The sequence below is a fragment of the Legionella waltersii genome (genome assembly GCF_001468085.1).
GTDB lineage: Bacteria > Pseudomonadota > Gammaproteobacteria > Legionellales > Legionellaceae > Legionella > Legionella waltersii.
In genome coordinates this window covers 1-41650 of record NZ_LNZB01000001.1, presented here as the reverse complement: position 1 = coordinate 41650, position 41650 = coordinate 1, and the positions used below count along the sequence as shown (strand labels likewise).

Below are 41650 nucleotides of genomic sequence, written 5' to 3'. Positions count from 1 at the left end.
AGTGATGACTAGGTGGTCCCATTAAGTGCTAATGGGGTGGTCCCTTTAGGTGATGACAAAGTGGTCCGATTAGGGTGCTGAATGACAGCTATGACATCACAAAATTCTTTTAGTAATATATCTGTGAGCGTTTCTTTACTTTGCATAGTATAAAAAATAGTTGTCTATGTATTTATACTAGTACATTTATTACGTCATATTTTAAAAAACTCTTTTCAGTCTACGCATTGTAACCTCTATCTTAACTAACTGGTGAAAGGATAGTTCTCTATCAGTTTACTAAAATCGGCCAACTTTGAGGCCCCGTGTGAACTGATTGATTTCTGGAGTACTCAGTGGGTTATCGCAAGAAGACTTTTGCCGTGAGCAAGAGATACCTATTGCAAAATTCAAATATCAATGGCGTAAAAGGATGGTATCAGGCAGCCAGAAAGCCAATTCACAAAATAATTCAGAAAAGCCCATACATTTTGAACAAGTACGGATTAGCAACGAAGATTCTATTCACCAGGAGACCCTAACGAGCCAATCGATTATTATCCAATTTCCCAATCAGAGTAGCTGTGAAGTAAAGATGGATATCAAGAGCCGAGATTTTTCTTCCTTACTGAATCAATTGAGGTTGCTATGCTGATTCCAGAAGAAGTTCAGGTTCATTTATATTGCGGAATTACCGGTATGTGTAAGTCTATCAACACATTAGCCATACTGGTGCAGGAGGTATTTGGAATGACGCTGTCATCAGGGTATTTATTTTTATTGCGTAGTCGTTGTGGCTCTAAACTTAAGGCTCTGTACTATGGCGAGTTTGGTTTTACTTTATGGTACCGAAGATTAGAGAAAGGGAAATTCATTTTTCCACGTAATACCCAAGGCCAAATTGAATTAACAAATGAGCATTTAAATTGGTTGATGGCGTCGAATAAATACACGTTTCATCCTGGGGAAGAACCTGCAATTTATCGCGATTTTCATTGAAAAAAGCTCAGAGAATCAGGGGGTTTATGCTATAATTTTGGTCATGAAAAAGATTCATGACCACTCCATTTTTTCTCCTGAACCTCCTCAGCGCAGAGGTCTTAATGTAGGGCCTACTTAAAGATAATCGCCGGTTTTACATGATCTGATAATTTTAATATATCATACTGAATCATGCCATAATCAGGAGTAAACTCTTTATAAGGTATTTCCATGGCCGATAATGTTTTCTTATCTAAATCATTTCGACCTATTCGAGTTAAATCAAATAATGCAGCTATTTTTAATAATGCAATTTGCTCCTCAAGGTCTAAATCTTTAAATTGGTTCTGCTCAAACAGGCTACATACCACATTATTTTCAACATATTTTATATACTGATATATTCCCATTATTTTAGTTATGTTATGGCGTCCCACCATAGAGCTAATCGTTTCGTTCTCAAATTGACTAATGTCTTGGCAATTAATAATTTTGCCTACAACGTCTAAAATTAGTAAGTACTTTAATTCTGGATCACATTTAACAAAAGCTTCATTCTGCATCAACTCTTCCAACTTATTCACATTGAGCTGTGTCAAAATAGAGTGTAAATTGAGTCTATTTATTTTGTTCTTAACAACCTCAATGCCGTTTTGATAATCTTTTGAAAAATCATCCTTCTTTAAAAGGTCCAGAGGTTGATAAGTTGCAACTAAATTGTCCCAGATCCCTTTGCTAACCTTGCTATATTTAATAGGTAACTGCAAATGTTCATGACCTTCGGTTTTTTGAATAACAAAACTCGTTATATTACCTTTGCATTGTGATACTACTCGATAACCTTGTTTTTTCAAATCCTCAATGATGCTGTGTAAAAATCCTTCAGCTCCAGGCAAATCAAATGTATCCACTAACAATTTTCCATTTAGTTTAAGTTTTTCGTAAGCCTGAATAATGGCTCCTGCTGGATCAGTAAGATAGCGAAAGGTATTCCGAGAAAAGATACAGTCAAAATTTATATTAGAAATATCATTTATATCATATAAACTCTCAATGTTACCTTGTATATAATGAGATTTAAGATATGATATTTGCTCATTAGTTAAATCGCTTATGTATTTATACTGAGATGCATTAATACCATAACAATTAACATTTTTATCGATATTGTTGAGAATAAATACATCGTTTCCTGTACCGAGATCAAGCTCTGTAGATTTATCAGATTTTTCTTCTAAACTATAAAAAATATCTCGGGTATTAATAGATAAGCCAGAAACTTTAAATTCATAAGATTCCGCTCCCCTAAACTGAAGATTATATTCCTCTTCTTTGTTAGGTTGAGAAACTTCTTCAAATCCTTTTATAATAGCCCTATCAATTTCAGAAGATCGCAAATAAACATGTTTGATGCTCAGAGGTGACTGATCTAATTGGCGCATGTATTCAGTATATTTTTTGAGGAAATCTGCATCTTTTTGCATTTCTATAAAAATTTCATCTATCTTAGATGTTGGCTCACGGAATCTACTTTGAAAAAAAGCAGAGTTGGGTTTTGTATTTTCTTGGCTTATCTTTTGTCTCTCAAGCATAGATCTCTTTAATAAGAAAAAGAGAGCATAATCCTTGTTGTCTTCATCAAAATGATTCACTAGATTCAAAATTGAATTTTTAAGAAGACTAGCTTGTCCACTGAGTTCTTGAACTTCTAAAAAAGTTTTTAGATAACAAGGCATTATTATTTAGATCCTAATTCAATTATTTAATTGGTTCATTGATTATGCTATGTGGTTATTAAGATGGCAACCTATTGTTTGCAGAAGATCCTCAATGTATTGGGTTTTCGTCGCCAAAAGAAAACAACAGTGAAGTCGAAATATGGATTCAGAAAGAGAAAGGTAAACGCTCTTATACCTAATCTTCGGTACCATAAAGTAAAACCAAACTCTTCATAGTACAGAGCCTTAAGTTTAGACCTACAACGACTACGGAATAAAAATAAATGCCCTGATGACAGGGGCATTCCAAATACCTCCTGCACCAGTATGGCTAATGTGTTGATGGACTTACACACACTGGTAATTCCGCAATATAAATGAACCTGAACTTCTTCTGGAATCAGCATAGCAACCTCAATTGATTCAGTAAGAAAGAAAAATCCCGGCTCTTGATATCCATTTTGACTTCACAGCTACTCTGATTGGGAAATTGGATAATAATCGATTGGCTCGTTAGGGGCTCCTGGTGAATAGAATCTTCGTTGCTAATCCGTACTTGTTCAAAATGTATGGGCTTTCTGGCTGCCTGATACCATCCTTTTACGCCATTGATATTTGAATTTTGCAATAGGTATCTTTTGCTCACGGCAAAAGTCTTCTTGCTATAACCCACTGAGCTCGTATCCTCTTAATAGACGCAACCAATATTCTTCTTTTGATTTCATTTTTAACTCCTCTTTTTGAGAAGTTCAGTTTAGAAAATTTTAAATTCTGTGGTAGGTGTATTTCGCCGAACAGTTACAATATTCTTCTATGTCAGGTTAAAAACTTTTTTTACAAAAAAGAGGCTAAATACTTAGCCCCGTTATTAAGAATTATAAAGTATTACATTTTTATTCGTGGTTCTTGTTGTTGATCTACTGTTTTAAGAGCAGCTTTAACTGCTGCAAAAAGAACTGTATCACCTTCCAACATAATGTTTATAGTCTCTTCAGACTTACCTTTGTATAGGTGAGTACAGGCCCTGACAAATGCTTCTTCCGAATTGTGTTTCAATAACCAAGTCAATAAGTGTATACCCGAAGATATGTCTTCCTTTCTCAGTACTTTAGGAAGTGATGGATTATAATTATGCATCACATTCGGGACTAAAGCCCCTTCCATAAATTTCTCTCTAGAATTTGGGCTGGTTGCCGCTACCATATTATCGAAGGGAACACCTCTGGTTACAATATATTCTGTTTCCATATCGTAGCCGTCTGATTCAATTCCTGTACGGAGCTTTAAGTCGAGCAATGAAGTCCCTGTTCCGTAGAACACAATTATCCATCGAGAATCAGCATGTGATTTGTTATTATTAATGAATGCAAGTAAATCACTGAACGATTTACAGCAGCCCCAACCAAAAGGATTTAAGTTGAACCGCTGGTAGTTTATTACATCTTCAAATGTAAGCACCTCTATTCGCTTTTGATCAACTCGAGGTTTCAGCCCACCTTCTTTATGAAAAGCGGATGGATCCCTACCATCGACCCGCATGAATACTCCAGTCCTTTCATGCTTAAACATCTCTTTGCCTATGACAGGATTGTACATATTAAAGAGCTTATCGGTAAGTTTAAAAACCCTTTCTTTAAAACCCATGTGTACTTTTGCTGTCGAAAACGAAGATTTATTTGCCTGTTGTTTTAATGACTTCCCTGATGATGCTCCCTTAAATATTGTTAATTTGGAAAACATAATGACCTCTGTGATATTTAGATTGCTCATATCGTTGCTCTATTTATTGACAGTATATCAATTAATTATTAACATTATATTAATCAGTTCGTTTATTTTAGGGTCACTTATTTTGTCCTTCGGTAACACCTTTCATTGAGGCAATATGGGCATTTCAGGGGGAGGGGTAACTGTATCCTTTTAAACCTCAATAAAGTGTTTTGTTAATTAAACAAACAGTTATTGCAAGAAAATTATTCTGTTGTTATAGAAAATGGAGCTAGCGTACATTACCATGTCAGATTTTTCCCTCCAAGGGCAATATGATATGGACATACACCAGCTAACCGGTATTTTTTGTGAAATTGATGATTTTTGCAATATGTTTGATGCTTACAGTCAAAACTACATGTTGTCAGGCCCAATGAAAGGTAAGCGAGGTCCTTCATGTACCTTGGCAATAAGTGAGCTCATGACAATTTTGGTGATGTTTCAAAGCTCACGTGTTAGGGACTTCAAAACTTTCTATCCAGGCCTACTATGCCTTTATTACAAATGCGGAAATTGAATTGCATCGAATGCTTAAAAAAGAACAGTTGGAAAATGCAGGATATATGCCTGCTTGGAAACAATTTTATGAGCTTGCAGCATAAATACGTCTTAAATAAGCCTGTCACGAAACTTATTATAAAATTTTCGGCAAAACCATGGAATTTAATCTTTCATCATCTACCTCTTTCTTATTTATTTGATAAGAATTTACAAAATCTTTTGCATCAAGGAATACCATTTGATTTGCAGATTGCTCTTCGGTAGCTTTATTAATTTTTTCAGCTAATTCATCAATATTTAAATTTAAATATTCGCCATGATTGGGATCAAAAAATGAATATTTATTATCACTCATTTTCTTAATCAGCATTGAATGACCCTCCATAGACAGCTTGTTCTTTTTAAAAGCAAAAAACTTAATGTAAAAACCAACTTCTAGTTGATTCAATCGTTCTGACAGCATTGATTTGTCAACGCATATCTGAGTTTTACCATTAGGCAATTTTGTACAACTATAAGGAGACTTCGCAAAAGGAGAGTTTGAAAACAGATTGCATGGGTATATAGAAAAGAGTACTGCAATTAGTCGGGTAAAAAAATTGGTAACATCAAGAATGTGAGTGTCTTCGACTTTTCTAAGATTTTCCAAAGTAATTTTATCTCCATATTTACTTCTATTGTTTGTTACGAAGTTTGAGTTCTCTTTAAATTTCATCCCTAATTGTTCAAAGCCAGATTGGGTATTTAACCAATTAGCTTGAACATCCTCATGTAATGGTAGGAGGTTTTCCTTTCCTAACAGATCTTCTAGTAAAATATAATTACATATAATCTCACAGAGTCCATTGTATTTTATTTTAACTTTATGTAACTTTCCTGAAGTTACTTCTCCAAGAATTATATTTTGTGAAAATTGAATGAACCCATTTTCTTCGATGCGTGCTGCTGGTTCATTAGCATTTATGTAAGAAGTGACTAGCTTTTTAAAATCAAAAAGTGAAAACATAAAAATTAACCCGAAATTATGAATTATTTATATTATACATGTTCAGTATTAATCCATTATTAAGAGATTAGGCAATAGGAATTCGCTTTGTACACAATTCGTGGAGGGGTTAACTGTATCCTTTTATTTTGTCATTTTTCTCGGGGATCCCCCAACCCTCGATTAATTGCTGTCCTACAGTTGTTGACATGAAAATTGAAATGAGAATTGCTCTAGACTTGTTTATATTGGACGGCCTATTGATTTGTATTTGAAAAACGAAACTTATTTCAGTTTCTTAATTATGGTATATTTCGGCAAAATAGTTTTTAACGTTTAGGCATGCAATGAAAATTGAAATAATCCCAGCAACAATAAGTGATTATCCAATTGTACAAAATTTAGCAAGTTATTATGTTTATGATCGAACTGGATATATGGGGTGGTCATGCTCTGAAAAGGGAATTTTTGAATGTATCGATTTTAAGCATTACTTTGAAAGCCAAAATGAAAAAGCCTTTATCGTTAAGGTTGATGATGATTTGGCGGGATTTGTATTGTTGGATAAGGAATTTCTTCTTGAAGCAGTCGATTGGAATATGGGAGAGTTCTTTATTCTTAAAAAATTTCAAGGTAAAGGCGTTGCTACTTATGTTGCTCATAACATATTGAAAGAAAATCCAGGAAAGTGGTCTGTTGCTGTCATGCCCGAAAATATAAAAGCGGTCAACTTTTGGCGCAAAATTATTTCTACTGCTGTTATGGAGAATTATACCGAGGTTTTTAAAACAGAAGATGAATTAAAAACTCCTGACAATCCTGAACCGTATGCAATGACTATTTTTACGTTTCATATTGAAAGAGGCACAAATCAGAAAATCAATACAGTTACCTTTTAATAGAGTATGATTGTTTTAAATGGTGTTTTTGTATGGCGTAAAATGTTTGTGTTAAAATTAGAAAGTCTCAAGAAGAAATAATGTCTTCTTGAGACAAGAATTTCATGATTTAAAAAATTATTTAAAGTTAAATAAGCATAAAAATATATAAATTTCGAACTCAACTATAAAAAGATCCGGTTTATTTCTCTTAGGTCTTATATGTATGTGAAACCTTGTATTCAGCAATACTAAATAAGCTATACGTGGTCTAAATGCCAGTTTAATCCGAATTTAAATTGATTTACCCTAGGATTGGAAAATATTAAATCTCCTTCTCGTTGTCCAGTACGTTTGAGAACAGTTTCCTGAAATGATTTATAGCGGTTAAAATCCCATTCAGCACGAAGATAAACTGTTTCTGATAGTTGAGTTTCTAGTCCAGCACCCAATTGGGCTCCATAGACGTTTCGACTAAAATTAAAGGGGACTTGCTGGCCTGCACTAGTAGGAAAAACAGCAAATCCACTTCCTTTCATTACAAATTCACCATTCACGAAACCAACCCTAGCATAAAATAAAGATCTGTCGTTTACAAAAAATCCAGGCAGTAGACTTATACCAACGTCATAGGTATGCTTTGCATAAAAATTTACTTTTACTAAACCATCAATATTATTGGTGTTTGCATCAAAAACCTCAACTTTAGCGTTATTATCGTTTACATCAAAAAATGCCTCAAGTCCAGCATAGAATCGATTACAAAATCTTTTTCCTATACCAAAAAAGCCTCCTCCATCAGAAGAGATATTTGACATGGCATTGAACCCAGAACGTGTAACTAAACCAGATGCAAGAGAAATATCTGTCATTGTGGTTTTTAAATGAGTAACGTCCGCGCTAACATTAGCACCGAAATAAAATGTTTTATATGAATTACTTGTTTTTTCCCCTGAGACACCGCTGTATACTGGAGCAGTAGTCACCAGAAGTGCGAATATTATTCTTTTGTATCGCATAAGAGCTCCTTACCTAGGCATTAACATGTTACCAGAATATTACAATGAAATTGTCTTGGCATTAAATAACTTTATAATCGTTGTAAACCCTAATAAAAACACCAAGATTAAGTAAGTGAATACTTCGCTTGATGTTTCTAGGTGAAGCTATACTCCTTATCCTATTGGCAAGAAAATATCATAAACCATACTCTTACAATATCACCAAAAAATCACCTAAAAATAGAAATTAATGCGATTAACCTAATAAGGCCCAGGCCTCAGACCAGGCAAGACCAACACCAGGCTCATAATAAGCAGATGACTGGGAACACCAGCCTGAATAAGGCCAAGGTTTGCATTGATAGCGTTTGTGATCAAGGCGACCTACAACAATCGTACCGGCTGTATAGGTGCTAATACCATCAGGGTATACTAAATCCGTGCTGGTAGATGGTTCGGTGAAGTCAACCATCACATGGTAGCTACTCTTATCAGCATCACTGAGATAGATTTTATTGGCCTGATTGGCTATCAGTACTACTTGACCGCTTTCTGGATTAAGCTGGCCAATACGTACCAGCGAAGACGAGTTATTGACCACAGTGCCTAAAGCTAACGGCCACTGAGAACCCATGTGATTGCTATTATCGACTGTAATACTGTTGTTTTCTATTTCAGTTTCGTGTTTAAAAACTCGTAAAGTGACTTTGGTATTAACCGGAATATCACCGGTTTCATAAAAATTCTCAAGCTCATACCAGGTTGACGCCTGCACTGTCCCGTCGATAAAAACATCACTACATCCATAGAACGCTTCAGGACTGTCTTCTCGCTGCCAAATCATGTAGAAAATACGCTTTCCTGTCATATTGGCTGGCAAAGGACAATCCATTTGATAACGGCCATTAACCAAGGTCACGTTATTAATGGTACAAAATGGACTTGCTTCAAGATCAGACCATTTTAAATGAGTATTGAAATCATAACCGTTCTTTGTGGTATAAAATTTGAAATACTTGGTTTTATGAGGTGCTGTCGCCACAAACACAAACTGAAAATGACCATTAGTGTCAGGATGCACTACAGAAGTGGTCCAATCGCTACGCGCTAAATTAAATCCTTTAAAAAAATCTCTGCCGCCTGCGCATAACTGACCATCGGCAATTAGTTCACGGTGCTGGTCATTGGCTGCACCCTGGTTCACTTCATGCCAGTTATACAAAGGTTGTGTGCCCCCTACCTGCACCGCAGCTTTACAAGCTGCAGACTTCGGGCTTTCTGGTCCCTCTTTGTAACATTGATACGTTCTAGAAATAGGTGCTTCCAAAGACCCATGAGCAAATAGCGAAAAACTGATCACAGCTAGACCAACACTTCCTACTAGTTTTTTCATCATTCATCCTGTCATGACATTAAAAAAAGAAATGCGCTTCTTAAGGAGCGTTCACTTCAGCAGTTAAAGACTCTTCCGATATTGCCATAGACTCCTGGAGGCACATACGAATCGTAACTGACGTGGTTTAATAGATATGTAATTAAACATAAATTTTTCTTATTTATCAATCAACTAGAGAAAAATATTTTTGTTTATAGAAATTTGAGTATCACTTGGTTGAAGAATTCAGCAATCAGCATTGCAAATAATACAGGAAATTCAGAAATAGCCAGCTATCTTTCTTGTGAAAAGATTCGTTAAACAAGTTCAAATAAAGATCCGTTGCTCCTCCCAAAGATAATACTTCAAGATTTTGTCCATCATACTCATACAATAAGTGGACTCTAAAGCGCCCTTGTGTGTTTTCATTTGTTTTTCCGTTTATAATCTTTTTAAATGGAGTGTTTTTTTCAATACCCCACCTATCTAAAAATTAGAATGAAGTATACCTATTCTTTTGTGGTGCCTCAGCAAAAGCATCATCAACGTATGAAGAATATTGGGAGGTGCTTGTTGATTGATTAGGTTTAGGGCGAACTTGTTTACTTAAATCAAAGCCTTCTTCAGTTAGTAATCGAAGTAAGCTTTCATGACTATTCTCAGGAAGTGCATTTTTGAAAACGTGTTGTGCTTCTTTCATAAACTCCTTCGCTTCTTCATCCTCATTAGGCGCTAATTGCCATTCATTATCCTTAAATCCAATTCGAAGATGATAATACTTCTTATTTTCTTGATTAAAATAGGAAATAGTCAAAAGCCCATCAATAGAGCTTTCTCTTAAGAGCCACTTTCCTTTGCTAGGTTTTTGCCTTGCTCCAGCAGCATCTAGCATTAGATTTGCTTGTTTTGCATCAAGGTTTTTTGAAAAAATAACAGAAGAATTTTCTTTTTTTGACTCCATGATAGGCTCCTATGTGTATTAAACACCAATTTACTGAAACTCAAAAAATAGAATGACTCCTTTATCCTTATTATAGTCTAACCACCAACTAAAAAATTAAGGCGCTACCTACTTCTACTATCAAATAATTAGTTCATTCTTCAGGAAGCTGAATTTTGCTTATAACTCGTTATACTTCAGTTTAAAAACGCATAAAAATACATCAATCAACCAAAATTAATTAATGAGAACAGTAAGAGTTTTTACGTCAATATTGAAGAAAACGAACAGAAAGAAGAGCTTAGAAAAAAATGGATGTATCATTTATTTAGTCTGGTAAAAAAAAGAAATATGGAAAAGAAGATGGTTAACCGACTGACGCTGTTCTCATTCTGATGTTCTGGTGCTCTAATTCCTTTGAGAGATGATCATGGTAAAGTCCAATAAGAGGGTAGGAGTTGAATGAGCGCCCCTCGGAGGCGCTCGCTCACATTAGTTACATACACCATTCATAACGCAATTTTTGAGGTCAGTAGCAAACCTGAAATTATTACTCTGATCATAAGTCACTTCCCAGTTAAACACTCCACCAATATTTCCATAGGCACGTGGAGGAACATAGGTACTACAACTTGTACTGCTAGCTGTTGCTGTTTTTAAGCACTGGATGGCACGCTTGATGGTGCTTGTTGGGATCACAGGGGAACCATCACCGCTGCCATTGGCATTGGCCGCTAGATAACCGATGACTACTTGGGAGGGGTTTAAATAGCTGATATAAGGTTGGAAACCAGTATTACCACCATTAGGAGTTTGAGCCGGCCAGTTTTCCAGCAGATCTGTGGCCATAGCAACACTGAAATCAGGATTGCTTAACGGTGTTGGACCGTAGCACACCCTATCAATACCGAACATGCAGCCGGTATTGTAAAGCTGGATACCCACCCAAGCCAAGGAATTATGAGTCTGCATAATTAATGAGGCATAGTTACCCCAAACCCCGTCAAACCCACTGGTTGCCGCGACATTCGCTGTCTGCGGCGCCATGGTGATCAGCAGATTAGGATTCTGGTTATACATCGTATTGATAATGCTGGCTAAAACGGCAATATCACCTTGTGGGTTGGCAAAAGTTCCTCCTCCATTCAAACCATGCTCAATGTCGATGTCAAAGCCATCAAACCCGTATTCATTCATCAACCCGAGCAAAGAGACCATGAAGGTTTGTTTAAAGACATCGGGTGATGCCGCAGCAGTTAAAGCCTGATGAAAATCAACAGTCGTATTCGGCAAGCTCGTCAACGCACCACCTAATGATAAGATAACTTTGATACCTTTTTGATGCAAAGATTGAATGTAGGCTTTAGTAATTGTATCAAATGCGGGCGTAATCTGGCCTGGGGTGCTGGTGCTGAATACTCCGAAGGACACCATCATATGAGTATAACCCGCATCAACCAGTGATTGTGCTGTTGGAGGTGTTTTCCAGCCTGGCAAGTAACCAATAATACGACCATTACTGACTGGATTAGCCGTTAATGTCACGGTTTCAATCGCATTCGCTGTTGCTGTCAAAGGCTGAGGTGAGAAATTCAAGGTGTAACCCGCCACGGATTGTCCTGACACGGTGTAAATCACACCATCAATCAGAGACACGAGTGCTGAGCCACTACCATTCACCAAATCGATGGTTTGCTCAATTGGCGTAGAATTGTTATTCGGTGTGAAGGTAATGTTTAGCGTTGTTAATGAAGAGGGGGCTCCCTGTACATTCACCGATACAGAATCTTGCACAACCTGAACGCATTGGTAAGTCAGAGTAGTAATTGGTACATTCGTTTCACTGGCAATAACAGTTGCTGGCGTAAATACAGGCTGGCAAGTGGTGGTGTTGAAACTGATTGGAGGGGTTGAAAACTGATAAGATGCTCCATCTTTGAGTTGGTTCACCGTGACTGGATTACCCCAAGTTACGATTTGTGATTGAGAAGCACCTGTTTGTGTACGAGTCAGTAGCACCGAAGGATTATTCGTGTAACCTGTCAATTCAGCAGGAAGTGCTTGCGTATTGATGGTAATTTTTCCATTCTGAGGAATCAATGAATAATTGATGATTGCATTAACCGTCTGATTATCCACCACCGTGACGGTATTCGGGACTGCCATACCCTGATAGGTATTACCATCTGTACCGGTCACAGTTTCAGCAGCAAGCCCATAAGTGTCTGCAGCAAGTCCGTTTATTAATTTCGAACCGCTCCAAGGCAATTGCACATCGCTGACGGGTTGTCCATTTAGGGTGAGATGGACCAAGGCATAATTCTGGGTTACGTTAGAAGGCTTTGCGGCACTATTCGTCAGTTGTATACTTCCGGTATTAACAGGCGTTCCTAAATAGATATTGACTGTATTTTCAATATGACTGTCAGTAAAATCACCGTACTTAAGGGTAATTGAGCTGCCAGCTGGTAATTTACTGTTGGCGCTGGGGAACGTTGGGAAATGCATAGTTAATGTCGCCAGATAGTTTCCGCCAGGTTGTGCTTGAGAACTAATGTTCAATGCATTATCAGGATAAGACAATGGCCCAAAATCACCCCAAAAAGACGTATTGAGAGCAGTCGTGGTCTGAAAAGTGATGGTCGAATTTTGAAAATCAACGACTTGTCCGCAGCTATTGGTTAATTTTAAATTGATGGATTTCCAATGTTGATTGCCGGTCGACGTAAACTGGGAAGTAATGCACGCTACAGGTTGAATGTTTGTTGGCGAAAGAGTGGAGGCACAAACCGTTGTTGATGAAATGGTCGTCAGCGCTCCCAAACCCCATAATAAATATTTCATTCTCCTCTCCCAGTGATAATTAGAGTTTCAATCTAACATAGGTTTTCTTTATTTAACAAATGGTTAAACGAAAAACGGGGCTGTAAAAAGTATTTTGAGCAATTGAGGATGGCCTAATATTGGGTGTAGTAAGCCCACTAATCCATAAAGTTTTTTCTAAACTGAAGTACTTCCAAAGAAACCTTTTTAAGCATCTGATGTAATTCAATCCAGCAATAGTTGCTTAACATGCGTAAAATGATTTAAAACCAAGAATGTATATTCCTCGATATTTTTAATTTCGTAATTGTGGTGATTTTCTTTAAAGTGGATGACTCTACTCATTTCGTGAGTCCTGACTCAGGTGGAACTCTTCATATTGAGAGTTAGATGCCCAATAATACAAAAGCCTTTAAATTTGTGTTTTAAAATTTCATAGCAATCAGTAAATGTCATCCACCGCGTTTGACAATAACCTTGTTTTGCTCTTCCTGGTTTTCCTCAACTTTCTCAGCCGTCTTGACGCTCTCAGCTTTTTCGCTTGTTTGAGGCTTTATTTGGTTAGTGCTTGTTTCCATTTCTACTGACAAGCTCTGTGCTCTTCGTCTCTGAGGTGTAGGCTGAGGTGCTTTTTCAGAGAGCTCATCGATAATATGCGAGTAGGAACATTTATAAAGCTTGTTTTCAAAAGCTATGCTCGTAAGTTTCTCTTTTTCATGTCTATCATTTAAATAATAGATAAAAAACTGTTTAAAACTCTCATCGTCTTTAAATTGCATCCAACCTGAATTAGCATCAAAATAGTCGATTAGGAAGCCTTGAGGAGTCGGTTTTGTTCGTTTATGAATAGCAACAACATGCCCGCTATCTTTAGTCTTATAACTCACAAAGGTGGCTGCATTAGTATTCCTTCCTAGTTCAAGCATTATATGATCGGTGAATTTTTCGAACTGCTTTTCTAAGTTGAGTTCCACTTTCTCTATTTCATGAATCAGAGGGGGCTTTTGAGACTTTTGAGTTTCATAGATTTTAAGGTCAAGATGAGCAAATTCATTAAAACTTGGTATTGCCTGTAGAATTTTATCCGTTGTTTTGTTTGGCTTAATAAAGACGTCTTGATTACCTCGAAAGCCCATAAAACTGTCTTTCTTGATAACATCTTCTGCCCAACGACAGGCTAAGCCATGACACATTCCTTTGTCTAAACCCATTCCGGGAAGCATGGCTTGACTACAATGCAGAACAACCCGACCACCTAATTCACGGCATTTATCTTGATGTCGATAGGCCTGTAACCTTGTTCCATGTTTAACGATCGCTTCCCGTAATTCTTCTGTTTTCGCGGTAGTTACAGCGCATCCAATCGATAAATATTTTAACGCACGAGCCAAGGGCTCCTGTCCATCAATTATCGCTAACAAGCGTTCTTTTTCAATTTCTCCTTCCAATTGAAGCAGTGACAAGTCTTCTGGCAAGTTTGGAATAACCACTGGACTTGGAGTATGGGTGACTTTAAGTTTCATCAGCAAAAGCAAGTTGGACAGTTGTTGAGGATCTTCTCTATCGAGGAGGCAGTCTTGCAAGGCGTGTTCAATGTAAGTCAGGATATATGGATCATCTTTTTCTAAAAGTTCCCCGGTTTTTATAAGAACGCTGTTACTTTCAGGGTGTTGTAAAAATTGCAAAAACCCCTTCTTTAGATCTTGATAATTCTTTTCAAAGTCTCCGTTTATACAATTCTCGATGAATTTTAAATCGTTCTCAATTTTTTGAATCATTTCACGTCGACGATTGTCTTTGTTTGGCACCTTCTCTAAATTTATTTCTTTCAACGAAGCAGATAATTGTTCGAGTTGCGCTTTCATGGTTTTTACTGCTAACTCAAAAGTACGTGGTTGATGGGCTTTAGAGTAAGCGCGCAATAGTTTTTTAGAATATTTTTCAACAATCTCTTTCTGCTCAGGACTTAGTTTTACCAAGTGAGCTTCTTTGACCGCTGATAATGCACTTAGGATTAGAGGCATTTCAATACAAATATAAATCACTTATACATATAGTTTATATTTTGCGCAAATAATATCAAGCCAAGACCTACCTCCCTCCTATTTCCGTTAACACTTCTTTTAAGGCAACTCGGACTGACTACCATTTGATCATAAATGGTTATTTATATGCTATATTGTTATATTAAACACTAATATGTACGAGTGAATGTCATGGGCACAGGAAAAACAGAATTAACGACATCTCCAGAACCTTCATCAAAAGAGAAATTCTCCATTGAGCTGGCAAAACTAATGATTGCCTGCCATGAAAGAAAAGAGCTCTTTACAGGACAACCCGAGTCGGAATTAGCCACTTTAATCAGCAAGAAAGACGAAAATGGCCTGGCTTATTGGCTGCATTTTAACTCATTTATAAAATATCAATTGCGCCAAATAATTCAATCAGCCAACAGTAATACTCTCTCTGACGAATTAGTTAAAAACGTCCGCCTTATTTTAACCAAACACTTAAAAGAGTTGGAAGACAAGAAAAAATTGATGACCTATGAATCCGCTGATTTTTCAACGGATGAGTATATGCAATTACGCAAGGTTTATGATTCAGTGCGATATAAACGAGATAGACAACCTTTTGAAGCCCGAGACATAGCACCCATATTAAACGCTAAAAACCGTCGCTTGCGAGAATTAGGACGCTCTGGCCACTTGATTCCCATTCGCTGTGCTGATTATGCTTCAAAAGCCACTGCAAGAAAACTTGCCAAAGCCATTGCAGGATTGGGTATGGGGGATAGGAGGCAGTATTTGTACAGTCATCTCAATGGCAATCATACGATAGGCTTTGATGTAGAGAGAGACCGCTCAGGTGTGTATAAAATATTTTGTTTTGAATCTGCCGCGGACCCCAAACACATGGAGGCGCTGGATTTATTGTATAAAGAGCTGACTAAAAAAGGCTTGAAATTTGAAATCAAAACCTGCCAATCGCAACTGCAAAAAGATGAATACAACTGCTCGGTATACACTATGGCAGTCCTTAGCGAACTCAGTAAATACGACCATGTTTTTGATTATTTGCCTGAACAATCAGAGGAAGAGTTATCACTAAAGGCAAAAAAAGAAATTGAGATAGAGGAAGGCTACGCAAAAAAGAGAAAAGTTAAACTTGAAAACATCGAGAAAATCACTTGGGTGAGGCTATCTGATATGCCCACCAAAGTGATTGCGATGGGGCAATCTTATCAGGCTATGGAACAAGCACTTAAGAAATCCAAGGATTTCGATCTTGATCCGGCTGTTTTTATTCAATTGCATAAAAAGAAATACCATTTTGACCAGTCCAATGAAAATTCAACCAAATACATCAATCAAAGACGTAAACATATAGTCGATAAACTCGATGTTTCAATACAACCAATACTGGAAAAATCCTACTCAAAGTTTTTAAAAGAATTACCGCTGTTGCGCTTAATTGATGAAGGTAAGGTTCCTGACTTTGAAAAAGAAATAACTGATAACGAGACCATGAGCGTTGATGAGAAAATGGCTTACATTGAAAAACTATTTTTTGTCATCACCGAAAAATATAAAATTAGAGGAAGTTTTGACTCTTTTGAAGAGATTTCAAAAGTGCCACCTCATTATTTAAGCTCGTTACTCTTGTTAAGGAATGAGTATCTGCTTCTTTTAGCATCAAAACCAAGAACTGAATACGAGGAGTTTTTTAAAAATAAGCCTCGTAGCTCACCCTTATTCTACAAACTCGAAGAGCATTGCAAAAAAATCCCCTCAGTAATGAGAGTGAAATCATTATCAAGCCTCTTTAAAGAATTGTTTCCTAAGCAATTTGTCGCAGAATATTACCAAACACAAGATTCATGCGAAGATTTAAAACTAAAAAACCCGCTGACAGCCTTGTTTCAAGATAATAGCCGCATTAAAGCTGCTGAAGTCATGGAACAATTAAATGCTTTCGAAAAGGAATATGGAGGGAGTCCTAGTCAAGATTTATTCATCAATTCAAAAATAATTGAGTTTCTAGACCTAGGCTTACGCCGATGTATAGCTCATGAACCCAGCACTTCTTTAATTAAAGTCAAGTCTGGAATGGATGAAGAAACCTTACTTGTACTGATTGAATCAAACGGTAGGGTATCCCGTGCTTACGTTTTTTCTGAAGACAATAAATTATATTTTTACCATGAAGACAATAAGCCAAAACTCAAAGCAATTCCTATCGACGAAGCAACGCTGCAAAAAACTATAGAAACCGCATCAAAACAAATAAAGCAATTAGGTGACAACCCCAAGGAAGAGCTTTCTTTAGGGAATGAACAAGTGAAGGTAGTCTGTTCGTTTTTGCGTCCAGAGACCTTAAATAACATTTGTACCCTCGTAGGCCATGCCACCTATTCCTCAGAAGAATTGCGTAAAAGAACGAATTTGCTCGTTTTAAGAGAAATACATATACAGTACCTGTCGAAGCTCTTGCTCCAAGATAAGAAATTGGCCATAAGAAAATGGTCAGAGTGGAAGCATTCGCTTTTCGATATTTTAGATGTTGTTCAAAAAGATTCTCCTCTTTCGCCCACAGCACGTGATGCCATTGTGAATCTTGATGAAGCAGAAAAAGATTATTTAAAGCATGTAAATCAGAGTAACACGTTCTTTCAAAAACCCTCAAGTAGCGCAACGAGTGCTACAAAGGCAATCTTAGAGAAAGGCTATTCCTTTTTTAAATCCGCTAATCTCCAAGAGATTGTAAGTAGCTACTTTTCAAAAGAGCCTGAAGAACAGAATACAGGGCGTTATGCGCAAGAGGAGCATAACGCCCTTGGTTTTAAACTGTCAATGTTTCACTTTCTTAGTGGAGCAAGCGACCGCTGGATAAGCTATGAGCGAACTAAACCTCCTATCAATGACATTGATGAGTTTGACTGGAAATTTAACTTATCCATTCACAAAGACGACGTATCAAAAGCTTTTCCTATCGTTGCAGAAGTCGCTAACCAAATGAATTTAGGTCTCTTTAAAATCATGTGTCAAGCACAAGCCAATCGCGTGCAAAATGGTGACGTTAAAACCATGATAGGCCGGGAGCTTGTCATTTATCGGAATGCCAACCCTGAGCTCAGTGCCGAAAAATGGATAGGTGTCTTTACTCTGATTGAGGAGCGTTTTAAAAAAGCCGGAATTAGAACATCCACTGATGTATCCCCCGCCTCCAATAAAAAACTTGGCAAGTACGTAAGCTATACTCACGGTGCCTGGACAAGTGAAAGAATGGATATCCCATTTGCTGAGGGAATTAAAGAAACCGCCTTACAAGATGAAGACCTTTTCGCGGACTATGTGTACGATGAAAATACTGAGGCCCCCAGAAAAAAAGTTGCATCAAAGAAACCGCGTTAACGAAGGAGGTTCAAGATCACATAACATGCAGAATCTATAATGTGCTTTTTTAGCAGTTAAACATCGTATCGCAGGAGATAAGAATCATGTTTTTCACAAAAGATCATGGAATCAACAGCAATGATACGGTGAAATTTCTAAGAGCATTTCCTGTGCAAGAATTTTGGCGTTTTTTTATTGAACGTTCTCGTTATGATTACCGAGAATCATTGTACCGCTTTGTCTATAAACAACTGATGGGTATTAGCGAGGATGAGTTAACAAAAACGTCTTTGGAAACGATATTAGAACATGAGTTATTTAAAGAGCTTACTTTAGAGGATTATGAAGACACTCTATGGGAAATAAGCCGTGGCAGCTCAACAGTATTTGATTTTCTTAATCTAGATTCAGAAGGACAAGAAAAGAAAAAGTTAAAGGACTTTTTAGACATGCATAGAGGTTGGGTGGGTTTTGAATCTAAAGAACCTGGTTACTTGTTAGGAATGACGAAAGGGTTATGTTTTGTACTTGATAGTATCAGGCAAAACAGTCAACTCAATGCAGACTTTATTAAAAAATTGCATGGTACGTGCCTTAAGGATGTTAAAAATACAAGGAAATCAACTAAACCGGGGAAATTTCGAGATGATAGCGATGTGGCCGCTTGGGATGTTATACCTGGAACTTGTAACTCTTATGAAGGATTATTAGAAAACATCGTTTATTTGAAATCTATTCAAGGAAAATACTCTACAGACACCAACCTCTTGTTTGCAAAAGATCCTCAATGTATTGAGTTTTCGTCGCCCAAAGAAAACAACAGTGAAGTTGAAATATGGATTCAACAAGAAAAAGGTAAGACCTCTTATACCAGTTACTTTTCATTTAAAGACTGTGATCCAGAAGTATTAGCCAAGAAAATTTGGGCTGCAGTAAAAGAGGGCATGCATGTTCAATATGTCACGTCTGAAAATGGAGGCGGTCTATTGGATAGGGTACATGAAGATTGCATTCAACAACTTGAAGACTCCCTGAAAAAAGCCACAAGCAAACAGGAAAAGCTGGACTCCATTTTTACTTTTTTAAAACACGTGGTTTTATTTCATCCATTTGATGATGGTGTTGGACGGACCTATTCCATGCTCTTGATGCAATATTTGCTCATGCGTGAACATTTAATGCCGGTGATATTTGAAGACTCCAATATGATTCCTGGACTTTCTGTTGAGCAACTTGTCATCGAGTATCTGCGAGCTGAAAAAGAGATGGGGTTAGTTTTAAAAGACCCAAGTTATATTACAGGTTCAAAATTTTCAAGTCCTAATATTGATACCGATTCTCTTTTGAAAAGCCAAGACAGTGAACATCAGGCGATGTTTCAAAACTGCCTAAATCTTTTAAAAAAAGCACTCCAAGAATTGGAGTTATCTTCTAGCAATAAATCGTTACCCGATAAGAACAGTGAAACTCCCACAACAAAACGTGTTTAATCCTTTAAGCAATCAAATTAAATAGGGCTATGTTAACAGTAAAAAGGAGAGGCTTTTGAATGTCACATTTTAAAACCCTTGTTTTTTATTGTATATGCGAATTTTCAAGTCGCCGTGTTAAGCCCTTTGGATTACTTAGTATAAGTAATTCGTGGTTAATTTGAGCTAAATGACCAGAAAAATTTATTAATAACGATTAAATTCTCTTAATACGGGCTTAATTTATATTTGATATATTGTTATTCATATAGTTTGTTTGTAACGCAAAGAGCATTAAACCATGACAAAACCACATTTAACAGTAAATATTGATAAGGCAAAACAATATATATTTGATGCTAATGCTTTTACACATTTTAGCTTTTATCCCCAAGAGTATCTTAACTCAACTTCAGTGGGGCTTTTGAAGAAAAATAATTGGCGTAACAATCGTTATGTAGAAAAGCCAGCCATAAATCTGGACGAATTAGTTCATGAGGGAATGTCAAAAAAGCAAGCGGAGCTCTGTTTGTATTTGCTTGAAAATCGAAAACTATTTTGCTGTGCAACTGCTTTTGGAGATGATCGTGTTTGGGAAGAGCGTGCGATAAGTAAATGGAGATCGAACGATTTTATTGACAGATACTATGGATTAGCTCAGTTTGTATTTGAAGGACCAATGCATCAAAAAGACAAGCTTAAAAAGCTAGTTGATGACTTGCGTGAGATGCAAGAGAAGCATATACCAGAGCAATCCAGAGGATACGATTTTAAGAAATCTATAGATGATTTAAGTACGCTGGTTTCTGAAGTTCCTGGTATTGATCAAGTTAAAGAGCATTTTAGTGAAAATCAAAAATTGCTGAAAATCATAAATCGATTAGAAGTTGGTGCAAATAGCTACAATCCTCGTTGGATGAATAGTAGTAAAAAATTAAATAGAATTATTCATGCTCTTGTAAAGGCTATAGATAATGACTTGGATGTAGATACATTACTAAAAGACAAAAATAGTGAATTATCCAAAGCCATAGATATGAAGCGTATAACGGGCTTTTTTGTTGACTCAAAAGAAAAACCAACCCATTCAAGAACAATTGCTATGACGTCTTTTCCCCAAATGTAGGAGCACTAATTCATTTGATTGGGTAAGTGCCCTAATGACCCAAAGCTTAAAACAACGCCCATATAGTAATAGAGAATCATCCTCTCTTTAGCCGAGACAATAAGACTTTTACATGAGGACATAATTAAACGGTGCCTTTCTAAATGATCTTCTTCACTAGGTATGCGATAGTCATTTAGTAGACTAATAATTCTCTGATCCTGTTGATCACATTCATTCCATTCCAAATAGGAAAGTGGTCCGCATAATTACCTTCCACGAGCTTAGATATGAGTATTTTAATTATAGCTTTTTTGCTTACCTTTCAAAGATACAAACCCGGCTGCAAGCAACCTCTCTTGACTAAGATGTGATCAAGAGACAGATGGGGCATAGGGGACATTTTTAGATTTGATTGTTAGCATCAATGCTCATGACAAAACGCTTTTTCTTTCTGCTTGTTATAGATACTTTGTATCTTTTGATAAAGCTCTGGGTGTTGATTTTTGACTTGATTGGCAACTGTCTTATTAGTTAATAGTTGTTGTGACATAGTTGTAATTTGTTTATCGGCTTTTTCAGCAAAGTAACCTGTCATTCGTTGCCGTTTCTTGATAAGGTTTTCAGTCTCACCAATTTGAGGAAAATCTTTCTTCAACATTTCAAAGGATTGCTCTGATAGTTTGTAATCTTTACTCTCAGGCAGTTTTGTATCAATTTTTAGTGCTACCTGTTTAACATCAGCTCTCGCTTCGGCAATATCCGTCAACTTATCTTGTTGCCTAGCTTTCAAAAGATAAGCCTCATAATTAACAATGAAATTGTAAGCTTGCTTTATCTTATGTCCCATTCCAACAATATGATTCACCGCTTTCCCAATCAATGACTCAGAATCAAAGCCTGCTCGTGTAGCAAAATCTAATGGCCAGTCAATAACGTTATCTTTGGTACTGCTACGGGATAATGTTTGTTTTAATGCCTGCTCTGTTGGGTGATTTTCTTTGTCTGTATAGATATTGAGTTGTTCTTTGTGACGTGTCATAGCAACAAAGCTTAGAAATCTATCCCAGTATTTGCTATCGATTAAAACGCGAACCTTTTTTGCAGTCATGCCTTGTGATTTATGTACGGTTAACGCGTATGAATAATCTAACGCCTTATATTCTTTAGGAATAGTAAGTAATTCGCCGCTATCTAATTGAACGCTCATTTGTTGGGTATTTAATTCTTTAACCGTTGCTGTATCTCCATTACGAACACCCAGGGCTTTGTTGTTTTCCCTAAACAATACTCGCTCACCCGTTGATATCTTAAGGCTTCGCTCAAATCCTTGATAGATGATGCTTTCATCACCAATTTTATTCTCAGCAATTAACGCTTCACGAGCAAGGTCATTGAGGTGGTTAACCGCTTTTCTGGTATAGGACAACATGATGGTGTCCACCATACTCGTTGACTCAAGATCTTGTTTCCAGTCGGCAACTACTTTTTCTAAAGCTTGCAGCTTGGTATCAGCAATTGTTATCGCTCCCTTGTCTTGATAATATTGAATGGCTTTGTCTATATTCCCTTTGGCTAAATCAAGGCTCGCTTGCCTATCGCCCAAATCTAGTTGTCGCTTGATGTTTTCAAGCTCAATGTAACCCGTGCGAGCAGTAATACCTCTGAATATTTCACCTTTTTGAATGGGTTTTAATTGATCTGGATCACCAATCAACACCATTTTGCTACCTGCCTTGTGTGCTTCTTTAATCAAGTACGCCATACTCGCAAAATCAACCATCCCGGCTTCATCGATAATGAGGACATGCTTATCACTTAGTTGCATCATATTATTGGCTAAGCGATAAGATAACGATTTAATTGTAGAAGAAGTAATGCCTGTTTCAGCTTGCAAAGCTTTAGCAACTTTACCTGATAAAGCAGCACCGATGACCTCCATCCCAGCTTGGGAATAATACTCATTGATGGGCTTTAACAAATAGCTTTTACCCGTTCCTGGACGGCCAATTACCACCGAAATATCAGAGCCTTGCGCAATATAACGAAAGGCTTCTTGTTGTTCCTCACTTAATTGATATTGTTGGGCAAGCATATCTATGGATTGATGAACTACATGCTTTTGAGAGCCCATCATCGCTTCAATATCATTTAATAACTGGGCTTCCTGCATGAAATGGGAGCGTGAAGTAAAGCTTGGCTGTCCTCTAGTGTTATCTCCAAGAGCCACCACATTATGATGCCCCAATACTCTCTCAACAAACTGTAAATATTCTTGGGGGCTATCTGAGGTTTGAAACGTTTTAAATAATAAACGTTCAACATCCCTGCGAGTAAACACACTGTATTGCGTAGATAAATGGTCAATCACCAAATCGATATTATCTCGAGTGAGTTCCATTCGCGCTTGTTGAATCAATTGGTTTTCTTCAAGCAGGTAGTGTGCATTAGGATTATGATGTTTACCGCTATGACGTTCTGAAATCAGATGGTTTGCATCCACCTGTAAATCGAGGTTGTTCTCAATAAAAAATTCGTTCTGCATCTTCCGCCATTGTTCACCCCAGTAATCTTGCTCCACAACAAACCCTTTGGCAAACACTGGATTTAAATCACGAGCCTTGTATTTGGAAAATCGGTTGTGCTCCAATCTTCTTGTTGGAATCAGGATATGTGCATGTGGATTGCCATCACCATGATCATGAATAGCAATATCCGCTGGTAAACCGTTCCCCACAAAATGCATTCGAGCAAACCGTTTTGCCAATTCAATCTGCTGTAGTAAATTCAATTCACGCGGCAACGCTAAAACAAAATCCTTACACAATTGAGAGTTAGATCGATTTTCAGCGCGCTCTACTTCATTCCATAAATAATCACGTTCCAGAAATGAGTCAGTGGCACCATCAGGCAAAAGAATTTCAGAAAAAACAACATCATCTCGCTTTGAAAAATCATAGGTACGCCCAATGCGATCATCATAAAGCTGATCCCCCGAACGATAAGCAGCTGCAGCTACAGCACTATGACCTTTTGAACGAGAGTGAATTGAAACTTGTGCAAAAGCAATCGCCACGGAATCTCCAGAGAGAATGAATCCATCGGTTGCTTTTTAATATGAAAAAACCTTTGTCCATTAAAGATTTTTGAGTGTTTGAATCTTGATACTAGCAAACAAATGAAAGTTTGTATATTGCGCTCTCGAGTTCCTCTTCGCGATTTTTGTTGTTCGCTTTGCTCACTTATAATATGGATAATGATGAAATCCCACATTTAACTGGATGCTCTAACCAATGATAACTCTTGATTCTACCTTTACTATTTTGGAAGCTACTGCTGAAGAAAGTGAATTTATTCGCGATGAGATAGTACAGTTTAATATTCAACAAGTTCCATTAACACAAAAAGAAATACTGGTTCATAAAAACTATGTCGTCAAAGAAAATAATAAAATCATTGCCGGCATCACCGCAAAAATTTATATGTGGGGGATTCTGTTCATCGATATTTTGTTTATTGCTGAATCCCATCGCAAAAAACATCTAGGTACTTATTTACTGAATAAAGTCGAAGAAGAAGCAAGGAAAGAAGGAGCTACTTTAGCTCATTTGGATACTTTTTGATTTTCAAGCAAAAGACTTTTATTTAAAACATGGTTATGAAGTTTTTGGTATTCTTGATAACTGTCCACCAGGTCATCAACGATTTTACCTAAAGAAAGCTCTTTGACTTATTGATTTTATTTTTTAAGAACAGTACGCTTAATCTGTTAACCTCATTTGCGGAGTAATGATTATGTCAACAAAGTCAGTATCGCAAATGGAAGCAGTACTCTTGGATAGAATCGAAAAAGCCAAAATCAAGCTGGATAAATTGCAGCAAAAGCACAAGCTTGAGATTGGTACTCTTGCCTACAAACATGGCCTTCATCAATTTGATATTCAGCGATTGGATGCAGCGTTTTTAAAGCTGTCTGGAGAGTTGCGCCATGACAATGTTTGAGGAAATTGAGAAGGAAAAGCAGTTGATTGTTCGGTGTGAGAAGTCGTTGGCTTTGGAGAAGTTGAGAAAGCGTAGGGCTGATACTCGTCGTAAAATTGAGTTTGGTGGATTAGTCATAAAATCTGGTTTGGACAAATACGATAAAGTGACTATTCTTGGTGCATTAGATTATGTTCTAAAACTTATTATCTCGGATGAATACCATAAGCAGTTTAATGCCCGGGGCAGAGAATTATTCGAGTCGAAATTAACTAAATTTTGAACTAAAATAAGTATACGAGGGGTAACTAAGGAATACTTCATGAGTTCATTAATAAGTGAAAAACTCGCTAAATTACTTAAAAATGAAGAGGCAACAAAAAAGCTTTATGAGAGCTTAATTTCCACAGAGAAAAAAGACAAATTCAAAATAGAAAATACTAACTTTACTGTAAAGGTAGAAAATTTTTTGGATAAGAAATCCAAATGAATTTAGATACATCAGCCCCTTTGGTTTTTTTTGGATTATTTCCAGGATTGTGCTTTTCAGTCTTTTATTTAAAAGGCATAAAGGAATATGCGAGAAATGATAATCTCAAACTTCTGTCATTCCATTCGTTTTTTGCAGTTATTTTTTTGGCATTATTTTTAATAGCATGTTTGTTATTTTCTGTAGTTCTCAATAACGCCTATTTTAGCTTGAGTAAGCATGCTGAGGAAATTAGGTTTGAATACAAACTAATCAGTATGATCGCCCTGTATCTTTCATCATTTTATGTTGCAGCTAGAGTCGGATTATTCCTAGCTAAAAAGGAGATTGGGTATAAATACATAAAACCAGATAGTCACTGGAACAAACTATTTAGTAAAAATGAACAGGATCAATTTGATTTTTTCATTACTGTAATTGTTGAAACAGGGGGGCAAACGTGGCTTTATATTGGGGCTATGCAAGATTACTCAACGAATAACGGTGAATTAGAATATATCCAAATTCGGTCCCCATATAGAAGAACTGTCGATAAAAATGAATCCCCTAGTAAATTCAAAGCACCATTCGAAGATCGTTTTTATAAAATAAATTCGGATACATTAATCATCAAATATGCTGATATCAAAAGCATAGGAATAAAGACGATGGAAATAGATGAGTCGAATTAATATGAATTAGCTAGTGTCTCTATATATTAATACCTCATTCTCTTGGCTTCAAAAAATAATTGATTACACTTTTCTTCCATCACTCCACCAATCACATGACAACTATAAAAATCCGGTGTCTTAGACAAAATTTCTTGCGCCCCAACCTGAATTTGCCGACCAAACAACTCATGCAAAAATGAAATAGAACTCCCATAAACCACCTTAGGAATCATTGCCCAATAAATTGCAGCAGCACACATGGGGCAAGGTTCCGCAGTGGTATAAAGGCTTAACTTGTTCACATCGCCATCAAAACCGTTCTCAAAGAGCCTGTGGATCACCGATAATTCACCATGCATTAAAGGATTGTTATGTGCGCTGTTTACCGACTTCAAAAGGATTTCCTGATCATCGTAAACAATAATTGCACCATAGGGAGCCATAGGGTTAGTCGCTGCCACTTCAATTGTAGCGGCCATAAAGTCATAAATATATTTATCCATCGTTAGGCTCCGCTGGTTTCATATAGTTTTCAGCAAACTTATTCGCGCTGATCTTGTAATTGGTATCAATTCTGAATGGGTTTAAATTCGATAGTTCATCGTAAATATCAACCCTCTCCTTAACCTTGAGGAAGTAAATCAGCAAAATGGAAAGAGGTGCCAGAAAAACCTCATAGGAAATTTTGTAAGCGTCCTCAAAAACAATAACGCTGGCCAGTTTTTCAGTCGGAACAATCCCATAGAACGCCACCAATGAAAACAAGCTCACATCGATGATGATTCCAAATGCTGATGAAGTGGCGATTCGTGTCCAAACGGTGGTGATAAATTCTTTCTTTAGGGAAATGCCCCGTTTGCGTTGTCTGGATTTGATGAGTGAAATAACTGTGGAATTGATGGTCATCCCCAGAAAGAAGGCGGTGGCAGAAGCAATGAACATTCGCGCCTGATTGTGCAGTATCGCTCGGTAGGGATCGTTCTCTCCAATTGCCAGCATATTTGTTACACAAACATCAAAAACAAACAGTAGATTGCAGAAAATAACAAATAGCACCATCTGCTTGGTGCGTTCAACTCCATAAACGTCCGTCATCATATCTGCAGCAAGGTAGGCCAATGAAAAGACAATTCCCCCAACATTGATCGTTAAAAATCCAATAGAAATAAATTTGGCAGCCATGGTCTTGGACGCGATAAAAAAGACGATACTGGAACAAAACAGCATGTGATGATATTTGAATGTCTTGCTATCGTTCTTCAGGACTTGTGGCAATTGAAATTTAAAAAGATATCTGTCCGATTGAATTGGGCTTTCTATGTGTTCAATTCTCGCAATAACCACAGAGAGCCAACTATAAAAAATATTAAGCAACCCGAAGATGAGCAAAGGCACCACGATCTGGGTGTCAGGGGTATTTTTGTGCATATTTAACCAGCCCACATCCAAAAAGCAAAACGCAACCAAAGATACCCAGAAGATATACCCGTAGTATTTATAATTTGCCGTATTCGCAAAACGTATCGGAAGAAGTGCACATCCCCATAAAAATAAAGAACTTTTTATCAGGTATAAAAAATCCCTACCCAGCACCTGCGTGTAAGGTTCTTGCATTTTCCAGAATGAAGAGGCGGGCAGCCAGATGGCAAATTTCAAAAACATAAGGTAAATGGCATGAAATAACAATACCGCATATACAGCATGTCTGAGGTATGCGAAGCCATAAACACCGTGGATTAGACGCAACACAAAAATGACGACCGGCCACCAGAGTAATTCTGAGGATGTGAATATTCCATGGATTTGGATCACCTGCGCCTCTGCTGGCACGGTAATCAAAGAAAAGAAAACTGCAAAACCCAATAGCGTATGGAACACTTTATACTGCAAGGGAGTTTTGGATTTGCCGATAATGGAGTTATTCATCGATAAAAACCCTCTTGAGGGTGGTGACGCATCTCTTCTTTAGACTGGACTCCGTATTTTTGGTAACGATCAGTTTTTCTGAATGAGAGCCAAACTGCTGCCCCATATCAAACACGATGCGAGGGTCAACCAGATAAATCATATCGGTTTTAACAAACTCAGCCACAGACATATCCTGATTCACACGCTTGTTGGCAATATGAAAGGCAACAGTTAATGCATTGCTGTCCGGATCGGTATAGATATTATCAATTCGAATAAGATAAGGTTCCCTGATTTGCCCTTTGAACCGTAAATACAAATGCTGATACAAAAACCGTAAAAATCGATTTCCTTGATTCCACTTTTCCATGTTTACATCCTACAACTTATTTTTTGGAGCGTAGCTTTTGATGCACCTCAAGAATCACACCAGCGATTGTGTATAAATTTCTATCGAATAATTCCACTGGCAGCTTAGGATTAATGGGGTACAAATAGCTTTGATTTCCTTCTAAAACATATTTTTTAATGGAACAATGCTGGGGGCTATCATTCCTTTTCACAACAATGTACGAGCGATCATCTGGCATCATGTCTGGATGAACAATCAGTAACGAGTTTTGCGGAAAGGTAGGCTCATAAAAATCAGTATCTATCGCGAGAGCAAAGTAATCACCATCAATCTCATTGGATGACCAGCGATACCATTCATTTGTCATTCGGGTTGGATGGCTGAATTCATAAATGGGCAGAGACTGCGCCAAAGGCTCGATATTCGATGCTCCTTCACGAACAATGGATTCTAAGCCAAGAAGCTGCTCAATAGTAATTCCAAAATAGTTTGCAATTTGCAGCAGAGTGCTCGTTTTCGGATCGGTAACATCACCATTCAAAATTCGTGTAATTTTGTTGGTTGGGATACCTAGCTTTCGTGCAAGTGCTGCAGGCGTCAGTTTATTCTCACGTTCAATTAAATCCGTAAGCGTTTGCGCTAATTGGAGATTATTAGATTCACTTAAAATATTTGTCGTCATACCTTGACCTTCGTTACATAGATGTAATAACTTACATTGATGTAACGAATTACACCGATGTAAAATTAGATATTACCATATTTTGCCGGAATATCACTTAGTCATTTGTTCATGATTTAAATCAGCAGCGCATTAGATTTGCCTTGCAGTAAGGAGTGTTTGCATATGGATCAGCAACTAAAACTGAACATCTATAAGGGAATGATTCAGTACATCATCAACTCGACACATTATACCTTGAAAAACATCGCGGATTTATCGGATACGCACATCGACAACATTCGCTCTATTTATTGTCACAATGCGGTTCCTAAGGGTTTTAAGTCAGAGATGCAGCTCATGAAGCTCTATCAAATTGTTCTTGAAATCAGCTCCAATTCAAAGAACCACTCTTTGGTTAGTTAGCTTTCATAAATAAAGAAGGAAGTTTTGATTATGAAATGGGTAAAACTTAAAAAATATTGTCAGGATTCAGGGGATACTTCTGATGCAGTGCACGCGAAACGCAAACGCGGTATCTGGCTCGATGGTGTACAATGTAAATTAGGACCAGACGGCAACATATGGATTAATTTAATTGAGGTTGAAAAATGGGTGGAAAGCGGCAACAAGGCAACGAACTGCAGCCTCCGCGCGGTGTAAGTATCCGTGAGTGGGAAACTGGATCTGCTATTCGGATTATCTTCAGTTATCGAGGAGTGCAGTGCCGCGAGACTTTGAAACTGGAACCCACGAAAGCGAATCTAAAATATGCCGGGCGGTTGCGGGGTGAGATCATTAACGCAATCGCACTGGGGACATTTAACTATGCGGATTATTTTCCTGACTCCAAACGTGCAAAGCTATTTGGCCATGCAATCATCAAAGCCACAACGGCTGAGTTGCTACATGATTACATGGCCATTGCGGAGAAAACTTTGGAGGCTAGTACTTACAACGGCTATAGAAAAGTGTGTGAGGCTCATTTGTATCCTGCTTTTGGTAAAATACCTATTCGTGAATTATCGCCAGTAATTATCCGCAACTGGGTTACTGGCTTGAATGTCACGGTAAAAACAGTTCGCAATATTTTGACCCCTCTTCGAAATATGCTGGATCAAGCTCTAAATGACGGGGTTATTGAGCGCAACCCCCTCGATAGACTGGTGCTATCTAAATTGCTCAACAAAAAAACCAGCAAAAGCGACTGGGAGGTTGATCCTTTTGATCAGGATGAAATCAAGGCTATTCTTGATACCGCCACAGGGCAGGCAAGAAATTTGTATCAATTTGCCTTTTTTTCCGGTCTGAGAACGTCAGAGCTTATTGCACTGGAATGGAATGATATTGACTGGTTAAAAGGAACGGTTCGTGTATCAAAGGCCGTGGTACTCAAACAGGAAAAAGGAACCAAGACAAAATCAGGGGTGCGTGATGTGCTATTGCTTCCCCCGGCACTTGATGCATTAAAAAATCAAAAAGCATTTACCTTTCTGGAGGGTACTCGGGTTTTTTATAACCCAAGAACCAACACCCCGTGGGAGACAGATGGTCAGATTCGTAAAACCAGCTGGACGCATATTTTGAAAAAAGCAGGCGTGCGCTATCGCAATCCTTACCAAACGCGGCATACATATGCATCAATGCTGCTTTCTGCCGGGGAAAATCCTTTGTGGTTGGCTACACAGATGGGGCATAGGGATACGGAGATGATTATCAAACACTATGGGCGTTGGATACCTGATAAGTCTACTGTTGCTGGTTATCAACCAGTGAATGATTGGAGTTTAAGCGCGAGCCCTGTAATCTCCCAGAAACTTTAGTTTGAATTGACAAAATCAATCAATACTACTAACTGAATTAGTAGTAACAGCAGATAATGTCAAAATGGTAGCGAAGAGAAATTGATCGATAGTTACGCAAATGCGGTCATTTGCAATAATCTCCAATAAACACTAAAAAGTATCGTTTATTGGAGATTATTACAAATATTAGAGTCAATTATTTAGCAACGCCTTTCCATGAGTCACCGGGAAGATACGATATAAATTTTTCATTCACCAGAGCGGCGGCTTTTTGAACGCTCCATTGCAAATCAGGAACCAGTAAGGGATCCATATCTTTAATAAAAAGCTCTGATGAAAGTTTTTGGATTAAGTTTTCTTCAAATTGGGCTTTAGTTATGGATAAATTTTGCTGCTTTAGGTAGTGCTGAAAAATACTGACGCTCTCGTTGTGATCACAAGGGAGCTGACCGTCAATATACCAGAGGTCAAACAAATCTCTTCCTTTTTTTCTCTGGTACAATGCACGTAGTTTTGTTCCTAATAATTCATTTAAATGGAACGTTAAAATGCTTGCTTTTCCGTTAAACCAGTCCGAAGTTACTGAGAAAATTTTTTGATGATGTCCCAGAACTGTAAAGTGTTCCTGAGTATTAATTTCTATTTTTAGTCGCATGGGAATTGCTGGCATACCCTCAGCTAAATAACGATAAATTAAAGTCACGCGGCCTTGGGAGCGTTTGCTGTTTGGTTTTCCTAACCATACATCCAAATGAGATCGGATGGCATCTAATACCGGGCCAATTGGCTTGGAATGAATCTGCACCAGATCAATATCCTCAGAATATCGAGCAGGGTTTTCTACAAATAGCTTATAAAGCGAAGTACCTCCACGGAATGCTACTGAGTTAGCGATAACGGGATCGTTAAATAACTCAACAAGTGCTCTACTAATTATTAAATCCTGCTCAATTTGGTGTTCAAAAGCCCAAGGCGCATTAGCTCGCCATTGTGTGATAAATCTTCTAGGGATCATAGATCACTCTCTATTGTTTCATTTTCAATAATTTTCCATCTTTTATTAAAAGGCATCTCATTTCGTTGAGCTGCTAGCTTTGACACTAATGCTACGGCACGAAAAGATCGTTTTTTTAAACTATTTTCTATAACTTCGGCCAATTCTTCTAACTGGGTTACCTCAAATAAAAAACCCAATCGTTGCCACTGTGGTGTCGTATGTAATTGATTTGTAAGCTTCATTAGTGCTTCTGGCTCTATTTGTTCTGCCAGCTCCTCTAAAATGGTTACAACGTTATTTAATCCGCCGCAATGTATTGGATAGTTAGCCAGATCCAGTGCTGTTGCCTCTGGGGTCGAGACGCTCACATATCCTTTAGGCGTATTAAAATTCTTTGTTGGCATATCAGTGATGTTTTTTCTAGCAATGAACTCAATACGCACATTTCCACATCTAATTTTAGTTCGGTTTTTCGGCACTATGACTTGAAAAACTTGGGCTTGTTGATGTGATGCACCATAGTATTGGGCTGCACTTACTAAACCGACATAGTAAGGTATTTGTAGGTGGTTCATTAAATCAGGAATAAATTGATCAGGAGGCAGACAACCCAAGCGCTGAAATTCGGGGGGGATAATCACGTGAAAGCCTTGGTAGGGAGTAGCAATCATCCCTTTTTTTTCAAGTCTTCTGATTAATGACCAAGCGTTTATCTGAGACGAATTAAGTGCCTGTATCATGTCATCTGTTGTAAAATAGTGTTGGCCTTGAGTTGCCAAATGATTCACAAAATTATGTGCCTTCATAGAACTCATCAATGCAATCCACTTTAGATACTTAACGTTAAGTGTTAAGTTTAAGAAGTAAGTTGCATAAAATCAAGGGGCAGGTATAATATGTTTTAACTATAAAAAATGATAGTAAATTCTACCCAAATTCTGCCCAGAAACCAGAGCAAGGCAATAAGAACCAATTATATCAACAAGTTACAAAAAATTGTCGCGGGTTCAATTCCCGCCGCCTCCACCATAACGTATTGATTTACATCATTATTTACTCTTGAGTTTTTCAACCGGCACCATTGCGGCACCGCCAAATTGAGGCACTTTCCCAATTACGGGGGCACTCCCCAATTAACAACACAACACCTTAACACGTGTTCTATAATTTTCATAGTTACGAAAGCCATAAGCTCTACGTTGTATAGGCTTCATCTATGCCAAAATTAATAATTTGTGCAAGATACTATTATTTCCTATCTTCTGCTACATCAGTATTTGAACTGCATACTATAAATGATAATTGGCCGAATATTAAGATGAACGATGGTTTTCAAATAGAGATTATTGTAGCTCTCAGGCAAAATATTCGGACATGTGTTAATCCGAAATTATTTGAGCTCCCAACAAGACAAAATAATCATTGTGCGAATTAGGGATTTTCTCTGCTAAAAAGTTTATTCTTTACTGAGAATGTATTGATGTATGAACTATTTACTTGTCTATTAATTTTTTTGATATTTTTTCAGTAATTAACCATGAATTTACAATATGTAAGTCGGTTATACTTAATGTCCCTATAGATTGCTTAAGAGAAAGATAATTCATGATATATGAATATTTATTGGCAGCATTTTCTGATTGAGCTTTAAGTACTTTCTCTTGTTGAATGAGAACGTCAACTATATTACCTGAGCCAGCATTATATCGAGTTTTTAAGCCATGGAGAGAACTTTTTGCTGATTTTAAAGTGATTATGTCATTTTTTAATTTTCCAATATCAGCCACTATATTTAAATAGTTTTTTCGGGTAGAGAATACAGTGTTTCTGTAACTATTTTCTAGGTTCTGATAAGCGGCTTTGTATTTGAACTGTGCTTGTCTTGTTTTTGCTACGGTAAGTCCACCAGAAACAATCGGTATATTTAAATTTATTGCAACTACGTTATCAGTTTTCTTTGACGTTCCTGGAGCTGCAAGAAAGCTTGAGCCGGTGGAGTTTGACGTGTTGTAAAGTGAACTTAACCTTAATTTTAAATCCGGTAAATTTTCAGAAACGTTTTGTTTTATTAATTCCCGAGCGGCTTGAAGACCATATAGATTTGCCTTGATATCCCAATTTTGCTGTTTGGCAGTATTTACCCATTCGTTTATTTTTTGAGGTTTGGGTGAAATAAGAGGGAAGTTTAGCTTTAACTTCGCTAAATTATTAATATATTCACCAGTAATTGTTGTCAAAAAGTCCTTATCAATTGCCAGTTTGGTTTTGGCATTGATGTATCCACTCTTCGCTGTTCCGTAGGCTGATTCAGCTGTGTAAACATCTGTAAGAGTTGCTTTCCCGGCTTGCTGTAATTGTCTTGCTTGATAAAGCTGTTTTGCAAATGACTGTTTACTGGCACGATGGTATCTTAGATTATCTTCATCTTGAAGTACATTAAAATAAGCTTGTGCAACACGAATCAATAAATTTTGAAATGCAACATTAAGCTTAGCATTAGCTTGTTTTGCAGAGAGTTGTGCACCATGAAGTTTAGCTAGATGAGCAAAATTGAATATGGTTTGGGATACTGATAATTGGGGTTGAAAAGTAGTAAAGATGCTTTTGGGAGGTAATATGTCGTTATCAGTACTAGCACCTTTAGAACGAAAAAAATCTTTTCTACCAAATACTTGAGCAGATACATTGGGTAATAATACCGAACGATTTATCGCGATATTTTCTTCATTGGCCAAAGTCTCTTCAACGACTTCCAGGTAGGTTGGATCGCTTTCTACTGCTTTCTGAAAAACAGCCAACAAATCAGATGCATAACTATGTGCTGATATAATGAGAAATATAAGATATCTAATGAACTTCAAACACTCCTTTGCCATTCACAAACTTCCTCTAAAATCAATCAAGCGTTTGATTGTAACGTTTTATACTAAAAGTTATTATAATTGTGAAAAAAAGAATAATTGGCCATAAGTCACTCCAAATATCAATAAAAGTTGCATCTTTTAGCATGATTTGCATTATTATCCTCATAAAGTGAGTTGGTGGTAAAAGCTCCCCTAACCACTGTGCCCATTTTGGCATTGCATTAAATGGAAAAGCGAACCCCGATAACAACAATGCTGGTAACATATAAGCATTGGCAATATTGACCGCTCTTATTTGTGTTCTTGCTATAGTTGAGGCGGCTAAACCAATCGATAAACTGGTCATAATGTAGGGAATAGCGCAAAAGAAAAGGAGGGTAACACTTCCTAAAAATGGTACTTGGAAATAGTACATACTGGCTGTTACCGTAAGAAAATACACTATAGTGCCTATAGCTAAGTTTGGAATTAGTTTACCTAAAACTACCTCTAATGGTTTAATGGGGGTGATAAAAAGCATTTCCATGGTATTTTGGTCAAACTCAGTGGTAATAGAAATAGCTGTAAGCATTGTCAAAGAAACCGCCAATATAGTTACTAATAACCCAGGAATTGTATGATATTGAGAAACGACCGCAGGATTATAAAGTGAATGAATCTCAACACTGTAAACCGGCTCTTTCTTCTTAAGATAAGCGAGCGGCCCTTTTAATTCTTCATCAAATACTGTATCTGCTAAGTTGACAGCAGCACGGAAAGCACCGCCTACAGCAACAGGATCGGTCGCATCTCCTTCAACTAAAATATGGGGATGTTTATTTTTAATAATATCGCGTGAAAAGTCTTTTGGTATTGTTATAATAAATTGAATTTTACTTTTTTTTATCAGTGCCTCAGCATTTTTAGAGTCATCAGTTATAGCCTTAATATCGAAATACTCCGTATTTCTAAATCCCGCTATTAACCTATTTGTAAATATTGAGTGATCATTGTTGATAACCACTGTTGGTAAATGCCTTGCATCGGTGTTAATGATATTTCCAAATATTATCATTTGGCAAAACGGCAATATGATTAAAAAAATATAGGTTACATAATCACGCTTCATGATAATAAATTCTTTCTTTAAGATCGCCCTGAAACGCAAAAATGGATATTTATAGGTTATCATTTCAGCTCTCCTTCAAGTTTGTTATGGGACAGCCAAACAAATACATCATCTAGAGTAGAAATGATTTCAGTCCAATGAATATCTGGTTTGTTCTGATATGGTTTAATTGCTTCCATTAACAGTTCTTTATTTCTAGAGCTGACATGTAGGCTATCATGAAATGATATAACTTGTTCAATATCAGGTGTGGCCTCTAATTGCTTGGCGATGAGTTTTAAGTAATTTCCTTTAACCTGCCAAGTTGTCAAGTTCACTGTATTTATAATGTCTTTGATGCTTCCATTCATGATTAATTCCCCATCAGCAATGTAAGCAATCTGGTCACAGTGTTCTACCTCATCCATATTATGTGAGCTTAATAATATCGTCATGCCTTCATCAGATAAGTCGTGCATTACTCTCCAAAACTCTTTTCGAGATGAGGGGTCAACGCTTGCAGTTGGCTCATCTAACAATAAAAGGTAAGGCTCATGAATGAGACCACAGGCTAATGATAGCCTTTGTTTTAGCCCCCCTGATAATGTTCCTGCCACTTGGTCCTTTCTTGACATCAGATTCAATTTATCCAGTAGCATATATAATCGGCTTTCACGATCGGTTATGCCATATAGCTCCGCCATTAACATGATATTTTCATAAACTGTTAATTGCTTATATAGGCTAAAATGTTGTGGAACATAGCCCACTTGTCTTTTGATGCTATCAGTTTGTGTGATTATATCGTAGCCAAGACAAGTTCCCGAGCCATAATCTGGAGTTAGTAATCCACATAACATTCTTATCGTAGTTGTTTTTCCAGAGCCATTGGGTCCTAAGAACCCAAAAATATCTCCTCGATTGACTTGTAAACTAATATCTTTCACTGCAATTAAATCGTTAAATGATTTATGTAAGTGTTGTGCATCAATGACTAAATTGCCTTTTGTCATAGGTAAGACTCTACATATTAATGATTACTGAAACGGGTTGACCGGGGTGAAGCTCTTTCAGAGAGTCAACATCTATTGGTTTTGCTTCAACTCTAAATGTTAATTTTGTTCTTGATTCGGAACTATAAATAACTGGTGGATTATATTCCGCATTAGGAGAAATATAGATTACCTTTGCCTTAATAGATATTGGACTGCCATCAAAGCGAATAGTAACGGTTTGATTTAATTTAAGACTCTTCAACAAAGATTCTGGAGAATAAAAAACGAATTTAATTGAGTCATTTTTAAGCAATGAAAGGATAGGATTGTTAGGCTGCACTAACTCATTTACTGTGTAATAACTATCATAAACTAGTGCTTTAGTCGGGGAGTAATAAGTTTTTTGTTTAAGTATCCATTCAGACTTATGAAGCTCAGCTTTCAAAGCTTGCATATTAGCTGTAATGGCATCAAGTTGAGCCTTAGCAGAAGAATATTTGGATTGGCTGATCTCAAATTCTTCTTTTGTTATAACATCTTGATGATATAACTGCTTACTCCTAGTAAATAACTTCTTCTGAAGAATATAGTCTGTTTTTGTTCTTTCTAGGTCGGAAGCTGCTTGAGATAGTCTCGCATTGGCAATTATGACAGCATCTGTTTCTGGTTGAGGGTCAATTACAAACAGCTGTTGGTTTTTTTCAACCATTTGACCTCGATTAACTAATAACGACTCTAAGGTACCACTATAGCTTGATGATATATATAAATAATCAGCATCGATATAACCCGGAATAGTAACCGAATTATTATTTTCACATCCTTGCAAAAGAAATAAGATCAAAAACAGTGAATATCGAGATATATATCCAATTGGAAAAAACTTCATGTCATCTCCATAATGATTTGAGTCGTTTAGTAATTTTATTTAATAATGTAACGTCTTCGCTGCCTAAAAATGTAATGTCTTTTGTTGTTCTGTTGGATTTTTGGTATGCCTCGATAAAAAAATTACTGATGGCCGAATTTCCGACCATTAGCTGCTTAAGGTCTTGCCTATGCAAGACAAACAAATCACTATCAGTTTTTGCAATAGCACTTGAAGAATAGCGCCCCTCATCTATTAATACTTCATCACCAAACATTGACACGGGATTTAATTGGCGAATAAGATTTTTTTGCTTATCATCATCAATAAGATCAATTTGACCATTAATGAGAAAATAGCATTGATTAGCTTCCTGATTTTTTTTATATAACATCACATCTTTTGGACAAGAGATAGGTCTAATATTTTCTGAAAACCTTATCAAACTACTAGTTAATTGGATGTTAAAAAATCCAATTTTTTTTAAATAATTTAGTAACACAAGAACATCAGTTTCCTTTTGTAGTGCAGGATAGTTCGTAACATGCTTTTTTAAAAAATGATTGATATCCTCGATCCTAAAAGCAAATAGAGTTGTAGGGGTTTTTGCGGTTACGGTTGTTACTCTAGTTCCACTATGTGAAAATATCCCTGTTGGTGAAAGACCAATTGCAAAGCCAGGGCCTAAAGTAGCTATAAACATTTCTTCTGTTTTATCAATATCGACCTTAATTTTTGTTACCAGAACAGAACCAGACTTTATGATAAATACAGAGTCTACTATATTTCCTTGTTGGACGATTATATCCCCAGCTTCCACAGTAATCTCATTTGCAATTTTTGCAAGTTCACGAATTTGTTTCTGATTTAAAAGGTAGAATAGTGGAAAATGAGAAATTGCTTTTTCACATTGATTTAATTTTGCATCCTTATCCGATGACGAACTGTCCATGTGTTTAGACTAATCCTTAAGCCGTTGTTAACGGGTTAAATTGTTACAACTTATGAAAATTCCGTCAACTGTTTCTTCGTTTTTCTAAAGCTGACGTAATAGTATGGACCCTGCCACTTTAACGAGGCTTCTGCTCAATAAAATTGCTTCCCGTATACTTTGTCTTGCTTACCCATTCGTGCAACGTCGGCCCTGGAACTCCTAACTCTTTCGCTGCCTGATTCACATTACCATAACTTAATGCAATACTTACCGCCTCATGTTTGTATTCTTTACTGTACTTGCGTAGTTGTCTTTCCATTACTTACACCTCTTTGTTTGGTCATAAATACTAACAAATTAGTGTCCGTTTTTCCGCGGTAAGATTAACATATTTAAAATCAATAAATTAGACAAAGATTCAGTTGTTGTAAATTTTGCAACAACTGCACCGGATGACAAACATATCAAGTCGATTATTATAATCTTGATGCCATAATATCCGTTGGCTATAGAGCAGGTCGGCTCAAGATCTGACATCATATTTCAGCTGAATTTTAACTACTTTGTATTATCAACACATAAACATGTATTTAAATACATATGCATTTGACAGCATATGTTCTTAATGACATAATATAACATATGAACTGGGAAATAATATTTCAAGAAGATTTTGATTTGGAATTCGATGAGCTAAGCGAACTAGTTCAGAACGAATGTTTAGCCCATTTAAAAGTCTTGGAGAAATTTGGACCAGAATTAGGACGTCCTCATGTAGACACATTAAATGGATCTAAGCATTCAAATATGAAAGAGCTCAGGTTTAATGCAGATAATGGGGTATGGAGATTAGCGTTTGCTTTTGATCCTAAGCGGAGAGGTATTCTGCTTATTTGTGGTGATAAATTAGGAGGCAGCGAAAAACGTTTTTATAAAGATTTAATTAAGAAAGCAGATCAACGGTTTGATAAACATTTATCAAATTTGAAAAGTGAGGTTAAACATGGCTAGATCACTTAAAGACAAAATCAACTCTCTTTCTAAGGAAAGAAAGGATGCTGTTCAGAAGAGAGCGAATCAATTAATTGCAGAAGAAATGACTCTGAGAGATTTGCGTTTAGCACTTGAGAAAACTCAACAAGATCTGGGTGCCATTTTGCATATGAAACAAGACGGAATTTCTCGATTAGAAAAACGTTCTGATATGCTAATCTCAACGTTGAGTAAATATATTTCAGCAATGGGTGGTTCATTAAAACTAATGGCCGAATTTCCTAATAGAGCTCCTGTAGAAATTCACGGTATTGCTGATATTAGCTCTCATTAAAGGAATAATAAAAGGGTTTATTGCGGGTTTATTTGCTGACAATTAAGGACAATCAAAGACAACAGGATAGCAATTGCCGATCTGCATTTTTCCTTGATCTGATGCTGTATTTCATAGTATTTCATGATCTGTTAAAAACCCATGGTAGCGGGTTCAATTCCCGCCGCCTCCACCAACTATTCAAACCATTCCTGACGACCAAAGACCATCACAAACCATTATAGATCAACAAGTTAAATCTACTTTCCTGGTTGATAGGGTTGTCCTTTGTGGTTTTCAGATGGCTTAAAAATCACCCAAAATATGCCCAAAACTATTGAAAAAGTACCCAATATCTGCCCAAAAATTTAGGAAGGGATTTAGCCAAATACCAGGTGATAAATAGCCAATACCCAATTTCCGTACTAATTCCTATAGGTAAATCAACATAGTGGGCAGGGGTAAAGTCAGGTCGCTATCCTCAAGCAATAAAATTTGGAAAAAGAATGACTGTTTGGGGGGGTGAGGGATAAAACCATTTATTGATGAGGTGTCATATAATTAACTAAATTAGTGATACATTTGGTTAGATAACTATCATGCGTATCTAGGTTTGGTTACAGCATTATGACGGTACTAGGAAGCTAATATATTTGATCAATGGATATTTTTTTATGAAATTTAAGAGAATTTTTGATTCATCTTATCGATGGATAATGCCCCTGTTATCATTTCTTATTCTTATAACATCAGCTTTCTTATCATATGATTTTAAGCTATTAATGGAAAAATATCCTAGCTGGAAAGGGCTATTTGAAATTATACAAAATAACTTACCTTTAACTCTAATAATTGTAGCTGCACTAAATTTACTTATTTCAAGTCTTTATTCATTCTTTATCAAGCCATCTATCAAAACATTGCTTGATGAATTAGAAAAAATAAAGGAAGAAAATGCACTTATAGCAGAAAATGTTAAAAAGGTTTTTGACGGTTATCTTTATCAGCTTTCTAAAAAATTGGAATTTGGCTCTAAAGCATCAAATTGTGAGCGAGTTTCTATTTATATACATGACAAGTCCAGTCTCACTTTATTCCTTTTGGGCGATTTTCTGCTAACCCCAAATTTGGAGGTCCTGGACGGACTCAATACCCTGATAACCAGGGTTGTATATCTAAGGGATGGCAAAATGAGTGGCATTATGAAAATGATATGGGCGATGCTGATACTTACGAGCAAAATAGTCAGACAAGGTATGCCATAAATAAAAAATCGTTAAAGGCTATTAAAATGAAGTCTAAGCTTTATGCTGTTCTGCGCATAGATACTATTAATGGTGAGCCATTAGCTGTATTGGTTGTCGAATCACTAAACTCAAACCGTTTTGATGAAAATCAGTTAAAGAATACATTAAAACAGGAAGAACGCTATTTATCTGAACTAATTGCCAAACTGAGAGATCACATTCCAAATTTAGAAAATGCAAAGCAAAAGGGGTTCTAATATGACTAAATTAAAAGATGTTATTGCATACACTCTAAAGAACTACCCAATAAAAGAAGAGCTTTCTAATGCTAGAATTACAAAAATTATTTTCCTTGCTGATTGGCATCAGGCTATTAATTATGGGAGGCAGATTAGCAAAATAAAATGGGTATTTGATAACTACGGCCCTTTTGTTTGGGATATCCATGATGAAGCAATAAATAATCCAGATCTCTTTGATATTCAAGAAATGTCATTCAGCATGCTAAAGGGACCGTCGATCAGCAGCTAATGGGACCGCCTAAAATGTCAAAACGGTACCTATCAAACTGGTCCACT

General features: G+C 36.9%; 42 protein-coding genes and 1 pseudogene. 20 read left to right on the top strand and 23 right to left on the bottom strand.

Going from position 1 to position 41650, the window contains the following annotated elements; genetic code table 11:
* The first annotated feature begins 316 nt into the window (after positions 1-316).
* A complete protein-coding gene (gene tnpA / locus Lwal_RS18135; RefSeq protein ID WP_058478921.1) occupies positions 317-634 on the top strand; it encodes an IS66 family insertion sequence element accessory protein TnpA in 318 nt (105 codons plus the stop codon).
* Positions 628-978 carry an IS66 family insertion sequence element accessory protein TnpB gene (tnpB, locus tag Lwal_RS00200; protein WP_058478920.1) on the top strand — a complete coding sequence of 117 codons (351 nt, stop codon included), beginning with the start codon at positions 628-630 and terminating at the stop codon, positions 976-978. The genes tnpA and tnpB (Lwal_RS00200) overlap by 7 nt, the downstream gene beginning before the upstream one ends.
* A gap of 113 nt (positions 979-1091) precedes the next feature.
* Here the strand turns inward: tnpB (Lwal_RS00200) and Lwal_RS00195 are convergent, their stop codons facing one another.
* From Lwal_RS00195 to Lwal_RS00185, 3 genes are all read right to left on the bottom strand, one after another.
* Positions 1092-2696, bottom strand: a complete 1605-nt coding sequence (locus tag Lwal_RS00195) for a methyltransferase domain-containing protein (RefSeq protein ID WP_058478919.1) — start codon at positions 2694-2696, stop codon at positions 1092-1094.
* Between the two features lie 71 nt (positions 2697-2767).
* Entirely contained in the window at positions 2768-3085 is a 318-nt protein-coding gene (gene tnpB, locus Lwal_RS16835; RefSeq protein ID WP_083499992.1) for an IS66 family insertion sequence element accessory protein TnpB, read from the bottom strand.
* Between the two features lie 478 nt (positions 3086-3563).
* Positions 3564-4448, bottom strand: a complete 885-nt coding sequence (locus Lwal_RS00185; RefSeq protein ID WP_058478917.1) for a hypothetical protein — start codon at positions 4446-4448, stop codon at positions 3564-3566.
* 452 nt (positions 4449-4900) lie between these two features.
* Here Lwal_RS00185 and Lwal_RS17200 point away from each other — a divergent pair, with 452 nt between their 5' ends.
* A complete protein-coding gene (locus Lwal_RS17200; protein ID WP_157066252.1) occupies positions 4901-5050 on the top strand; it encodes a hypothetical protein in 150 nt (49 codons plus the stop codon).
* 32 nt (positions 5051-5082) lie between these two features.
* On the opposite strand, the gene Lwal_RS00175 is transcribed toward Lwal_RS17200, so the two are convergent.
* Positions 5083-5955 (bottom strand): hypothetical protein, encoded by an 873-nt coding sequence (locus tag Lwal_RS00175; protein ID WP_058478915.1) that lies wholly within the window; start codon positions 5953-5955, stop codon positions 5083-5085.
* 326 nt (positions 5956-6281) lie between these two features.
* On the opposite strand from Lwal_RS00175, the gene Lwal_RS00170 reads away from it, so the two are divergent.
* The gene (locus tag Lwal_RS00170; RefSeq protein ID WP_058478914.1) at positions 6282-6833 is read left to right on the top strand and encodes a GNAT family N-acetyltransferase; all 552 of its coding nucleotides are present in this window, start codon (positions 6282-6284) and stop codon (positions 6831-6833) included.
* A gap of 239 nt (positions 6834-7072) precedes the next feature.
* On the opposite strand, the gene Lwal_RS00165 is transcribed toward Lwal_RS00170, so the two are convergent.
* The 5 genes from Lwal_RS00165 to lem8 all read right to left on the bottom strand — a co-directional run bounded on the left by Lwal_RS00165 (position 7073) and on the right by lem8 (position 14975).
* Positions 7073-7831, bottom strand: a complete 759-nt coding sequence (locus Lwal_RS00165; RefSeq protein ID WP_058478913.1) for an outer membrane protein — start codon at positions 7829-7831, stop codon at positions 7073-7075.
* Positions 7832-8069: 238 nt separating this feature from the next.
* Entirely contained in the window at positions 8070-9206 is a 1137-nt protein-coding gene (locus tag Lwal_RS00160; RefSeq protein WP_058478912.1) for a lytic polysaccharide monooxygenase, read from the bottom strand.
* Between the two features lie 475 nt (positions 9207-9681).
* Positions 9682-10149: a hypothetical protein gene (locus Lwal_RS00155; protein ID WP_058478911.1), complete on the bottom strand. Its 468-nt coding sequence runs from the start codon at positions 10147-10149 to the stop codon at positions 9682-9684.
* 471 nt (positions 10150-10620) lie between these two features.
* Entirely contained in the window at positions 10621-12972 is a 2352-nt protein-coding gene (locus tag Lwal_RS00150; RefSeq protein WP_058478910.1) for a glycosyl hydrolase family 18 protein, read from the bottom strand.
* Positions 12973-13403: 431 nt separating this feature from the next.
* Positions 13404-14975 carry a Dot/Icm T4SS effector Lem8 gene (gene lem8 / locus Lwal_RS00145; protein ID WP_058478909.1) on the bottom strand — a complete coding sequence of 524 codons (1572 nt, stop codon included), beginning with the start codon at positions 14973-14975 and terminating at the stop codon, positions 13404-13406.
* A gap of 192 nt (positions 14976-15167) precedes the next feature.
* On the opposite strand from lem8, the gene Lwal_RS00140 reads away from it, so the two are divergent.
* From Lwal_RS00140 to Lwal_RS00130, 3 genes are all read left to right on the top strand, one after another.
* Positions 15168-18368: a hypothetical protein gene (locus Lwal_RS00140; protein ID WP_058478908.1), complete on the top strand. Its 3201-nt coding sequence runs from the start codon at positions 15168-15170 to the stop codon at positions 18366-18368.
* An 86-nt stretch (positions 18369-18454) separates the two neighbouring features.
* Positions 18455-19840, top strand: coding sequence for a hypothetical protein (locus Lwal_RS00135; protein ID WP_058478907.1), 1386 nt, complete (start codon positions 18455-18457; stop codon positions 19838-19840).
* 280 nt (positions 19841-20120) lie between these two features.
* Positions 20121-20945, top strand: coding sequence for a hypothetical protein (locus tag Lwal_RS00130; protein ID WP_058478906.1), 825 nt, complete (start codon positions 20121-20123; stop codon positions 20943-20945).
* A 403-nt stretch (positions 20946-21348) separates the two neighbouring features.
* Here the strand turns inward: Lwal_RS00130 and traA are convergent, their stop codons facing one another.
* On the bottom strand, positions 21349-24000 hold the full coding sequence (gene traA / locus Lwal_RS00125; protein ID WP_058478905.1) for a Ti-type conjugative transfer relaxase TraA: 2652 nt from the start codon (positions 23998-24000) through the stop codon (positions 21349-21351).
* Between the two features lie 217 nt (positions 24001-24217).
* Here traA and Lwal_RS00120 point away from each other — a divergent pair, with 217 nt between their 5' ends.
* The 5 genes from Lwal_RS00120 to Lwal_RS00105 all read left to right on the top strand — a co-directional run bounded on the left by Lwal_RS00120 (position 24218) and on the right by Lwal_RS00105 (position 26066).
* Positions 24218-24547, top strand: a complete 330-nt coding sequence (locus Lwal_RS00120; RefSeq protein ID WP_058478904.1) for a GNAT family N-acetyltransferase — start codon at positions 24218-24220, stop codon at positions 24545-24547.
* A gap of 172 nt (positions 24548-24719) precedes the next feature.
* Positions 24720-24926, top strand: coding sequence for a hypothetical protein (locus Lwal_RS00115; protein ID WP_058478903.1), 207 nt, complete (start codon positions 24720-24722; stop codon positions 24924-24926).
* Positions 24913-25188 carry a conjugal transfer protein TraD gene (locus Lwal_RS00110; protein WP_058478902.1) on the top strand — a complete coding sequence of 92 codons (276 nt, stop codon included), beginning with the start codon at positions 24913-24915 and terminating at the stop codon, positions 25186-25188. Before Lwal_RS00115 ends, Lwal_RS00110 begins: the two co-directional genes overlap by 14 nt.
* A gap of 39 nt (positions 25189-25227) precedes the next feature.
* Complete coding sequence (locus Lwal_RS17195; RefSeq protein ID WP_157066251.1) at positions 25228-25395, top strand: hypothetical protein; 168 nt, start codon at positions 25228-25230, stop codon at positions 25393-25395.
* The gene (locus Lwal_RS00105) at positions 25392-26066 is read left to right on the top strand and encodes a hypothetical protein (protein ID WP_058478901.1); all 675 of its coding nucleotides are present in this window, start codon (positions 25392-25394) and stop codon (positions 26064-26066) included. The genes Lwal_RS17195 and Lwal_RS00105 overlap by 4 nt, the downstream gene beginning before the upstream one ends.
* 26 nt (positions 26067-26092) lie before the next feature.
* Here the strand turns inward: Lwal_RS00105 and Lwal_RS00100 are convergent, their stop codons facing one another.
* The 4 genes from Lwal_RS00100 to Lwal_RS00085 are packed head-to-tail and all read right to left on the bottom strand — an operon-like array spanning position 26093 to position 28990.
* Positions 26093-26551: a nucleoside deaminase gene (locus Lwal_RS00100; protein WP_058478900.1), complete on the bottom strand. Its 459-nt coding sequence runs from the start codon at positions 26549-26551 to the stop codon at positions 26093-26095.
* Positions 26544-27974 (bottom strand): VUT family protein, encoded by a 1431-nt coding sequence (locus tag Lwal_RS00095; protein ID WP_058478899.1) that lies wholly within the window; start codon positions 27972-27974, stop codon positions 26544-26546. The genes Lwal_RS00100 and Lwal_RS00095 overlap by 8 nt, the downstream gene beginning before the upstream one ends.
* Positions 27967-28326 (bottom strand): hypothetical protein, encoded by a 360-nt coding sequence (locus Lwal_RS00090; protein ID WP_058478898.1) that lies wholly within the window; start codon positions 28324-28326, stop codon positions 27967-27969. Before Lwal_RS00090 ends, Lwal_RS00095 begins: the two co-directional genes overlap by 8 nt.
* 16 nt (positions 28327-28342) lie before the next feature.
* Positions 28343-28990, bottom strand: coding sequence for a helix-turn-helix domain-containing protein (locus tag Lwal_RS00085; RefSeq protein WP_058478897.1), 648 nt, complete (start codon positions 28988-28990; stop codon positions 28343-28345).
* Between the two features lie 165 nt (positions 28991-29155).
* Here Lwal_RS00085 and Lwal_RS00080 point away from each other — a divergent pair, with 165 nt between their 5' ends.
* From Lwal_RS00080 to Lwal_RS00070, 3 genes are read left to right on the top strand one after another with little or no spacing between them, the layout of a single operon-like run.
* Positions 29156-29395 (top strand): hypothetical protein, encoded by a 240-nt coding sequence (locus Lwal_RS00080; RefSeq protein WP_058478896.1) that lies wholly within the window; start codon positions 29156-29158, stop codon positions 29393-29395.
* A 30-nt stretch (positions 29396-29425) separates the two neighbouring features.
* Complete coding sequence (locus Lwal_RS00075; protein ID WP_058478895.1) at positions 29426-29632, top strand: hypothetical protein; 207 nt, start codon at positions 29426-29428, stop codon at positions 29630-29632.
* The gene (locus tag Lwal_RS00070) at positions 29581-30792 is read left to right on the top strand and encodes a tyrosine-type recombinase/integrase (RefSeq protein WP_058478894.1); all 1212 of its coding nucleotides are present in this window, start codon (positions 29581-29583) and stop codon (positions 30790-30792) included. The genes Lwal_RS00075 and Lwal_RS00070 overlap by 52 nt, the downstream gene beginning before the upstream one ends.
* A gap of 178 nt (positions 30793-30970) precedes the next feature.
* Here the strand turns inward: Lwal_RS00070 and Lwal_RS00065 are convergent, their stop codons facing one another.
* From Lwal_RS00065 to Lwal_RS00030, 9 genes and pseudogenes are all read right to left on the bottom strand, one after another.
* Positions 30971-31789 (bottom strand): nucleotidyl transferase AbiEii/AbiGii toxin family protein, encoded by an 819-nt coding sequence (locus Lwal_RS00065; RefSeq protein ID WP_083499991.1) that lies wholly within the window; start codon positions 31787-31789, stop codon positions 30971-30973.
* Positions 31786-32586, bottom strand: coding sequence for a type IV toxin-antitoxin system AbiEi family antitoxin (locus Lwal_RS00060; RefSeq protein WP_231951005.1), 801 nt, complete (start codon positions 32584-32586; stop codon positions 31786-31788). Before Lwal_RS00060 ends, Lwal_RS00065 begins: the two co-directional genes overlap by 4 nt.
* Before the next feature lie 318 nt (positions 32587-32904).
* A pseudogene (locus Lwal_RS18130) lies at positions 32905-32985 on the bottom strand (transposase); the annotation flags it as partial.
* A gap of 279 nt (positions 32986-33264) precedes the next feature.
* Positions 33265-34647: a TolC family outer membrane protein gene (locus Lwal_RS00055; RefSeq protein WP_058478892.1), complete on the bottom strand. Its 1383-nt coding sequence runs from the start codon at positions 34645-34647 to the stop codon at positions 33265-33267.
* 19 nt (positions 34648-34666) lie between these two features.
* Positions 34667-35806: an ABC transporter permease gene (locus Lwal_RS00050; RefSeq protein WP_058478891.1), complete on the bottom strand. Its 1140-nt coding sequence runs from the start codon at positions 35804-35806 to the stop codon at positions 34667-34669.
* Complete coding sequence (locus Lwal_RS00045) at positions 35803-36735, bottom strand: ABC transporter ATP-binding protein (protein WP_058478890.1); 933 nt, start codon at positions 36733-36735, stop codon at positions 35803-35805. The genes Lwal_RS00050 and Lwal_RS00045 overlap by 4 nt, the downstream gene beginning before the upstream one ends.
* A gap of 10 nt (positions 36736-36745) precedes the next feature.
* Positions 36746-37606: an HlyD family secretion protein gene (locus Lwal_RS00040; RefSeq protein ID WP_058478889.1), complete on the bottom strand. Its 861-nt coding sequence runs from the start codon at positions 37604-37606 to the stop codon at positions 36746-36748.
* A 1-nt stretch (position 37607) separates the two neighbouring features.
* Entirely contained in the window at positions 37608-38537 is a 930-nt protein-coding gene (locus Lwal_RS00035; protein ID WP_058478888.1) for a cyclic nucleotide-binding domain-containing protein, read from the bottom strand.
* Between the two features lie 118 nt (positions 38538-38655).
* Positions 38656-38838 (bottom strand): transposase, encoded by a 183-nt coding sequence (locus tag Lwal_RS00030; protein ID WP_058478887.1) that lies wholly within the window; start codon positions 38836-38838, stop codon positions 38656-38658.
* A 323-nt stretch (positions 38839-39161) separates the two neighbouring features.
* Here Lwal_RS00030 and Lwal_RS00025 point away from each other — a divergent pair, with 323 nt between their 5' ends.
* The 5 genes from Lwal_RS00025 to Lwal_RS00005 all read left to right on the top strand — a co-directional run bounded on the left by Lwal_RS00025 (position 39162) and on the right by Lwal_RS00005 (position 41603).
* Entirely contained in the window at positions 39162-39530 is a 369-nt protein-coding gene (locus Lwal_RS00025) for a type II toxin-antitoxin system RelE/ParE family toxin (protein ID WP_058478886.1), read from the top strand.
* On the top strand, positions 39523-39846 hold the full coding sequence (locus Lwal_RS00020; protein WP_058478885.1) for a helix-turn-helix domain-containing protein: 324 nt from the start codon (positions 39523-39525) through the stop codon (positions 39844-39846). The genes Lwal_RS00025 and Lwal_RS00020 overlap by 8 nt, the downstream gene beginning before the upstream one ends.
* Before the next feature lie 653 nt (positions 39847-40499).
* Positions 40500-41090: a hypothetical protein gene (locus Lwal_RS00015; protein WP_058478884.1), complete on the top strand. Its 591-nt coding sequence runs from the start codon at positions 40500-40502 to the stop codon at positions 41088-41090.
* Positions 41091-41116: 26 nt separating this feature from the next.
* A complete protein-coding gene (locus Lwal_RS00010) occupies positions 41117-41329 on the top strand; it encodes a hypothetical protein (protein ID WP_058478883.1) in 213 nt (70 codons plus the stop codon).
* Between the two features lies 1 nt (position 41330).
* Complete coding sequence (locus Lwal_RS00005; RefSeq protein ID WP_058478882.1) at positions 41331-41603, top strand: type II toxin-antitoxin system antitoxin SocA domain-containing protein; 273 nt, start codon at positions 41331-41333, stop codon at positions 41601-41603.
* Positions 41604-41650: the final 47 nt, after the last annotated feature.

Excerpts from the sequence above, each read along its gene's own strand:
- tnpB (WP_058478920.1), top strand. The coding sequence starts at position 628 with ATGCTGATTCCAGAAGAAGTTCAGGTTCATTTATATTGCGGAATTACC.
- Lwal_RS00195 (WP_058478919.1), bottom strand. The coding sequence starts at position 2,696 with ATGCCTTGTTATCTAAAAACTTTTTTAGAAGTTCAAGAACTCAGTGGA.
- tnpB (WP_083499992.1), bottom strand. The coding sequence starts at position 3,085 with ATGCTGATTCCAGAAGAAGTTCAGGTTCATTTATATTGCGGAATTACC.
- Lwal_RS00185 (WP_058478917.1), bottom strand. The coding sequence starts at position 4,448 with ATGAGCAATCTAAATATCACAGAGGTCATTATGTTTTCCAAATTAACA.
- Lwal_RS00175 (WP_058478915.1), bottom strand. The coding sequence starts at position 5,955 with ATGTTTTCACTTTTTGATTTTAAAAAGCTAGTCACTTCTTACATAAAT.
- Lwal_RS00170 (WP_058478914.1), top strand. The coding sequence starts at position 6,282 with ATGAAAATTGAAATAATCCCAGCAACAATAAGTGATTATCCAATTGTA.
- Lwal_RS00165 (WP_058478913.1), bottom strand. The coding sequence starts at position 7,831 with ATGCGATACAAAAGAATAATATTCGCACTTCTGGTGACTACTGCTCCA.
- Lwal_RS00160 (WP_058478912.1), bottom strand. The coding sequence starts at position 9,206 with ATGAAAAAACTAGTAGGAAGTGTTGGTCTAGCTGTGATCAGTTTTTCG.
- Lwal_RS00155 (WP_058478911.1), bottom strand. The coding sequence starts at position 10,149 with ATGGAGTCAAAAAAAGAAAATTCTTCTGTTATTTTTTCAAAAAACCTT.
- Lwal_RS00150 (WP_058478910.1), bottom strand. The coding sequence starts at position 12,972 with ATGAAATATTTATTATGGGGTTTGGGAGCGCTGACGACCATTTCATCA.
- lem8 (WP_058478909.1), bottom strand. The coding sequence starts at position 14,975 with ATGCCTCTAATCCTAAGTGCATTATCAGCGGTCAAAGAAGCTCACTTG.
- Lwal_RS00140 (WP_058478908.1), top strand. The coding sequence starts at position 15,168 with ATGGGCACAGGAAAAACAGAATTAACGACATCTCCAGAACCTTCATCA.
- Lwal_RS00135 (WP_058478907.1), top strand. The coding sequence starts at position 18,455 with ATGTTTTTCACAAAAGATCATGGAATCAACAGCAATGATACGGTGAAA.
- Lwal_RS00130 (WP_058478906.1), top strand. The coding sequence starts at position 20,121 with ATGACAAAACCACATTTAACAGTAAATATTGATAAGGCAAAACAATAT.
- Lwal_RS00120 (WP_058478904.1), top strand. The coding sequence starts at position 24,218 with ATGATAACTCTTGATTCTACCTTTACTATTTTGGAAGCTACTGCTGAA.
- Lwal_RS00115 (WP_058478903.1), top strand. The coding sequence starts at position 24,720 with ATGTCAACAAAGTCAGTATCGCAAATGGAAGCAGTACTCTTGGATAGA.
- Lwal_RS00110 (WP_058478902.1), top strand. The coding sequence starts at position 24,913 with ATGACAATGTTTGAGGAAATTGAGAAGGAAAAGCAGTTGATTGTTCGG.
- Lwal_RS17195 (WP_157066251.1), top strand. The coding sequence starts at position 25,228 with ATGAGTTCATTAATAAGTGAAAAACTCGCTAAATTACTTAAAAATGAA.
- Lwal_RS00105 (WP_058478901.1), top strand. The coding sequence starts at position 25,392 with ATGAATTTAGATACATCAGCCCCTTTGGTTTTTTTTGGATTATTTCCA.
- Lwal_RS00100 (WP_058478900.1), bottom strand. The coding sequence starts at position 26,551 with ATGGATAAATATATTTATGACTTTATGGCCGCTACAATTGAAGTGGCA.
- Lwal_RS00095 (WP_058478899.1), bottom strand. The coding sequence starts at position 27,974 with ATGAATAACTCCATTATCGGCAAATCCAAAACTCCCTTGCAGTATAAA.
- Lwal_RS00090 (WP_058478898.1), bottom strand. The coding sequence starts at position 28,326 with ATGGAAAAGTGGAATCAAGGAAATCGATTTTTACGGTTTTTGTATCAG.
- Lwal_RS00085 (WP_058478897.1), bottom strand. The coding sequence starts at position 28,990 with ATGACGACAAATATTTTAAGTGAATCTAATAATCTCCAATTAGCGCAA.
- Lwal_RS00080 (WP_058478896.1), top strand. The coding sequence starts at position 29,156 with ATGGATCAGCAACTAAAACTGAACATCTATAAGGGAATGATTCAGTAC.
- Lwal_RS00075 (WP_058478895.1), top strand. The coding sequence starts at position 29,426 with ATGAAATGGGTAAAACTTAAAAAATATTGTCAGGATTCAGGGGATACT.
- Lwal_RS00070 (WP_058478894.1), top strand. The coding sequence starts at position 29,581 with ATGGGTGGAAAGCGGCAACAAGGCAACGAACTGCAGCCTCCGCGCGGT.
- Lwal_RS00065 (WP_083499991.1), bottom strand. The coding sequence starts at position 31,789 with ATGATCCCTAGAAGATTTATCACACAATGGCGAGCTAATGCGCCTTGG.
- Lwal_RS00060 (WP_231951005.1), bottom strand. The coding sequence starts at position 32,586 with ATGAGTTCTATGAAGGCACATAATTTTGTGAATCATTTGGCAACTCAA.
- Lwal_RS00055 (WP_058478892.1), bottom strand. The coding sequence starts at position 34,647 with ATGGCAAAGGAGTGTTTGAAGTTCATTAGATATCTTATATTTCTCATT.
- Lwal_RS00050 (WP_058478891.1), bottom strand. The coding sequence starts at position 35,806 with ATGATAACCTATAAATATCCATTTTTGCGTTTCAGGGCGATCTTAAAG.
- Lwal_RS00045 (WP_058478890.1), bottom strand. The coding sequence starts at position 36,735 with ATGACAAAAGGCAATTTAGTCATTGATGCACAACACTTACATAAATCA.
- Lwal_RS00040 (WP_058478889.1), bottom strand. The coding sequence starts at position 37,606 with ATGAAGTTTTTTCCAATTGGATATATATCTCGATATTCACTGTTTTTG.
- Lwal_RS00035 (WP_058478888.1), bottom strand. The coding sequence starts at position 38,537 with ATGGACAGTTCGTCATCGGATAAGGATGCAAAATTAAATCAATGTGAA.
- Lwal_RS00030 (WP_058478887.1), bottom strand. The coding sequence starts at position 38,838 with ATGGAAAGACAACTACGCAAGTACAGTAAAGAATACAAACATGAGGCG.
- Lwal_RS00025 (WP_058478886.1), top strand. The coding sequence starts at position 39,162 with ATGAACTGGGAAATAATATTTCAAGAAGATTTTGATTTGGAATTCGAT.
- Lwal_RS00020 (WP_058478885.1), top strand. The coding sequence starts at position 39,523 with ATGGCTAGATCACTTAAAGACAAAATCAACTCTCTTTCTAAGGAAAGA.
- Lwal_RS00015 (WP_058478884.1), top strand. The coding sequence starts at position 40,500 with ATGAAATTTAAGAGAATTTTTGATTCATCTTATCGATGGATAATGCCC.
- Lwal_RS00010 (WP_058478883.1), top strand. The coding sequence starts at position 41,117 with ATGAAGTCTAAGCTTTATGCTGTTCTGCGCATAGATACTATTAATGGT.
- Lwal_RS00005 (WP_058478882.1), top strand. The coding sequence starts at position 41,331 with ATGACTAAATTAAAAGATGTTATTGCATACACTCTAAAGAACTACCCA.